Source organism: Sphingobacterium sp. UBA7625 (assembly GCF_002484085.1).
Lineage (GTDB): Bacteria > Bacteroidota > Bacteroidia > Sphingobacteriales > Sphingobacteriaceae > Sphingobacterium > Sphingobacterium athyrii.
The window spans coordinates 1-57,671 of the sequence record NZ_DLJD01000023.1 but is presented as its reverse complement, the minus strand read 5'-3'; the positions used below and the strand labels follow the sequence as shown (position 1 = coordinate 57,671).

Genomic DNA, 57,671 nt, shown 5'->3' with positions numbered 1-57,671 from the left:
TTCCATAACAGCGATACCATCCGTTATTTAGCCAACCAGTCTGGATGTTGAACCAATTTTGGATTCAAATTCAGCTCCCGTTGCGGTGTTGGAAAATGAAGATGTCGCGCTGCAGCATTTGTTTTTCCTGCCGTTTTTAGTTTTGTGATGTAATAGTTTGCTCCACGACGTACCAAGTCAAACCAACGTTGGTACTCATAGACCAATTCCTTGCGTCGTTCCTCAAATACCAGTTCCCGAAAGCTATCTTTGCTTTCCGTATCAGACAGCTTTTCAACGCCAGCGCGTATACGGACGGCATTGATCGCATCACGCGCTTCCTGCGTTGGCCCATTTAACTCATTTTCCGCTTCTGCCAAAATAAGCAGGACCTCAGCATATCGTATGATGGGGGTATTCTTTGAAGACTGTGCCTGGTTGCCGACTACGGTCTGGTCATAATACTTATTGAATTGTGGCTTGGTTAGCGCATAATATTTTCCATCTGTGGGTGATATCATGCCAGTTGTAAATGTTACGGAAAGACGTTTATCAGTCAGCGCAAAGCTCTTGTACAGGCCACCTTCAGCATGTAGGGCATCGGCGTAATCCCCATTGATACCGGGTATATCTGCCGGAGCGGAACGACTGGCCAATGAGTTCCCTTGGTAGCCACTATTTCCTTTAAACTGCGCTGAAAAAATATGTTCAATACCATTTTTTTTATCGATATCGAAGACATCTGAAAAATCCGGAAAAAGTGCATATCCCTCTTTGTCAACCACATCCTTGGCTAACAATTTGGCATTAGTCCAATCCAATCGGGTCAGGTATACCTTGGCCAGGAGGCTTTTAGCCGCACCGGATGTAGCACGACCTTTGTCCGCATCGCCATAATTCTTATAATTCGGGAGACTGGAGGCAGCTTTTAGATCGTTTATAATCTGTGCATAGACTTCGTCTTCTGAAGCTTTTGCCACGTATAATTCTTGTGCTGATAAGCCTTCTGTGGGACGTATGACAAGCGGAACAGGGCCAAACCAGCGCACCAGATTGAAGTAATGTAATGCACGCAAAAATTTAGCTTCGTTGACCAGGCGTTGTTGTACCGTGGCATCGATCTGATTTTGGTTCATCGCTTCGATATTAACGATATTTAGATTTGACGCGTTAATGGCATCATAACTTTGTTTCCAGAGTTGTTCCATCCGATCGTTTGAGGCGTCGTGGGTTAAATTACTGATGGCGCGCACATGGGCATTTCGCGCCCGGGGTCCTGCTTCATAGTCATCTGTTGCCATCTCCACGCCGATCTGGAATAAGCTGTTGTACAACGATTGCCCCGTCTCATACAGTTTTCGATAAGTACCCGTTACTGCGGCCACTGCTTGTCCTTGATTCAGGTAAAACTGTTCGGAAACCAATGCACTTTCGGGCTTCTCGGTCAATTTTGAACAGGAGATTCCTGTTAACAAAACGAACAATAAAGGAATAGAATAATATAATTTTTTCATTGGGATCTGTAAAAATTAGAAGGTTAAGGATATACCAACAGAAACAGACTTAGCAGCTGGATAAATTCCAGCATCCGTACCAATCTGTACGTTGCTACCTGAGGTTACTTCAGGGTCAAATCCCCTGTAGCTAGTCCATGTCAATAGATTTTGTGCAGCCAGGTATAGATTCAAATTCGTAATATGTGCATTTTTCAACCATTCTTTCGGAAAGCTGTAGCCAAATTGCAGCGACTTCAGCCGCGCAAATGCTCCGCTTTCAACAAATTGATTCGAGAATACCGGAGCAGGGTCAAGTTTGGCTCGCGGATATAGCCGGCTTGGATTGTCTTTTGTCCAACGGTTTAGCGCATCAATCGATGCGTTCTGTTGACCGGTAAACATCTCGAGGTTTTGGCGGTTGATATTCAGCAGGTCGTTGCCAACTGTTCCCTGAATCAGGAAAGATAGGTCAAATCCTTTGTAGGAAAGCGTATTACTGATACCAAATATAAAATCAGGCTGCGCGTTGCCGATGATGGTCCGGTCGTTGGCAGTGGTAAACTGGCCATCGCCATTGATATCCTTATACAGGCGATCGCCGGCTTTAGGATTTGCATTCCCGGTCAACGCCCCCTTACCATTCTCTTCACCCGATTGTAGAATACCATCGATAACAGTCCCATAAAAAGTACCCAAAGGTTCTCCAACTTTAATGATATAGTTTCCAGCAACATAAGATGTGGCGCCTTCACCGATAGTTAACACCTTATTTCGGTTAAATGAGACATTTAAATCTGTATTCCAACTGAGGTTTCCCTGTAGATTTTTTGATTTCAGACCGAACTCTAAACCTTTATTTGAAACAGAACCGAAGTTTTGTAGTGAAGTGGCATAACCTGAGGTCCAGGGAATCTCCACATTCAATAAGAGGTCTTTTGTCTTTTTATAATAATAGTCAACAGTAAACTGCAATCGATTTCTCAAAAGTGAAAGGTCAAAACCGGCATCATATTGAAAGGTAGTCTCCCAACCCAGGTTCTTATTCGGCACCCGTTGTGACGCAAATCCTGTGATCACGTTATTTCCAAAGAGGTAATTTAAACTATACAAGGTGGAAAGTGATTGATATTGTCCTATCTCCTGATTTCCGGTTGTGCCGAAGCTAGTGCGTATTTTAAAATCATCAATACCGGGGAAAACCTGTTTAAAAAAGGGCTCGTTTATTATACGCCATGAGAACGCCAATGAGGGGAAATTTCCCCATTTATTGTCAGCGCCAAATCTGGAGCTGCCGTCACGACGTACACTCGCCGAAACATAATATTTATTTGCATAATTATAGTTGACACGCGCCAAATAGGAATGCAACACCCAATTATAGGTATCCGAGGTTGGTCTTGTGAGGATAGAGCCACTCTGCAGGTTATTGAAAAGCAAATCGTCTGTGACAAAATTCTGTGCACCGGCGCTGAACACTTCATTTTTATTTTCCTGCTGTGTAAAACCCAGCAACGCATTGAAATTATGTTGCCCGATAACTCCGGTATAAGTTAAGGTATTCTCATTCAGCCAAGAAGTGCCATTTAAATTTCCCAAACTTGCCTCCCCATTTGATCCCACACCTTCATAGATATAGGACGGAAGATAGAATTTGTCATTGCGGTTATTAAGATCAACCCCAAGAAGCACTTTCGCCTGTAGTCCTTTCAGAATACGGTACTGTGCAAAGGAAGTACCTAAGACACGTAAACCATTTGATGTGTTTGTGGTTTCTTTCAATGTCGCAATAGGATTAGCAAAGATGTTCTCAAAGGGATTGCGTAGGGTGTAATCGCCGTTGGGCTCGTATATTGTAGCCGTAGGCGGCATAATCAGCAGTGCATTTACGATACCTGATGGAGCGATTTGGGCATTTGTCTTATTAATGGATAAATTGGCTCCTACCTGCAAACGATCGAAGGGATTTGCATTGATGTTCGAACGGAATCCCAAACGTCTGAAATCTGTATTTATAATGACGCCTTCCTGATCGAAGTAATTTGCCCCCAGAAAATACTGCACTTTCTCAGCTCCTCCAGACAATGACAATTGATGGTTTTGTATTTTCCCGGTCCGAAAGGCCTCCTTTTGCCAATTTGTTCCTTCCCCTAATTGATCCAGCTCTGTCTGTTTCCGATATTGATTTTGACCCAAACTAGGGTTGGCATCATACAATGCCTCGTTTCGAAGAACGGCAAAATCATGGGCATTTAAGACGTCAATTTTCTTGAGCACACTTTGCGCACCGATACTACCATCATAGTTCAACTGTACATGTCCGGCTTTTCCTTTTTTGGTGGTCACCAAAATGACGCCGTTTGCCCCACGTGAACCATATATTGCTGTCGCTGCAGCGTCTTTTAATACTTCAATACTTTCAATATCCGCAGGATTAATACTGGCCAGGGGATTCACGGGGGTTCCGCTCCCAACACCCGTGCTTTCCGTCTGATTATAGACAGGAAAGCCATCGATGACATATAGCGGTTCATTTCCGCCCTGAACGGATGCACCGCCACGTATACGGATACTCACGCCGCCTCCGGGCTGTCCCGAAGTTTGCGTAACCTGAACACCAGAAATCCCGCCTTTCAGGGTCTGATCGAGAGAAGACACAGGTTGCTTGAGCAGATTTTCCGGCAAGGATGCCACCGCTCCTGTCAAATCACGGCGTTTTTGGGTTCCGTAACCCACGACCACGACCTCCTCCAGATCCTCCGATGAAGGAGAAAGCTCAATAACGGCTGGTGAGGTATTTACGATGATCTTTTTCTTCTGATAACCAACAAAGGTTAAGATAAGCGAAAAAGGTAGTTTCTGCCCTGTGACAAATTGGAATTTACCATTGCGGTCTGTTTTTACACTATGTGTCACAGCTTCCAATTGTATGGTCACTCCTTCAATGGGCTCTTTGGTTGTCGCATCTATTACCGTTCCTATTAGGGACGCGTTGATGATCGGTTGAGGCTGCTGTGCTTGTACCGACGCAAAAGTATACAGCAAAAGCACAGCTAAAATAGCATACGAGAGTACGCTGAAATTTTTCATTGTCAGTTCTATTTAATGTGAATACGAAAACAAGTGCCAACGCCATTGGTACTTTTGTTTTTTAAAACTCGGATTACTTGTTTAATGAAGCATAAACAAGAAAAAAGAAAGTGCTCAACGGCACATTCGCATTCGACAAATAAAAAGGAAGGAATTAGAAATCGGGCTAGTTTCCCAGTTGCTTACAGAAGCGGTTAGATAGTCGTTGTTCATACTTGTTCAAAATTTGTAGTCTAGATTTTATGTTCGTTGCCAACGCCAATTGTTAACGACAGTACAAATATAAAAATAGTTTTCAAAAAGACNNGTCTTTTTGAAAACTATTTTTACAAGTTGAATCCATCTAATCGAATAGTTGTATGGAAAAAAAATGAGCCCGATGTTAAATCGGGCTCATTACTACAGATACGTTAATCCGTTTATTTTTGCGGGGACATATACCATTCGGAATTCCCTATTTTTCGCCGTTCTATTCTCCGCTTTCTTTGGCGGCAAGATATCTTTCTGCTTCAAGCGCTGCCATACAACCAGTACCGGCCGCAGTAATTGCCTGACGGAATATATTGTCCTGTACATCTCCACAGGCAAATACTCCTGGTATATTCGTTGCGGTACTATCTGGCTTAGTAATCAGATATCCTGTTTCGTCCATATCCAATACTCCTGTAAATAATTCCGTATTGGGTTTATGACCGATTGCCACGAAGAAGCCTGTTACGTCCAGATCTTTTTCAGACTGGTCTTTGTTGTTGATGACTCGGATTCCAGTCACTACCTGACCGTCACCTAAAACTTCTTTTGCTTCGGAGTTATAATGCACTTCGATATTTGGCGTGTTCATTACACGGTGTACCATCGCTTTGGAAGCTCTGAATTCATCACGACGCACCAACATATGTACTTTCGAACATAATTTTGCGAGATAAGTTGCCTCTTCTGCAGCAGTGTCGCCGGCACCTACAATCGCAACTTCCTGATTTTTAAAGAAGAAACCATCACACACAGCACACGCTGATACGCCAAAACCGTTATATTTTTGTTCGGATTCCAAGCCCAGCCACTTCGCCGTTGCTCCTGTGGCAATGATCACCGTGTCTGCTGTAACTTGTACTGTTCCGTCTATTTCTACACGATGTACATCACCTGTAAAGTCTACTTTTGTCACATAACCAAAGCGCACGGAAGTTCCGAAGCGTTCAGCTTGCTCCCGTAAATCTTCCATCATAACTGGACCGGTAATCCCTTTTGGGTATCCCGGAAAATTGTCCACTTCTGTTGTTTGTGTCAACTGCCCCCCCGGTACAATACCTGTATAAACTACCGGCTTCATATCCGCACGAGCTGCATAAATTGCTGCAGTATATCCCGCTGGACCTGAACCAATAATCAAACATTGTACATGCTCCACTTCTTGTTTGAATTCCATAATCCTTTTTCTAAGCTATTAATAAAGTTATTTTTTAAATTTATCTTGCAATCCTTTCAGCATGTCCAGCGAGATACTTTGGGGTGCCTCTTCTTTTTGCTGATTGAACTCCTTTTTAGCAGTTTTTTTATCCTCTACCGAATGGGTAGGTGCCGCTTTCGCTTTTTGCTCACTTTTTTCTTTCTTATATCTTATCCAGATATTTTCCAGTACTTTTTTGGTATATAAAGGAAAATCACCATTCTGCATCCAGGCATAATAACTAGGTTCCTGCTCAAATACTTCTACAATGGCCTTACCTTTGTGTTTACCAAAATTAATGGTTTCCAATCCGTCTTCGTTATATACAATCCGTCCGGCAAAATCCACGGGTTTACTTAAGTTTGTAAACTCATGTAATGCAGCCACATCATTGACGACGGGATATGAAACCACGCCATGACGGTCCTCGAATGCGGCGCCCTCATATTTAGTCAATTGCGCTTTCAACACTTCATAGGTAGCGCGCACATCTGCTTCGGCGGTATGCGCATTTTCAAGGTTCTCATCGCAATAGAACCTATAGGCTGCCTTTAATGTACGTTGTTCCATTTGATGGAAGATGTTCTGTACATCAACAAAGGCACGCCCCTCCAAAGAAAAATCTACGCCTGCACGTAAAAACTCTTCCATGAGCATGGGCACGTCAAACTTATTTGAATTATATCCTGCCAAGTCCGACTCACCAATAAAAGCGGCCAATTCTACTGCAATTGCTTTAAATGTTGGCGCATCTTTAATATCTTCGTCACGAATGCCATGGAAAAACGTTGATTCCGCAGGAATCGGTCTTTCTGGATTAATTTTCTTCGTATATACTGTTTCTTCACCACTGGGCATCACTTTCAAAAATGATACTTCTACAATTCGATCGGTCGCAACATTAACTCCTGTCGTCTCCAAATCGAAAAATACCAATGGTCTTTTTAATTTTAATTCCATGCTGGATCGTATGCTTTTTTTAACAAAAACCAAAAATACAAAGTTGGATTTGATTTTTGTAGTCTGTGAAATTTAATTTACAACCGCTTGATGAATCGGTTCGAATTGGTTGAATTTACCCACCACAACCTTTACCATTTGCTCAAAATCAAGGTATTTATCAGCAATATCACGAACTTTTTCGGGCGTCATATTTTTAACTTGCTCCATGTAATAAGAATAATACGTTAGGCTCATGTCGTTCAACAAAACACTCTTGAATTTATCAGCATGAGAAAATATACTCTCCAATGATCCCAATAGAGATCCTTCCATATACGTTTTCACCAAATCAACTTCCTCTTCCGAAGCCAGTGTGGTCTTCAGCAGATTGATCTCCTTCTCTATCTCGACTAAAGTTGCATTGGTTACATCTACACCAACTTCTGTAGCAATGGTTAAGAAACCCGTATGTTTTAACGTGGCCACAGCCGATCCGATACTATAGGTATACCCTTTTTCCTCGCGGATATTGCGCATCAACCTTGAACCAAAAAAACCGCCTAACAGTGTATTAACAAACTGTAGTGCCGGGTAATCCGGATGCGTTCTCGAAATTGTCTGACTTCCCAAACGAATAGCCGATTGTAGCGCATTTTCTTTTTCTTCGTAAGCTAAACCTCTTGACTCCTGAATCAATATGGGACTCGCAGCAAGAACTGCTGCCTCAGGTCCTTGCCACTCAAAGCCAAAGATCTGTTCCAGCTCGTTGATGAGGTCATTAGAAACATTGCCTGAAACAATCAAGGTACAATTATTAGGTACGATTTCTTTGCGATACAGTGCCGTCAATTGCTCACGGTTAATGGCGTCATAATCGTCAAGTTTTGGTGTACGTCCATAACGATTATTTTCACCGAAGATCAGGTTGTAGAACTTGCGTCGCGCCAGGTAGTCATTTTTTTGAATAGATACCTGAAACTTTTGCTTATTATTACGAAGGTAAGTATCGAGCTCCTCCTGCGGAATCGATGCTTCCGTTAAAATATCTTTTACTAAGGGTAACAACACTTTGCTATGTCGATTCAATGTATACAACGACAAAGACGTCACGTCGAAAGAATATTCGGGAACAAGAAATGCACCATAAAAATCGACCTTGTCAGCAATCTCCGCACTTGACATCGTCGTTGTCCCCTCTTTGAGCAATGCACATAATGCACTATTTAGTAGCGGATTTTCATTTTGTTCATCTAGATACTTATTCTCAAAAATCCATTCAATACGGACAAGTTCTTGTTCGGGTGAATGAAACACATATACAGGTAAGCCGTTTGCAAACTGTTTTTTGACTGGTTGCTTCAAGCTTATATGAGCGATTTCGCGGAATTTGGGCGCTTTTGTTCTATCCAACATGACGTATCTCCTCCTCTTGTGCTTTATACATTAATATTGATGCGTTTTCAGGGTTAAAAATAGCTCTTGCTTGCTGTTGCACTTCCTCAGCCGTTACAGCCAGATATTTTGATACTTCTGTATTGATACCGTTGGCGTCACCAAGCAATTCATGGAACGCCAAATTCATTGCCTTATCCAAGATGGACAGCTCAGCAAACACATTTGTCGACTCGATTTTATTTTTTACTTTTTCCAGTTCTGCCTTAGATACCAATTCTTTTTTCAATAAATCGAGCTCTCCCCATACGGCACGTTCCGCTTCTTCCAGTGTTATTCCTTCGGATGGTTTACCTTCGATCACAAACAAGTTATTGTCAATACTACCCATTACGTAGGCATTTAATTCGCTAAAAACCTGCTCCCCTTTCACCAGTCTGCGATACAGTCTCGATGAAGAGCCTCTGGACAGGATATCCGAAAGTAAATCCATGGCAAAATAGCCTTCTTCCAGTCGTGCTGGACCATGAAAAGCCATATAGAGCGCATCTAAAGGTACCGGAGCAAAAGCGGTCTCCCTTCTTAATTCCTGTTGTACAGGCTCCTGTGGCAACTGGCGGTGATATTTTTGACCGGGTTCGATATCGGCAAACCATTTTTCAACCAAAGATTTTACTTCTTCATAATAAACATCTCCCGAAATCACCATAATCGCACTCTGCGGATTATAGTGTAGTTTGAAGAAGGCCTTGACATCCGCCATGGTTGCATCTTCGATATGTTTTAGTTCTTTCCCAATGGTAGCCCAACGATACGGGTGCACCTTATAAGCCAGAGGGCGCAGCTTGAGCCAGGCATCACCATAAGGCTGATTGAGATAGCGTTGTTTAAATTCTTCGCTTACCACATTTCGCTGCACTTCAAGACTCTGTGGTGAGAATGCCAGACTTAACATACGATCGGATTCTAACCACAGTGCAGTCTCCAGGTTGGAAGAAGGCAACGTAATATAGTAATTGGTGATATCATTGCTGGTGAAGGCATTATTCTCTCCGCCGACTTTCTGCAGTTCGGTATCAAAATTAGGGATATTGACGCTACCACCAAACATAAGATGCTCAAACAAATGGGCAAAACCCGTCTGCTCCGGAGACTCATCGCGTGCGCCTACATCGTATAATATGTTCACACAGGCCATTGCCGTGTTATGATCTTCGTGTATCAATACACGAAGTCCGTTTTCTAATGTAAATTTTTGGTATGAAACCATGTAGTTTTTTTTCGATTTTATGAAATCCAGTTAATACCTTTTCGCAGTAAGGACAAGGTCTTGGCTTCTTCGGAGCCTTCTTCAGGTTGATGGTCATATACCCAATTGGCCTGGGATGGTAGACTCATCAATATGGACTCTATGCGACCATTTGTCTCAAGTCCAAATTTAGTACCGGAATCCCAGACTAAATTAAACTCAACGTAACGCCCGCGGCGGATCAATTGCCAATTTTTTTGTGCCTCATCGTACGCCCTATTTCTGTTTCTATCGACCAATGTGGTATAAGTAGGTGCAAAACTACGCCCTAAATCACAGGAAAATGCAAAAATATCCGCCATGGACATTCCTGTTTTCGCCGTATTTAACTTATCGTAGAATACCCCGCCTATTCCACGGGTTTCTTGTCGGTGGCGAATGAAGAAATACTCGTCGGCCCATTTTTTAAATTCATCGTAAAAAGTCGGATTATGTTTATCACAGACCGTTTTTAATTGCTGATGAAAAAACTGGGCGTCCGCTTCATTCACATAGTGTGGCGTCAGGTCAATCCCCCCGCCAAACCAGCGCATCTCCTCATTCAATTCAAAATACCGGATATTCATATGAATAATCGGTACCCAAGGATTATTGGGGTGAATAACAATGGAAACTCCGGTGGCAAAGAAATCATCTTCGTCTACGCCAAAAGCCTTCTTTATGCTCTCAGGTAGTTTCCCGTGCACAGCAGAAAAGTTGACTCCACCTTTTTCCAGGATATTTCCGTTCTGAATAATCCGCGTACGGCCGCCGCCCCCGCCTTCTCTTTCCCATAGTTCTTCCTCAAATCGGGCCGAACCATCCAAACGCTCCAGCGCCTGGCATATTTCATCTTGAATTTCTTTATAAGCTAAAGCAATTGCTTCTTTTGTTATCATTTACTTTATCGCTACGTTTAAGTTAATTTTTCACTCAAAGCTTGAATAATTTTGGATGCGGGTTGATGTGCGTATAAAATCTGATATACGGCATCACAAATAGGTAACTCGACAGCATACTTCTCTGCATATTCCTGAATGCAGGCCGAAGCATAATAACCTTCAGCCACCATATTCATTTCGAGTTGGGCAGATTGCACACTATATCCTTTGCCGATCATATTCCCAAATGTTCTGTTGCGGCTGAACTGTGAATATGCTGTGACCAACAAGTCGCCTAAGTAAGCAGAGGTATTGACATCCCGGGACGTGTCCCCATCTACTTTAGCGACAAACCGGCGCATCTCCCGAATGGCATTGGAAACCAGTACCGCCTGAAAGTTATCGCCATAGCCCAAGCCATGACATATACCGCCTGCAAGGGCATAAATATTCTTTAATACGGCCCCAAACTCTATTCCTATAATATCTTCCGAAAGGATCGTTTTTATAACCCGAGAAGATAAAAGCGAAGCAACCAAGGCAGCATTATCGAGATTTTTGCAGCCAAATGTCAGGTAAGACAGCTTACCCAGCGCCACTTCTTCGGCATGACAAGGACCACCTACCACACAGATCTGCCTTATATCGATGTCATAGCGCTGTTCCAAAAACTCACCGATGATCAAGTTATCCTTAGGAATAATCCCCTTGATGGCTGATACTACTATTTTATCTTTGAAATCTTCCTTGGTGATACCACTCAATGCATCTTTTAAATAGGCAGCCGGCGTATTTAAAATAACAATATCTGAATTGGCAACTACATTTTTTGCATTGGTATCAATGCTGGTAATACTCAAATCGACAGCAACGCCACTCAAATAGGTTGGGTTGTGTTTAAACTTTTGAATATATTCTGCATCTTCCTCTTTTCTAATCCACCAAAAAATATGTTTGTCTTGGTCATTTTCGCATAGCATCTTGATCATCGCCGTCGCCCAGCTCCCGCTACCTATTATACCAATCTTTTTCCCCTGCATGTTTTTAATTTGTTTTCGAAAGCAAATATACTTATTTACTGCTTAGATATGCGATTACATCGGGAGATATGATACTTTAGTTACTTTTAGAAGGGAGAAAATTTTGCCAAAAACCTTTCTCAATGCCTACAAAATGGGCACCGCCCTCCTGTTTAATAGGATAAATATGAATAAAGTCATGTTGAGCAGGGGCCCCTTTTCCCGTCACAAGATCAAATTCATGCCGATGAAAGGGACAGATTACTTTGCCCCGCTCACACCAGCCGTTTTTTAAGGGAGCTCCCGCATGCGGACATTTTCTGGAAAATGCATGCAATTGCTCTTCAAACCAAGTCAGGCAAATGGTTTTTCCGCCAAACTTATGTTCGGTTATCCCCTTATCCTTTAAAAATTGGGCCTCATCAATTTTGTACCACTGAAGCATACCACAAGATAGTTAAAAATTACAGTGAATTTTCTATCTTTGTGCAATTTCAAAAATTTGCACTATATATGGCTTTACAATGCGGTATCGTAGGTTTACCAAACGTTGGTAAATCAACATTATTTAACTGTCTGTCGAATGCGAAAGCACAGGCAGCAAACTTTCCATTTTGTACAATTGAACCAAATGTTGGGGTAATTACCGTACCGGATGCCCGTCTAAATAAATTAGCTGAGTTAGTCAATCCACAACGTATCGTTCCCAATACCATTGAAATCGTCGATATCGCGGGATTGGTGAAGGGAGCGTCAAAAGGAGAAGGATTAGGGAACCAGTTCTTAGGAAATATTCGTACCACAAATGCGATCATTCACGTTTTGAGATGTTTTGATGATGGAAATGTCATTCATGTGGATGGTTCTGTAGATCCGATCAGAGATAAAGAAATCATCGATACAGAATTGCAGCTAAAGGATTTGGATACCGTGGTAAAACGTATCCAAAAAGTAGAGAAAATGGCAAAAACTGGCGGTGATAAAGATGCAAAAAAGACTTTTGATATACTTTCCGTTGTCAAAGAACATTTGGAATCAGGTAAATCAGCACGTACAGCTCCGATTGAAGCCGAAGATTTTGAATTTATTCAAGACTTGGCTTTATTAACAGCGAAACCTGTACTGTATGTATGTAATGTCGACGAAGGATCTGTCAATACAGGTAATACTTATGTGGAGCGTGTAAAAGAAGCGGTCAAAGATGAGAAAGCCGAAGTCTTGATCATATCCGCTCAAATTGAATCTGAAATTGCGCAATTAGAGAGCTATGAAGAACGCAAGATGTTTTTGGATGATCTTGGTTTGGAAGAATCCGGTGTTCACAAATTGATTAGAGCGGCCTATTCACTATTGAATTTAGCTACCTACTTTACTGCTGGTGTTCAGGAAGTACGCGCTTGGACGATTGAAAACGGTTTTACTGCCCCTCAGGCAGCAGGTGTTATTCACACGGACTTTGAGAAAGGATTTATTCGCGCTGAGGTGATCAAATACGACGACTTTGTTACTTTAGGTTCAGAAAGTGCTGTAAAAGAGGCTGGGAAATTAGCCGTAGAGGGAAAAACTTATATCGTGCAAGATGGAGACATTATGCACTTCCGTTTTAACGTATAAAACTAGCTGATTAATTCATCAGGCTGGAAAAACCGGAGTCCGAAATTACCTTTTCGAACTCCGGTTTTTTCTTTCATATCCGACATTCCTGCTATCGTTCAGCTGTAACAAAAGTGAATCCATGTGTCTTGCAACTTCACGAATCCTTGTTCAGCTTTTTTTAACGAAAAACACGCCATCCATTGCTATTTAACAAAATAACGATGTTCGATTACTTCCACCTTTTTAACATCCTTATCTTCCAGCATTTTTTTTACGTCACAATGCCCCGTCACGCCACGATAAATTAGTGTCCCGCCAAGTGTCAAACCCGAAATCCCCGTCAGTGGTGATTTAAAAAGCTTTTTAACTCCCAACCCTAAAATAAAGCCACCGGCAATTACAGATAATACACGTTCGGAAGCTCCAATATTCTCTTCAATACAGTCATCCTTTATCTTAGCTTTAATCTTGTCAAATGCAAATGTCAATAGGTTACTCATAATTATCTATATTTAAGTATTGTTTCTTAATGTAAACAAATGATGCCCCAAAAAAGTTTACATATAGAATAATAGTTTTTTATGTGATTTCTCCGATCACATCGCTTATATTCGTATTTATCAAATTCAATGTCCATGCAAGTCAAAAAATATTCCGGTGAATTAGTACCTTTTAACGGTGAGGCCTTAAAGCACTCTCTTTCCCGTTCGGGAGCAAATATGGAGCAGGTAAACCAAGTATACACTCGTGTTATCAGTGAAATATATGATGGTATTTCCACGAGGGAGTTGTATCAACTGGCCTTCGATACGCTAAAAACAGTTCGTAGCTCATTTGCTGCACGCTACAGCCTAAAGAAGGCACTACGCGATCTGGGACCAGAGGGTTTTTATTTTGAAAAATATATTGCACATCTGCTGCGCTCCATCGGTTACGAAAGCACCACCGGACAAACGGTACAGGGGCATGCCGTTTCCCACGAGTTGGATGTCGTCGCGTATAAGGATGGTAAATTAATGACAGCAGAATGTAAATTTAGAAATGATATTGATGCTAAGATTTCCGTCACCACAGCCATGTATTACCTGTCAAGATTTAAAGATATCAGCGGGATTGATTACGAGTTTTTCGGTAAAAAATTGCAATTTCAGGAAGGCTGGTTGATTACAAACGCCTATTTTACAACAGATTCCATTGATTTTGCAGAGTATTATGGCATCAATCTGCTATCCTGGGATTATCCAAAAGAAAATAGCATCAAAAGAAGAGTCGACAAGGCGGTCTTTTACCCTATCACCTGTTTGACGACGCTTTCGGACCTGGAGGAACAGCAGCTATTAAAAAATCAGGTGATCCTCGTAAAAGATATTGTAAGCAGTCCTGAAAAACTTGATTTTCTAGGACTCAACAAAGACAGAAAAGAAAAAGTTCTTAAAGAAGCCCGTGAATTATTAGACTATAAGGTAGAAGAAGAATATTAATAGCATCAAGCTGAAAAGTAATAAGCCATACATTTCGCTAGGTATGGCTTATTTTTTCTTTAAAATGATATTATTGCGTTAGCGCAACCGGATAATAAATCTTTCCATAGCGGGAAAACTCACTTAGATCTGTTTTTTCCCAGAAAATACCATAAATGGCAGCACCAGAGCCGGACATGGAGGCATATATCGCCCCTTTCTGATACAATGCTTCTTTGATCTCTTTCAATAAAGGATGGTTATCAAAAATATCATCTTCAAAATCATTTCGAATCAGGAACTTCCACTCCTGAATGGGTAAACGGATCGCTTCCTCCAGGTTGACATCCGAAGCCTTTGGCTTCACACCCTTGTACGCCTCAGCAGTTGAGATATGAATATCAGGCATAATAACGGCGATATAGTATTCACTTAGGTCAAGCGATACCGTCTTAAAATCTGTCCCGATTCCAGTCGCAAATACAGGCGTATTTCCAATAAAGAATGGGCAATCCGCGCCTAATTGTGCTGCATATTCTTTTAATTGTAGGTCTGTTAAGTTTAATTTAAACAATTCATTAAGCCCTTTCAAGACAAAAGATGCATCTGCAGATCCTCCTCCAAGCCCAGCTCCGATCGGAATCTGTTTGATTAAATCAATCGTGACGGAAGGAATATCAAATTCTTTTTTTAACAGCGCATGAGCCCGTAAGCAGAGATTGTCGGCTTGATCTCCGGGGATACGTTCCCCCTGAACTGTCAATGTCGATTGTTCCTTATCTGTCTCCAACAGCTCTATAATGTCATAGAGCGGTAGCGGATAGAATACACTATTCAATTCATGGTAACCGTCTGTCCGCTTGGCAATCACTTGCAGTCCAATATTTATTTTAGCATTTGCGAAGAGTATCATGTGATATCGTCTAAATCAACAGTTATATTCTGTATTAATAGCTCACTAGTGAACAGATTGTATCACTAAAGCGAGATAACCGGCCTTTTGCTTTGAGAAAGTCCAATGAGATAATGAAGCTATAGGCAGCGATCACTCCGCCCAATTTTTCAATAAGCTTACTAGCCGCCACAACAGTTCCTCCTGTTGCCAAAAGATCATCATGGATCAAAATACGACTCCCCCGCTCAAAGGCATCCTCATGAATCTCAATGGTTGCCTGACCATATTCCAGTGCATAAGATTCAGAAATCGTTTTAAAGGGTAATTTGCCTTGTTTACGGATCGGAATAAAAGGTAAGCCCAATCGGTTGGCCAGTAAAAATCCAAAAAGAAATCCGCGGCTTTCAATACCCGCAATGGCATCAATTTCTATTCCTTGAAGTTGGTCAATAATCGCGTCGATCATTTCATTGCATAGCGCAGCATCTTTCAACAAGGGGGTAATATCTTTAAATACAATACCCGGTTTAGGAAAATCCACTATATCCCGGATTTCCAATTTCAATTTATCTTGAATCATTCTCAAATATTAAATACGGCGCGATTTTAGCAATAGCAAGATCTGAAAGCGTACCTATCTTGGTAAGATCCTCTATATTAGTGTAATTACCATGTTGATCACGGTAATTGACTATTAATTTCGCATCCTTCGGGCTAAGATACGGATGTTTGCCCAATGAATTCGCATCAATCTGGTTAATATTGATTTTTTTGATTCCTTCTAAATTAGACACCATAACGTTATCCTTAATCAGGTCATATGTTTCGGAAGTGACACCATACACTTCTTTCAATTGCTCTATACGACAAAAACCTCCAAGTACTTCCTTATATTTTAATATACGCTTAGAAAGGATAGCCCCGATCCCCTTCAAACTCATCAATGCATTTGTATCACAGGTATTGATATCTATTTGTTCAGCTTTATTGGTTTCAAATTTATCATACAATAAGGTCGTTTTATCTGTTCCATTTTCTGTTACGGCTTCCTTTTTTATACGAATATATGGTTCAAGTTTGCTATACAGTTGTTCATTGATCGAGTACATCTTTTTGACATCGCTTTTCTCTTTAAAACGACCGCCTTTTCTTTCGTAATTCTTGATCACTGCAATTTGCTTGGCAGACAGTCCGAGTTTCTGCCAATCATCCGGAGGTAAATTATTGGGGTCAAAATAGAATAGCTTCGTACTCCTTTCTTTACTTTCGGCACCCGGTTCTACTACAGCTACTTTCTTTTCCAAATCAACATCGGCACCAGAATATTTCTTATTTTGATAATCAACAAGACCGGTTGAGTCATGAAAGGACTGTTCAAAAACCCGCACCTGATGTGCTATTGGATCCTTTTTATCATTCCGACGAACCAAAGAATACACAATACTAAACAAAATGATTAACACCAATACAACAAAAAAACCATTTTGCTCTGTTTTATTAAATCTCAAATAAGTCCATAGCCTTTTCATAAGCCGTTAATGGTTTGGTTTTATAAATTTAATAAATTAGAAGGAAAATAAAAAGGGAGATGTTTAAAAAACACCTCCCTTTGTTAAATATTAATACCGTTATAATTTTATAGTGCCGATTTATCTACTTTTTCCACTTTACTTCCATCTTTTAAAGTTTTGGAAATAGCGTCAAATGGCCGAGAAACAACCTGATCTCCCTTTTTCAGCCCCGTAAGGATAATAATGTTCTTATCATCTTGGATCCCCGTTTTAACTGGCACTTGTTTGACAGCTTCACCGTTTAAGATAAATACATATTCTTGTATTTTCTTATTTGTATTGGTCGAATCTTTATCATCGGATCTTACAGTAACAGACTGTATGGGCACGACCAAACCTTTCGCATGTTTTGTGAAAATCTGTACAGTAGCAGATAATCCCGGCTTGAAAGGAGAAGCTACGTTCTCTTTAACCAAATCTTGATAAGATTCTGCGCTAATGCGAACCTTTACGTTAAAATTTGTGACTTGATCTGTAGAAGATGTTGCTGCAGTTGTCGTTGCTATATTTTTTGATGAACTTGCGATTTCCGTAACAATACCTTTGAACTTTCTATCTTGAAAAGCATCCACTTCGATTTCGGCTTGATTTCCCACTCTCACGTTATTGATATCGTTCTCGTTGACATCCACATTTACCTCCATCGAAGACATATTGGCGATACGCATAATTTCAGTACCTGCCATCTGCGCCGTTCCAACGACACGTTCACCTTGCTCTATGGACAATAAAGAAATAATACCATCCGTTGGCGCATAAATCGTTGTTCGGTTGAGGTTGTCCTGCGCTTCCTTGACAGAGGCTTGAGATTGATCGATACCATATCTGGTCGATCGGACAGTCTCCCTTTGTGCCTGGATAGCTGCAAGAGTCGAAAAGTATTCCGAAGAACTCTTATCCATTTCAGCTGCTGAAATAACTCTTTTTTCAAAAAGTTCCTGGTTTCTCTTGTACGTTGCCGCTACATTTTTGAAATTTTCCTCCTGTTGTTTGAGTTGTTGTTGTGCCGCAGCCAGATTCGCACGCTGCGAATTCATTGCTGCTACAGAGCGATCGTATCCAGATTGCAAGATATCCGGTTTGATCCGACAGAGTACCTGTCCTTTTTTTACAAAGTCACCTTCTTTGATATTCAGTTCTACAACCTCACCCGAAACCTCAGAACTCAGCTTAACTTCTATTTCAGGTTGTATTTTCCCGCTGGCAGATACCAATTCATCCACATCCATATCATTTACCACATCTACAGCGACTTTGGTTATATCCCCTTTTCCAAACCAGCCGGCCTTAAAGCCGACAAAAACAAAAATTGCCAGAAGCGCTACTACTATTAATAGAATCTTTACTACACTACGTTTTTTCTTTGCCATTGCCTTTGTTAATCAAATAGGTTAATTGTTGTCGAATTGAATTGGATTTCCTAAGTAATAATCAATAATCTTAGATCTGAATATTACGTTATATTTTGCCTGAATTAAGTCAAATTCAGCTTTGTTACGTTCAGTCTGCGCGGTAAACAGTTCCAATGAATTTGCCATACCAATATCGTATCGTTCTTTAGTTGCTTTGTAAGCTGTTTCGGCGCTTTCGAATGCAGCCGTTGCCGAAGTGTATTTTTGCTTGGCAGCATTGACGTCCAATACTGCTTGGTTAACAGCTTTATTTAAATTATTTTTTGCCAATTGCTCTGCTGCTTCAGCCTGTTTTAAGCCAATCTTAGCTTTTGCAACATTGACCTTATTCTGGTTTTTGGAAAAAATTGGAACAGTAAGTGATAAACCGGTAAAAAATGATTTGTTTTCCGATATTTGTGTGCTAAAAGGTACACGGTATCTCGTTTTGATATCTAATGGATCTGTTTGCCTAGTTGTTGCCGAAGAATAATTTGTACCATAGCTCACACTCAAATTGAGTGCTGGATAATACCCCCCTTTGGCGATATCAATTTGTTTTAATGCTGCATCCTTATCCAAAGCAGATTTATGGATATCTGGTTGTCGCGTTAATGCTTTTTGATATACATCCATGGCATTTTTATCTTCTGCATTCACTAAGACAGCTTCTAAACTTGGACGTTCGAGAGAAATAACAGTTTCAGAAGGCATTTCCATCAATTGTTTCAAAGTTAACAGTGACATTTCATATGAATTCTTTAAATTGACTTTATTCAATTCGTTTGAAGCAACCTGATTCTTTGACTTTGCGAGATCAGCGATAGTCTTATTTCCAACAGAAAATTGAATAGAATCTAACAAAAATTGTTGTTTCGATAAGGCAATCTGATCCTCACTAGCCACCATCAACTCATGGTTTGTAATGGCTTCCAAATAATTCACTAAGACATTTAAAACAAGGTCATTTTTAATCTTATCCACCTGTGTAGCAGCAGACTCCAACTGCAATTTATTAACCTTTATTTGATTGACCTGTTGAAAACCTTGAAATATGTTCACTTGGGATCCTATGGACCCATTGGTTGTTCTGGTCCAAGCATTGTTGACAATTTGCGCCGAAGTCAAATCGAAGGCAAAGCCGTAACGGAAATTTTGATCAACAGAAGCACCTAAGTCTGGTAATAAATTACTTTTGGCTTGAAACAAGTCCTGCGCAGCGAGATCTTTGCTCAACTCGGCTTGCTTTATTTGGACATTACGTTCCAATGTCATGCGTATGGCCTCGGCTACCCCAACGACCTGCTGGGCTTGGATCAGGTTGTTCGTTCCCAGAAAAAAACCAGTAAAAATTACTGCAGAATAATAAAATCTTTTCATGTTCATATGTAGAACCATACAATTTTTATAGATTTGAACTTCATTTATCGGTTATGTATTTTGTCAAATCCCCTTTTTTCCTGCGTTGGCTTTATCCCAGATCGATCTGGCATATGCCGAGGTCGGAAAAAAAAGTCTATCTCACGTTTGATGATGGTCCAATTCCTGAAATTACACCTTTTATACTCGATATCCTAAAAAAATATCAGGTCAAGGCAACATTTTTTTGTGTTGGTGAAAATATTAAAAAAAATCCACATTTGTTCCAAAGAATTTTACAAGAAGGACATCAAGTTGGCAACCATACCTACAATCATCTCAAAGGCTGGGATATAGATGATGATTCCTATATTAATAATGTAGCTCAATGTCAGGAACTAACACAAACGGACCTCTTTCGGCCTCCTTATGCCAAAGCAAAAAAATCACAGCTCAAAAAGTTATACAACAATTATCGCGTGGTGATGTGGGATGTCATGTCCGGAGATTTTGATCAAAGTTTAAGTCCCGAAAAATGCCTTCAGAACGTCATTCCCAATATACAGAATGGCTCTGTTATTATCTTTCATGACAATATCAAAGCCATTCCCCGTGTTGAATATGCGCTACCTAAAACGATCGAATTTCTCCTGGCAAATCAATACCAAATAGAAAGATTCGAATGAAGATTATGGTCTGGTTCTTGACAACACCACTTCAGATTCATAATATTTTCCGACACTGACGCTGAAGTATCCCAAGACGTTATTAGACAGATTTGAAATTGGATTCGAAGGTGAGGCCGCTCCGGGATTGATCATCTGAAAGCTATTCCAATAATTGTATGCACCGACATCAATGCATTGACGCAAAATACGGACGCGATCTCCGAGTTTAAGATCTCTATCCCGATCAATAATATCGTGCTGTACTTGCAGTCCATTATTATACTTATCATCAAATACATCAATAAAACGTAATTCTCCTCCGTTTACGGACATCTTGTACTTGTAGTAGTTTCCCTTCTCCGGCGGATCATTAAAGACTAAAGTTGGATAATAAATGGTATCTGTAAATATGATGCGCTCCGATAGGCCGATCGAATCAACATCAACATAGCTCGGCACTGTCGAAGTTCCTTCAATTTCTTTTCCATCGGCAGTCTTTACATACAGTTGATAGCTGGCCTTTTCCTGTAATCGCAATGTCTTATTGGTATACACGCCATTTGCACTGGGCGAAAAGGTATAAATCCGATTATTTTGCAGGCTTCTTACGAAGACTTCCGCGTCTGTTATGGGGGCCAACATAGATTCCTTTAGACCGACTACTTTTTGTATGCTGATCTCATGTTGTTGGTCTGACACCATCAGGTCTGCCGTAATTACAATCTGCCCCGTATTTTCGGGCAGGTTAAGGTCAATTTTATCTTCACAACTGACCAAGGTTATCCAGGTTAAGGCTATTAATGCCAATATCTTTCTCATGTTGTGCTAAAATTTAAAGTTCCAGGTGACTGAAGGTATTGTGCCAAATAATGCAATCCTATAAATTTCGGTTATATTGGATTGTCCTTCTTTCTCCCTAAAGTCAATCAAATAAGCATTTTTGCGATTATAGGCATTATAAATCCCGAAAGATAAACTGGAATACGTATTTTTTGTACGTTTGATATCATAGGTCGCAGCAAGGTCTAAACGATGATATGCAGGCATACGTTGGCCATTTCGCTTATCATAGTAGAAGATCGTCCTATCATCAACAAAATATTTTCCGGCAGGCATTGTTACGGCATCACCGGTATAATAGACAAAGTTTGCACTTAGATTCCATTTGGGATTCAATTGATACTGTGCCACGACAGCGATGTTATGGGTTTTATCCTGACGCGCGTTAAACCATTGCCCATCATTGATCTGTTCAAACTGTCTTTCACTTTTGGATAGCGTATAGCTGATCCAGCCATTCAACCGCCCCAGTCGTTTCTTTATAAACCACTCGACACCATACGCCCTGCCTTTTCCAAATAAGAGCTCCCCATCCAAAAGTTCATTGGCCTGGAGATCGGCCCCATTCCTATAGTCGATCTGATTTTTAAGGTCTCTGTAATAACCCTCTACAGAAAATTCATATCGATTGGACACGAAATTCCTGAAATAGCCCAGCGAATACTGGTTAGACAACTGCGGTTTGATGGTATTATTGCTCAATACATATTGATCTGTCGGGAGACTACTTGTTGTATTGCTCAACTGATGCAAATACTGAACATTCGTATTATACGAAGCTTTGAATGTTGTCGATTCATTCAAGGCGTAGTTAAGGGAAATACGGGGTTCTAGATAGATATATTTTTTTCCCATCTCCCCACGGCCAACATAAGTGGAATCGACCGCTTCTCCGGCATTGTCAAATGTATAGAAGGTGCCGGGTCCTAAAGTTGCGTAGGCTGTTGCTCTAACACCGTAATTCAATTTAAGCTTATCATTTATCGACCAGTCATCAGAGATATAAGCAGCAATGTCCAGCCCCTTGCGATGCTGAATACGCAATGAATTTACCTTAGAATCTTCACCGGCTTCAATACTTGCCGGACGGATTTCCTGTAACGCTGCCTGCAGACCAAACTTTAAATTGTGACGGTCCGAAAGACTGTACTGAAAATCCTGTTTAAAATTATAGTTGAATATATCGGAACGAATCTTAAAATTATTGTCGTCTTCAATCTTCACTTGATAATTAAATTTACTGAATATCAATGTAGTATTACTAAATAGGCGATTGCTCCAGACGTGATTCCAACGCATGGTTCCCGTCGCATTTCCCCAATTGAAATCAAATAAATCATGATAGGCCATTGCATCTTTACCAAAATATCCCGATAAGTAAAGGGTATTTTTATCGTCGACCCGATAATTTAGCTTGGCATTGAGATCATAGAAAAATAAAGCACTCTTTTTAATATTTTCATCGCTTGAAAGTTTCAGGAATAAATCAGCGTAGGTGCGTCTGCCAGAGATCATAAAAGAGCTTTTTCCTTTCTGTATAGGCCCCTCGACCTTAAGTCGCGACGCGATCAGCCCTAATCCTCCTTCCACATTAAAATGCTGATTATTCCCATCCAGTGTTGTTATTTCCATGACTGAGGAGATTTTGCCGCCATACTGCGCCGGCACACCGCCCTTATAAAAATTGACATCTTTGATGGCATCCGAATTAAATGTCGAAAAGAAACCAAAAAGGTGCGAACTGTTGTAAACCGGAGCCTCATCCAACAAGATCAGATTTTGGTCTCCCCCCCCGCCACGAACATAAAAGTTACTACTTCCTTCTCCGCCGCTTGTCACCCCCGGAAACAATTGAATCGTCTTTAAAATATCCTTTTCGCCAAATAATACAGGTACTTTTTCAATCTCCTTGGGGCTAAACTGTGTCAGACCCGGCGTAAGGTCTTTGATTGATTTTCTCCGATTTCCGGTGACAACAACCTCAGCCAATTGGCTTTCTTCCGGCACCAGTTGCACAATATAAGTGGAGTCCTTTCCCACCTGAACGGGCAAAACTTTTGTTCGGTATCCCATGGAAGAAACTTCCAGAAAAGTATCCTGTCCACGTAAGGATAAACTAAAGAATCCATATTTATTGGAAGCCGTAGATCTTTTTTCGGCTTCATTACGGACCAAAGCACCGATGATATTTTCACCACTGATACTATCTCTGATAAATCCTGATATAGATTTAGATTGTTGACCATAGGATTGCTGTGCGCAAAACAAAATAGAAGAAAAATAAAAAACAACCTTTATAGGTTTAAGCATAGCAGACTGAATTCAAAAATTTGTTGAAAATAATAAAAAAGCCTTACAATTTGTAAGGCTTAATAATAAGTTTATAATTTGTTAGTCAAGATCTTCTAGAAACAAAAATAGTATTTTATTCATTTAAGCCAAATATTTATCTATTTTTCTTTTTATTTTTTTTCTGGCTGACTGAAAAAATCATTAAAAAAGGCCATTTGATAGATAATGGAGCGTGACCAATACGTCCAGTTATGCCCCCCCTCACTTGTAACAAAGGTATGATTAATGTTGTGGTACATGAGTTTATCGTGAAGTGCAACATTGACAGGATAGAAAAAATCTTCCTTTCCACAATCAATAATCAGACGAAGTTGATTGTTCACTAATTTGGGAATCATATTGATCACCACGCGATCATCCCAGGCCTGGGTCGAATCGGCGTAATTCCCGATACGGTCCTTAATTTCCCAGTTTAGGGGAAAGGGTCTGAAATCCACTCCGCCGGCGGTACTGCCTGCAGCACCATAAAGCTCCTGATGCTTAATTGCAAGTGACAAGGCTCCATGTCCCCCCATGCTAAGTCCTGTAATCGCCCTTCCTCTTCGGTCTTGAACTGTGGCGTAATGTCCATCTATATAATCAATCAGTTCTTTGGAAACAAATGTCTCGTATTGATAATTTCGATCATTTGTGATATCCCAATACCAACTTCCAAATCCCCCATCCGGACAAACAACCATATATCCATATTGGTCAGCCAGAGCAGCGACATTGGAGTTCTTCACCCAATTGCTATAATTGCCCGAATATCCATGAAGTAAATAGAGCACCGGATATTTGGTACGTTCCGAATATCCCTTGGGAAGAATAACGACAGTTTTAATAACTTTGTCCATGCGCTGACTTCGGATCGCTAAAGTATCGACTTTTGCAGCTTTACTGGCTATACAAAAACAACATAAGGCAATTGATAAAACTAATAATTGTTTTAAATTCATGAAATAATGAACTGGGCTGTTCTTTCTATTCCATTTATTCCGTGCTGTAGCACCCATCTGTTTCACTAAAAAAAGTTTGTTATTTATCATTTGATTTAGGATTTTTTCCGAAATAATAAAGATAGGATTTTAAACCGAATGGACGCTCACTGATGGTATAAAAACCCGTCCCATCCTTATCGAATGCGATGGCCTCCCCCTGAGGTTCTACCGAATAAGGCACTTCAATCGGTTTCGATTGAAGCGTTTCGCCCCATGATTCACCCGGCTTCCTTTTCCAATAAAAAATAGTTGTAATGTTCTTGATAAGCAGCTCTTTTCCTGTAGGGTCTATCGCCGCAGCTGTAGCGAAAGTAAAGGGGAGTTCAGCCACTTTACTTAACGTGAAATACTGTTGTTTTCTATTTCGGAAAACTGGCGCGCTATATACAGTCGATTGAAATTCGCGCTTCGAAACCACATACAAGGTATTATCTGTTGGATCAACCATGATAGATTCCGCATCCAACCGTTTCTGCCCCGGAAATTTAACAAATATGGTTTTGATATTTTTCTTTGATATCAGTGACGAATCGCTAACTGAAGGTTCAGGAAACACATAAAGGCACGCCCAAGTCCGCTTCCCGAGATTATTTCCAATATCTGCTAAAACGAGGTAATTTTTATCTGCAATTTTAACACGGTCAATATCTTCACAATCAATTACATCTATTCCTTCCAGTGAAAAGCTTTTGATCAACTTTGCTTGACGATCGATCAAATAGATGTTTGAACCATCGCCACTATCGTTATGAACCCAAAAGGTTCCTTCCTCATGGGCGGCTACAATACCCGACACTTCTTTTAGCCCCGGATCCGTCAATTCACCTAGCGGGACTTGTGTTTTAAAATAATCCTTGTTATTTTGGGCATATATCCGCAAGCCGGACAGAAAAAGTACGATGACTAACAGTACTTTTGTTCGTGCAATATTCATGTTTAAAGATACGTTTTTATTGATATTTAATGCCCATTATGAAGAAATCCCTGAAATCCAGCTTATTTTTTATGCTCTTATTTCTATTCCCGTACGGTTTATATGCACAAATCAGCACGTTTCGGATAAAAGTTAAATCTGGGCTAGAAAGTACACCACCCTATCTCGTAAAGTATTACAATAGCAAAGACTGGGAAAAATTCTATGCAGAAATACAACAGTTTAACTACAATGCCAACTTTGAATACACGATTCGGGTAAAAAAAACGCAGACCGCGCACAAATCAATCTATTCACTGGCGAAAATCATCAGCAAATCCAAAACCAAAAACGCGGAAATTGCCATTTGGGATGTTGCCGAGAATTATGTAAATAATCCAACTTCGGGAAAATTAAACTGCCTCCAGGTGAAATCCATAAAGAAAAATAAATGGGAATATATTTCTAATCCGATCCTCGGTTTTGATTACCAGGAGCAATATCGTTACCGTATCAAAGTAAAGCAAACGAAAGCAAGAGACACCGACAGTATGCAATATGAATTACTTGATATTATTTCCAAAGAAAAGGTCACCGGGCTACCCAGTGTGGCTTCATTTCTCGCCAGATTCCGGTGGAATTTACTGCAATTAAATGGCAAAGATGTTTCAAACAACAAAGCCAACATTGGTTTCGATGCAAAAAATGGCACCATCGCCGGATCGACCGGATGTAATAATTTTTGGGGTAATTTTAGTATTAAAGGCAATTTGATCAGCTTCCCGCATCTCGCCAGTACGATGAAATCCTGCAACGGAGCCAATATTGAAAATGATTTCTTTGCAGTGGTGGAGCAAAAGCAGCTTCAATTTGACATCGCCGAGCAGACATTAAACTTTTATATTGATGGAAAATTAGTTATGATCTTCGGGTTGGAGCGTGAATAAGAAAATACCCGAAGCCTGGGGGACTTCGGGTATTTTAGCCATATTATTAACCTATTTTATGAAAAGTATTTATGCCATTTGGAAATGACATAAACAAATATGTGAAATAAAGCGGAAAGATTCGAAAGCTCAGCCTTATTTTAACATAATTTTAACATTTTAAAAATATTGAGAAAAATCAGCATAAAAATGATATTTTATCAGCCATATGCTCCTATAGAATGTATTATCTTAAGCTTTTAAACCATAACGATGATCAAGACATTTTTTACGACAACATCTTTGTTTCTGGCGACGACACTTATTGCGCAAAAGAATCCAGTTTTAAATGGTAATTATGCCGATCCTGAGGGAATTATTTATGATGACAAATATTGGATTTTCCCGACCTATTCAGCCCCCTATGAAGAACAGCTATTTTTTGATGCATTTTCTTCTTCGGATTTAGCACATTGGGAAAAACATCCGCGGGTACTCCAAAATACACAAGTAAAATGGGCCGAGAAAGCGATGTGGGCGCCCGCCGTACTTGAAAATAACGGTAAATATTATTTGTTCTTTAGTGCTAACGACGTACATGAAGGGGAAATCGGCGGAATTGGCGTGGCTGTAGCGGACAAACCTGAAGGCCCTTATACAGATCTCCTAGGAAAACCATTGATAAATGATATTATCAACGGCGCGCAACCCATAGATCAATTTGTTTTTAAAGATAAAGACGGTACGTTCTATATGTATTATGGTGGCTGGAAACATTGCAATATGGTCAAACTCAAACCGGATTTTACGGGCTTGCTCCCTTTTGATGACGGAACTTATTACAAGGAAATTACACCAAAGGACTATGTCGAGGGCCCTTTTATGTTTATCAAAGATGGCAAATACTATTTTATGTGGTCAGAGGGCGGCTGGACTGGTCCCGACTATAAAGTCGCTTATGCGATTGCCGACTCTCCGTTTGGGCCATTTGAGCGTATTGGAACTATCCTCGAACGTGATCCAGAAGTTGCCGTCGGCGCTGGGCACCATTCAGTCATTAAAGTTCCTAATAAAGATAAATACTTCATCGTTTATCATCGCAGACCATTGGGCAAGGAAGGTGCGAATGAACGTGTCACTTGCATCGACGAAATGAAATTTGACAAAAAGGGGCATATTCAACCTGTCAAGATGACTTTTAAAGGTGTAAAATATCCCCTAAAATAGATTATTCCTTTCGATAAAGTAAGAGCATACAACGACTAGACCCAAAAATTAGAGCCCCGATCATTGACCGGGGCTCTTCTTATTTTATTGCAACATCAGGTAATAATTAAATACGCGCTATGGCATTGTTTAATGTCACAGAAGGACGCATTGCTTTTGTCGCTAATTCGTCATTCGGGAAGTAATAACCACCGATGTTCTGTGCCTGACCTTGTGCGCCGATCAATTCATCATTAATCTTCGCCTCATTATCTGTCAATTCTTTTGCTACTGCGGCAAAACGGTTCGCCAGTTCAGCATCTTTCGTTTGAGCAGCCAAGGCCTGAGCCCAGTACAATGCCAAATAAAAATGAGACCCGCGGTTATCAATCTGACCTACCCGACGTGCCGGAGATTTGTCATTTGCAAGGAATTTCTCTGTTGCTTCATCCAACGTTTCAGCCAAAACCAATGCTTTGGGATTATTCTGTGTCTGCGACAAATGTTCCAATGACGCTCCTAAAGCCAAAAATTCACCCAATGAATCCCAACGCAAGTAACCTTCTTGCAGGAATTGCTCCACGTGTTTCGGAGCAGAACCACCAGCACCAGTTTCGAACAAACCACCACCGTTCATCAATGGCACAATAGACAACATCTTGGCCGAGGTTCCAACTTCTAAGATAGGGAACAAATCTGTCAGATAATCACGTAGTACGTTACCTGTTACAGAAATAGTATCTTCCCCTTTACGGATACGTTCCAAAGAGAACTTAGTTGCTTCAATCGGAGATAGAATTCGAATATCTAAACCTGTCGTATCAAAATCAGGCAAATATTTCTCTACCTTCTTAATGATCTCTCTGTCGTGCGCACGGTCTTTGTCTAACCAGAATATTGCCGGAGTATCTGACAAACGCGCACGATTTACAGCTAATTTCACCCAGTCTTGAATCGGTGCGTCTTTTGTTTGACACATACGGAAAATGTCCCCTTCTTCAACGCTCTGTTCCATGTACACATGACCATCGGCGTCCACCACACGGATAACACCGTTACCTGCAGCTTGGAAAGTTTTATCGTGAGAACCATACTCTTCCGCTTTTTGAGCCATCAAACCAACGTTTGGAACAGAACCCATTGTTTTGGGATCCAAAGCGCCATTCGCTTTACAGTCTTCTATTGTTGCTTCATAAACACCTGCGTATGAACGATCAGGAACCATGGCGATCGTATCTTCTTCTTGACCATCTTTATTCCACATTTTACCGCCAATACGGATCATCGCCGGCATAGATGCGTCAATAATAACGTCGGAAGGAACGTGGAAGTTTGTAATACCTTTATCTGAGTTGACCATCGCCAAAGCAGGACCTTGCGCGATAGCAGCATCGATGGCAGCTTTCACTTCCGCCTCTTTTGCATGACCTGCAATTTTAGCGTAAACTTCTCCTAAACCGTTATTTTTGTTGATACCCAATTCTTTGAATAACTCACCATAGGTAGCAAATAGGTCTGCGAAATAAGTTTCAACAACAGCACCAAAGATAATAGGGTCAGAAACTTTCATCATCGTTGCTTTCAAATGCGCAGACAATAACACGCCAGCCGCTTTCGCCTCAGCGATAGCGTCAGCCACAAAACCTTTTAATGCATTTAAGCTTAATGTCGATGAGTCAATTACTTCGCCCGCTTTTAATGGCGAAAGCCCTTTTAATTCAGTAACGCCCCCTTGTGCATCTACAAATTCAATTTTGAACTGCCCCGCATTTTCCACTGTTACAGATTGTTCTGAACCATAGAAATCACCGGATGTCATCGATGCAACTTTTGTTTTAGAATCTTTTGCCCAAGCCCCCATTTTATGTGGATTTGCTTTCGCGTAATTCTTGACCGCTTTCGGTGCACGACGATCCGAGTTACCTTCGCGCAATACAGGGTTTACAGCAGAGCCCAGTACTTTTGCATATTTAGCTTTGATTGTTTTTTCTTCCTCCGTGGTTGCTTCATCCGGATAGTTAGGGATAGCGTAACCCGCTTTTTGCAACTCAGCAATAGCGCCTTTTAATTGTGGAATAGATGCTGAAATATTCGGTAACTTAATGATGTTCGCTTCTGGAGTTGTAGCCATTTGCCCCAACTCTGCCAAAGCATCGGCAATTTTCTGATCTTCTTTTAAAAATTCGGGAAAGCTTGCAAGAACACGACCTGCTAAAGAGATATCTCTCAATTCAACATCGATACCAGCTGTAGCTGTAATCGCTTGTACAATAGGCAAAAACGAGTAAGTCGCCAACAAAGGTGCTTCATCTGTTTTTGTCCAAACAATTTTTGATTTGTTTGACATAGTAATCTATTAGAAATATGTTTAATTTTTAATGCTATGTGAAATCAATGAAAAATCTAAATTTTTCAAAATTTCGCCTAAAGATAAGAATTAATGCCATAAACCATGCGTTAATCCGACCTTTTTGACAATAAAATTGTGAAAATAAATATATTTTGGCAATCCAGAATAAGTTTGGGTTCCGCCCTCGAAAAGACAGCCCTCTTTACATTTCAGTGACGGGATAATACAATCGAAACCCTAATTTAGTCAAACAAAAAATACGATTAAGCATGAAATCATTCAAATTGAACAATGGAATTGATATTCCAGCAATTGGATTTGGAACTTGGCAAATTCCGGAAGGTGAAGAGGCATACCAGGCCGTTACGGAAGCATTGAAAGTCGGGTATACACATATTGACACCGCAGCCATATATGGTAACGAAAAAAGTGTAGGCCGAGCTATCAAAGACAGCGGAATAGCGCGTGATACATTATTTATAACGACCAAGCTCTGGAATACCGAACGTGGCTATGATAAAACAATTGCTGCATTCGAAAAATCCCTGGCAGACTTGGGTTTGGCCTATATTGATCTTTATTTGATTCACTGGCCGGCCAATGAATCACAATTCGAAAACTGGGCAACTATCAACGCTGAAACATGGAAAGCGCTTGAATATTTATATCAACAAGGAAAGGTGAAGGCAATCGGAGTCAGCAATTTTCCAAAAGATTACCTCGCCAAATTATTGGAGACCGTAACAATCGTCCCGGCCGTCAACCAAATTGAATTTCATCCGGGTTACCTCCAACAAGAGACCGTTGACCTTTGCAAATCCAATGGCATTTTAGTCCAGGCCTGGTCGCCCCTAGGTTCGGGGAGAATCCTACAAGACGAGACTCTAATTGCTCTAGCGGAACAAAAAGACACCAGCGTCGGACAGATTTGTATTAAATTTGCTTTATCTCAAGGCATACTACCGCTACCAAAGTCCACCAATCCATTAAATATCAAGCGAAATTTAACGGTTGACAACTTCGATCTCACGGAAGAAGATATACAGACAATTCGCGAATTGCCGACGATGGGTTTCTCTGGTTCTGATCCTAAAAAAGTTGCATTTTAAATCACAAAGACCGTATCCTCCAGTGCTTATATGCTGGAGGATGGTTTTTTAGCATAATACCGGTGATGAACAAAATACAGCTTATAGATCAATCGGAGCTCCTCCAAAAAGTAGGTGAATATATTTACCACCCGCTTAACACGACCTGTATCCTCGTACATACAGGGACGGTTGCCATTGATTGCAACGGCAGCCCGGTCCAATTGCAGGCAGGCAGTATTTTCTTTATCGGTTATAATAAGTACTATTGCTTTTCGGAGATCAGCCCAGATGCGCAATTCAAAGTATTGAATTACGACAGAAATTTCTCCAACCGAATCCGGTTCTCCATTAGTAAATATGATGCTTACCGTCTTATCCATGCAAATAGTTCCGTGCCATTCAGCCCTACGGCTACTGACTTTGAAACGATTTGGACATTAATTTCAACATTACATCAAAATAGAAAAAAAGCGCAAAATCAAGGGATGGATTTTCTCCAAAAAGCAAATGTTAATATTTTTATGGCAATCATTTATCTACTGGCCGCTGTGATTTATGATGCCGGAGAGCGTCATTTAACAATCCGTAATCAGCGAAAAGAAGAGATTACCGTTCAATTTTTACAACTTGTTGCTGACAATTATAAACAGCATCGGGATTTGGCGTTCTATGCGGAATTACTCCATATTTCTATCAAATACCTTTCTATATGTGTCAGGGAAATCACCAAAGACTCTCCCTCCGCGATCCTGAGCAATTGGTTACTGAGCGAAGCTCGGGCACAATTGATTGTCTCCAATAAAACAATCAATCAGTTATCTCAGGAATTTCACTTTTCTGATCAGTACGCTTTCAGCAAGTTTTTTAAAAAACACGTCGGTATTACCCCCAATATATTCCGGGAGCGACAAGCCACAACTGTTACCAATTGAACATCACAAAGCATTAAATAGACATTTCTTGGCATCATACCAGTATGTAACTTTGTATTACATATATAGCACTAAGAAATATACCATGAATATTAAATCAAGCGCACTAAAAACAGGTTTGTACTTGGTCGTTTGTTTCTTTACAATTTTTAGCAATCTAACATACGGTCAGGATAGCATTTCGACCAAAAAGATCAATATTGAAACATTATTTGCGCTCGCCATACGCAATCACCCCAACCTTGCTGTTTCAAAGACAGCAGTTGATATTGCCAAGCAGAAAACTGCAGTCGCAAAATTGAAAACATTACCGGAGATCAGTGCATCAGCTTCAGCGTTTTACCTTGGTGATGCGGCGCTGATCGAGAAGAACCTATCGGGCTCTGAGAAGGTTCCTCTGCCCCATTTCGGAAACAACTATTCCTTGGAGGCCAAGGAACTTATCTGGAAAGGCGGAGTAATCAAGAATTCAATTAAAGCATCTTCTTTGGGAGAAGAGCTAGCGGAACTGGACCACCTAAATGAAGAGCAAAACATCAAAATTTTGGTATTGGGATACTATCTGGACCTCTTTAAACTCGGCAATCAAGAGCAGGTTTATCATCAGAATATCGAATTGGCCCAAAGGCGGCTGGAACTTACAGAAAAATTATACAAGCAAGGGATGATTACCAAAAATGATGTCATAAGAAATCAACTGCAGATCTCCGAATTACAACTCGCAAAAGAAGTCGTCCAAAATAATATGCGTATTCTGAATGATGAACTTGTCGTTGCACTGGGACTGCCGGAAAACACTCGCATCACACCCGACGACGGTATTCTAAAGGCCCACTTTCAACCACGGGATCTAACAACATTAAAACAAGAGGCTTACATATCAAATCCAAATATCCAGCTCGCCGCAAAAGAAACAGAGCTTCTTTACACCGAAAAAGATATTACCAAATCCGAGAAATCTCCCGCACTCAGCCTTTTCGCTGGAAATAATCTTGTCAAACCGATCACCAGTGTCATGCCTGTCATTGATAAATATATGAATACCTGGAATGTGGGCGTCTCATTGAGTTACAACATTTCTTCTTTATATACAACGGACAAAAAACTAAAACTAAACGATTTACAAATTGAAAAAAACAAGAAATACGAACAAGCACTGAAACAAAAGACCAGTGTGGCTGTTAATACCGCATACATTAAATACAATGAGGCCTACTCACAACGCAATGCGCTCGAGTACAACAAAGCACTTGCAGACGAGAACTATCGTATAATTGAAAAAAAGTATTTGAACCAACTGGCACTTATAGTCGATATCATGGATGCTTCCAATTCAAAACTTGAAGCGGAACTGAAGTATACAAATGCTGAAATCAATATTGTGTATGCATATTACAAACTTTTGAAAGAAACAGGAAAGATTTAATATTTTTCGTCTGCCAAATTTAATCAGTTTTATATATGTCAGGTCCCATTAAGTAATTAATGGGGCTTTTTGTGTCCTTTCTCGCATTGACCGTTTTATTTTCCCGGTCATTTATTGCGATAAAAACGGTCATAGCTAAGAATTGAATACATCGATTGAAAAATTAAAGAATAAAACCATCTTTCAAGATGGTTTTATTCTTTAATCTCCACAATACTAAAGGGTACCTTTGTCAAAGGAAAATCTTGTTTATCCGTTTTCACCCGACTTATCTTCATGATGACATCTAGCCCTTGATATATCTCACCAAAGACTGTAAAATCCCGATCAAGTCTGGGCTGTCCACCATGAGCGAGGTATTCATCCCGCTGTTCTTTGCTATATTTAATCCCTTTTTTTATTTCCAAGCTATCGAGATCTGCCGCAGTGATCTTTTTTCCAACTACAAAGTAGATCTGATCAAGGAAGGAGGCTTTCTCCCGATTGCCGTCACGTCCCGCTCCTAATGCCCCCATTTTGTGAAAAGCACGTTCGTCGAATTCCGCCGCCAGTCTAGGTTTTCGGTGTAAAGGATCTGCTGCCTCCTTCTTTTCGATATCTATATCGTGCTCACCTCCTTGTACAACAAAATTTTCAATAATGCGATTGAACAGGGCACCCTGATAAACACTATCTTTAATCGACCTTAACATCAAATCACGATGCTGTGGTGTAAAATCATAAAGTGCGACCTTAAACTCCCCAAATGCCGTTTTAAATAATAGGTGTTTCGATTGTGCATGGGCACCGCCGGCCCAGAACAAAAACACCGCTAAGATCCATGTGATTTTCTTCATGTTTTTTTACAGCTTCAGTTATTCAAAATTTGATATAAAAATACATTAAATTTCAATTCGGAGAAATTTGTTTATTACCTATATTTGGAATAAAACAATTCAATTCTATGCAATACACTCCCCATCCCGATCGCTACCAACAGATGATATATAACCGCTGTGGTAAATCCGGCCTTCAGTTACCTGCTATTTCCTTAGGTTTATGGCACAATTTTGGGAATGACACGGCACATCAAACCAAAGTTGACATCTGCACAACGGCTTTTGATCTCGGAATCACGCATTTCGATCTAGCCAATAACTATGGACCGCCCCCGGGTAGCGCGGAAATTGCATTCGGACAAATTCTTAAGCAACAGTTTGCGGGATATCGCGATGAGCTGATCATTTCATCAAAAGCAGGTTATCACATGTGGGATGGCCCTTATGGCGAATGGGGTAGCCGGAAGTATATTATTTCCAGTTGTGATCAGTCCTTAAAACGCTTAGGAACAGATTATGTTGACATTTTCTATTCACATCGCTTCGATCCAAACACGCCTTTGGAGGAAACTATGATGGCCCTGGATCAGCTCGTGCGAAGCGGAAAAGCTCTTTATGTCGGCATTTCGTCCTACAATTCGCAACGTACCAAGGAAGCCTATGCAATACTGAAATCCTTGGGAACACCCTTTGTTATCCATCAACCGAGTTATTCCATGCTGAATCGATGGGTTGAGTCGGATGGTCTATTAGACACTCTGGGCGAGATTGGTATTGGCTCAATTGTTTTCTCTCCACTTGCCCAGGGCATGTTAACCGATAAATATTTACATGATATTCCTGAAAATAGCAGGGCTTCACAATCAAAATCCTTGCAGACCAAGTTTCTCAGTGAAGAAAACCGAAAAAATATTCAGGCGCTACATGCCATTGCACAACGTAGAGGACAGACCTTAGCGCAAATGGCCATTGCATGGGTTTTTCGAAAACAACAGGTGACTTCTGCACTTATTGGGGCGTCGAGACCACAACAGGTCATTGATTGTGTCGGATCACTCAAAAAGCTATCATTTACGGCAGAAGAAATCCATGAGATTGATCTCTATGCAAAAGATGGACATATTAATATATGGGCTCAATCCGCAGAGATTGAGAGAAGCTAGATCAATCTGTAAATTATTTTAATATCAAAGGCGTACTGGCTATCATTCGATAATCATTACGCCTTTTTTGATGTTAGCATGCAATAACAATAATAGCCTACTGCATGATCTTCAGAATTTTTTCAAATGTGTTCACATTGCGGCTGGTGAACTTATCCTTCAGACTTTTCTTACCCAATATTTTTCCGAATGTTGAATCCAGTGTATTTCCTTTGGGCACCTGCCAATAAAATACCCCATTAATCACTTTGGCTTTTTCATCAGCTGCTTTCGCACTGTTATTGAATTCTTGCATGAGCAGTTCTTCTACGCCTGGCAAACCTACAAAAGCATAAATATGAAAATCGGGACGAATGTCAAAAGGAATATTACGCCTGAATAGCGTAATTTCTTCCTCCGATTTAATGAACAAAAAAGCTTCGTAGGAAAAAGACTTGGACATAGCAGCTTCCAAAACGATTTTAAGTTCGTCCACAGGGCTATCCGATGAAAAAACTATATTTCCGGAAGCCAGCACCGAACTAACATGATCCATGCCCGTATCTTTAAATACCCGGCATACATCGGCCATCTTCATATTGGTTCCCCTCACATTTACTCCCCGTAGAAATGCACAATATTTTATCATTTATCCATTTTTTAAAGTTCATTTATCGGGTTCCAGAATAAATTCTTAAAATCCCTGACCCTAAGATTATTTATCACAATACCTTCGCCCTCCAGTTTAATCTGAAATTCCGGAACGGACAGTACGCCACCACTGGAAATCACCCGATGAGCAGGTACATCTCCGGGACAACCGCCCATTGCTTTTCCAACATGACGAGCGTGATTTGGATATCCCAAAGCTTTAGCAATAGCACCATAAGTTGAAACACGCCCCTTTGGGATTAGTCTCGTTAATTCGTATACCTGTTTTTTAAATATTTCATCCATATAGATGTTATTACACCATTTAACTCTATCTAGCTAACCACAAAGTATTACCAATTCTTTTGTCTATAAGCTAAATAAACTACAATTCAACGTTTTCTAAAGGTACAAAAATCATGTATAATAGACTATTACCAATGAATCAAAATTCACACACACTAGTTAAATAAACGATCAAGTTGTAAGAAAATACAAACGATACAATATCAAAATGATGACGATAAAACAACTTATAACAGGTTATAGCCTATATGTAAAAATAAGCTTGAACTATTAAGTGTATTATCCTTATTTTTAATTCAACATATTATTTTAAGCAATGAATAGGCAGACAATTTTTAGTATATGGGGTTTAATTTCTGTAACATTACTTCTTACATTTGCTTCGTGTACTAGCTCCAATGAGGACAGAGCAGATCGCCTCAATAACGATGGGAAAACGGAAGAGGCAATTAAACATTATCAACTCGCCATCGAAGAGGGCAGTATAGAAGCAATCAATAAGCTCGCATTATTATATAGCAATATCCACCAGCCCGAAAAAGCCAAGCAATACTATATAATGGCATTGAATAAAGGGGATAAAAAAGCTGCAGAAACTCTTGCAAACCTCAGTTTAAGAGATGGAGCCTATAATGATGTAATCACCTATTTGAAGCCTATGGTGGACGCTGGAGATACCACGCAGGTTTATACACTAGGAAATGCCCTTGTCAAATTGCAACGGTATGATGAAGCAGTCCAGATTTTGCTAAAAAATAAGGACAATGTATATGTCAAAGCCATATTGGGTGAAGCTTATTATGGGCTTGGCGACCTAAAAAACGCCGAGAAATACTGGAAATCGGCGGTATATGATCATAAATCAGGAGGTATTAACTCTTACAACAAACTCTTGGAGTTATACCTCCAACAAGGTAGGGAAAAAGATTACAAAGAGCTTGAAGGGACTTACTGATCAAAACACCATCGCCTTCCCTTATCTGGCGACTTAAAAATAGTAATCCAATTTTCTTTACCGCTAACCAAACGACATAGAAAAGCGCTTTGAATATTTTAGCAAAAGTGCTTTTTTATCTCCAAATTTTTGTGTAAAGCAGTTAGATAACAGATTGGAAAAATTGAGTACAGTATAAAAAAAGCCCCTCTGTGTTAAACAAAGGGGCTTTTTGTACGCCAATCAGGATTCGAACCTGAGACCGTCGGTTTAGAAAACCGATGCTCTATCCAGCTGAGCTATTGGCGCGTCGCTTTCGGTAATGCAAAAGTAGACATTTGTTCAACAATTCCAAAATATCACTTGCTTTTTTTTATGGTTTTTCAATAACTGATTGCTTTTCAACAAGATTATTTTATTGATCTAGGTCAAACAAAAAGACAAATAACGCTGTTACCTTTGTGTTATTAAACAAATAAGAAAAAACACAAAATTATGGCACAAGGAAAATGGGAATTGGACGCTGCACATAGCGAAATAGAATTCAAAGTAAAACACATGATGATCACAAATGTTAAAGGAAACTTTAACAGTTTTAAAATAGATCTTGATGCAGAAGATGATACTTTTGAGAATGCACTTGCAAAAGTATCTATTGATACTGCTTCTATCAACACCAGAAATGAGCAACGTGATGGACATTTAAAAAGCGCTGACTTTTTTGATGTAGAAAAATATCCTGCAATAACATTTGAAGCAACGAGCTTAGAAAATGATCAAATTAAAGGAAATCTGACCATCCGTGATGTGACCAAGGCTGTAGTTTTTGATCTGGAATTTGCGGGTATTCAAAAAGATCCTTGGGGAAATACTAAAGCTGGGTTTATCGTCGAAGGAAAGATCAAACGCTCAGATTTTGGACTTAACTGGAATGCAGCTTTGGAAACAGGTGGCGTGATGGTAAGTGACGATGTAAAATTTAGCGCTGATATACAGTTTATAAAAGCTAAATAGGAACTATTTCTAAAATAAAATTTGGCAGGAGAGCAAAAATTCGTACTTTTGTCGCGGAGAGTTGGCAGAGTGGTCGAATGCGGCGGTCTTGAAAACCGTTAACTGTCACAGGTTCGGGGGTTCGAATCCCTCACTCTCCGCATAAGAAGCCTTTCAGAAATGAAAGGTTTTTTTATTCGATATGGATTCGAACCAGAAGGGCTGGCCGGAGTTCGAACACGATCCTCGTTCAATCAATTATTAGATATACTTATTAACAATATCATCCAGATCATCCAGATCAAAGGGCTTGGATAAGAAATCATCTGCACCGGCGCTTACAGCCAACGATTCGATGTCATTATTGGCAGATACATAAATAACCGGAATATGTTTAAACCTATCATCGGCTTTTAAGAGACGGGTAGCCTCTACCCCGCCAATATTTGGAATCCAGTTATCCATTAAAATAAGGTCCGGTTCCGTAGACTCAACTTTTTGAATGATATCATGTGATGTTTCGGAGACTTCAACATGAAAACCCAAATCTGTCAGCACCACTGTTATGACCTCCAATATAATGGTATCGTCTTCAAAAATCAGTACAGTTTTTCTTTTGCTCATATCGCTTAGTTTATCTCCCATACATGGCTTTATTAAGGCTTGAATATCGTGCCAAATAAAACCATCTTATTGTGGGTAGAGTTTTTTCCAAATTTTTTGATCACCCACTGCGGTGAAGTTCTGTTGAATACTTGAGAAACGGATGGTTTCCTTACTACCTAGACCCAAAAAACCTAGATTTTCCAGGCTTGCGTCAAATAATCTAAATACACGGTCCTGCAGATCTTTATTGAAATAAATCAATACATTGCGACACAAAATCAGCTGAAAACTATTAAAAGAAGTATCTGAAACCAAATTATGGGTTGATAGGATCATTTTTTGTTTTAATTCCGGATCAAATTTAGCCCAGTCGTAATTTGCTGTATAATAGCTCGAAAAATCCTGCTTTCCTCCAGATTCGATGTAGTTTTCCGAAAAAGATTTGATCTGACTCAGTGGATAGACACCATTGCGTGCTATTTCCAGCACACGTGGATTGATATCCGTTGCATAAATTAACGATTTATGATGGAGATTGGCTTCCTTAAGCAAAATAGCCAAAGAATAAGCTTCCTCACCACTGGCGCAGCCTGCCACCCAGATCCGGATCAATGGATAGGTACCCAGTTGCGGCAAGATCTCCTCGCGCAGCTGTCGGAAAAATAAAGGATCCCTAAACATTTCCGTCAAATTCACCGTAATTTCCTCCACAAAATGCTGCAGAAACTCCGGGTCGTCTTTCAACGCGAATCGGAGCTCCGCAAAACTCGCAAATCGGTCATTCGTCATGATCCGGTTGATCCTTCTCTTAATCGATGCCCGGCTATACTGTATAAAATCGTAGCCATAGCGCTGATAGATATCTTCCAATAAAATATCGATCTCCTCGTCCTTAATTATATTATGGCCCAACATCACGATATCAATCGTTCTATTTCGGTCAACAGCAAATCAACATCAATCGGCTTTGAAATATAAGCCTTCGCCCCCGATGCCAGACATTTCTCCCGGTCCCCGGGCATTGCCTGGGCAGTTACAGCTATGATGGGAATATCGTTGATAAGCGTGGAAGCCCGGATCAAACGAATCGCTTCATAACCGTCAATCTCAGGCATCATCATATCCATTAGCACCAATGAAATACCATTTCCCTCTTCCAAAAGTTGAATTGCATCCTTTGCTAAAGTACAACTGACAACTTGGTATCCTCTCGCTCTCAAGGTCAAACCGAGTGCAAAAATATTCCGGTTGTCATCGTCAACAATTAATATCACTTTATTTTGATTCATTAACCGCCTTAATTAATTTTCATATAACCATACGCGCAACAACGACAGCAGCTGGTCTATATCCACAGGTTTAGAGATATAGTCCGAAGCACCAGCCCGTATACATTTTTCACGATCACCAATCATTGATTTGGCAGTGACCGCAATAATGGGCAATGTCGCAAACTGAGGTGTTTGCCTGATATTCTTGATTGTTTCATACCCATCCATTTCGGGCATCATCATATCCATCAGCACGATATCAATCGACTCTCCCGAACGCAGTACGTCCAGTGCTTCCTTACCATCCATTGCCGGAATAACCTCTACCTGAAATTTCTCCAATGCTTTCGTCATTGAGAATATATTGCGCACATCGTCATCAGCCACCAGCACTTTTTTTCCTTTCAGCACATCCGCTAATGCGCCAAGCCCGTTGTTTTTACGTCGCACATCATCCGAACTGTTTATCTCGATCAGATGTAGAAATAAACCCACCTCATCCAAAATCCGTTGATAAGAATGTGCAGTCTTAACAACCACAGAATCTGCATATTTTTTAATCTTCAGCTCTTCTGACTTTGACAGATTTTTACCCGTAAATATGATAATCGGTAAATTTTCAAGTCCCTCATGCTGTTTGATGGCCTCCAGGGTATTATAGCCCATTTCATCGGGAACACCCATATCCAAGATCACGCAGTCCACCTCAGCGGTCCCCAATGCTGTGATGCTATCTTCAACATTATCTTTTACTTCAAGTGAGATATTGAAACTGCTTAAAAAATAAGCCAATGCGCTAGCATGTTTAGGATTCTCTTCAACAATGAGCACCTTTTTTGGAGACCTGCTCAAAGCAGATTCTATCTTTTGAAAAACCGATGTCATCTGTTCCAAAGCGACAGGTTTATTGATAAAATCAATTGCACCTTTTAACAGACTTTGCTTCTTCACTTCAAGTGAAGACATGATATGTACCGGAATATGCCTTGTGCTCTTATCCCCCTTTAACTCATCCATCACAGCCCATCCATCCTTGACCGGCAATTGAATATCCAATAAAACCGCCTGTGGATGATATTTCTTGGCCGCCGGCAATGCATGATCCCCACGTACAACAACAACACCCTTATAGTGCTGGCTATGCGTGTATTTCAATAATGCTTTCGCAAAATTGATATCATCTTCGACAATCAAAATAACCTTATCCCCCGCAACAATGCTATCCCGATCATCAGGTAACTCCTCCGGAATACGTATTGTGGCTGGATTATAGACGTCATCCGCCACAAGCTCGCGCACCTCCTCTATTTCAGAATGGATCTCTTCTACAAGCAACTCTTCTTTCGTACGCAGTTCCCCGGGATCTACCGGATGATTCGGAATAATAAATAAGAACGTGCTTCCCTTTCCTTCCTCACTCTCCAGTCTGATTTCACCGCCTAGCAAGCGTGCAATCTCTCTGCTGATAGACAAACCCAGTCCTGTCCCTCCGAATTTTCGTCTTGTCGAACCATCCGCCTGCTGGAAAGCCTCGAAAATTATCTTCTGTTTTTCCAGCGGAATCCCTATACCCGAATCAATCACGGCAAAAACAAGCTTATCCTTATCGGAACTGTCTTCGTAAATATCCAGTCTCACCTCACCGGCTGCTGTAAATTTAACCGCATTTGAAATCAGATTCCGCAGCACCTGATCAATTCTAAGCCTGTCGCCCTGAAAATTTTTATTGACCCCGGGATCAATATTGATTGTGAAAGCCAGGCCTTTCTCATTGACAATCGGAAGAAATAAATTATTCAGATCCGCCGAGATATCATTTAAATTCAGTATCGCATACTCCAATGTCATTTTACCCGACTCAATCTTTGAAAGATCCAATATCTCGTCAATCAAGGTTAACAGGCTCGTTCCCGAACTTTGGATCACTTTAGCCGATTCGATCTGGTCAGCGCTAAGATTGTGTTCATTATTCTCAGATAGCAAACGCGAAAGTAGCAGGATGGAATTTAACGGTGTACGCAGCTCATGGGACATATTGGCCAAAAACTCAGACTTATATTTGGTACTTAAAGCGAGTTCCTCCGCTTTCTGCTGAATTTCCAGGTTACGTTCGGCAATCAATAGGTTTTTGTCTTCCAACAGTTTTGAACGTTCTTCCAGTTCTTGGTTTGATTGCATCAATTCCTCGTGCTGCACCTTCAGTTCCTCCTCGGACGACTGCAGACGGAAGGTCTGCGCTTCCAATTCCGTATTCAGATTCTCCAGCTCCGCATGCTGCGTCAACAATTCTTCAGACTGTACTTGAGTTTCCTCCAAAAGTGACTGAATTTTAGCACGGCCCCTCGCCGAAGCGATAGCGATACCAAGTTGTCTGGCACATTCCGTCAGAAATGTTGATTCAATTTCCGCAAACGGCTGACGGTGCCCGATCTCCAGCACACCCAACACTTGATCAGCCCATACAATAGGTACAAAAATAAGGTGCTGTACATTGACCTTTCCACTGGCAAAACTCACGATATAGTCTTCCGTGTTTATATTATTTATGATTTTCGTTTCCCGATCAACAAAGACCTGTCCGACATAACCTTCATTTGGGAGAAAATATTGCTGTGCCTTTGGGTCCAATCCGTAAGCACCAGATAGTTCAAGTTTTTCCTCATTAAAAACATAGATCGCTCCGGTAATAGCGCCTATATAATTGACTAATCCCTTTACTGAATCTGTGGTAAGTACCCGTTCGGTTTTGTTACCGACCAATCCGGTATAAAGATCGGCATATCCCATGTGCAGCCAGTCGTTATCTTTAAGCTGATCAAATGATTTCTTTAAGGCTTTTGACATCCGGTTAACGGATTTGGCAATCGCACCAAGGTCGTCTTCCTCAATGTCCTCGGCTTTTACATCATAATCCCCTAGCGCAATACGATTAGTGATCTTCTGAACCATATTTAACCTGCGGGCAATCCCTTCATCCTTCTCACGGAGTGACTTTTCCAGCGCTAGGCGTCTAAGAAAGTCTGCTCTTAGCCGAAAATAAAAGTATGTCGTAATCACCAATGATAGCAATGCACTGATCACGACAAATAAGGTCGTTATAAACGAAGAATTATCTAAATTGCTGGATTTTTGATCGATACCATCATCTTCGTAATGAATAATTTCTTTAATGATGCTACGGCATTTGTCCATTGCGGATTTGCTCTCGTCCAGCTGCGTCAGACTAACAGTCCCGCCATTCCTTTTGACATTCACCGACTCCTTTAATACAGCTAACCTTTGCTGGGCCGCTGTAAATAAGCTGTCTACCCGAACATTTTGCTCAGGATCGGCTTTCGTAAGCTCCTTTATTTCATTCAGCTCAACCGGCAGGCTCGCTAAAGCCTGGTTGAATGGTTCCAGGTAATTCTCCTTCCCCGTGAGCAGATACCCCCTGTTTCCCGTTTCTGCCCCTTGCAGAGAGTTAAGGATAACATTTGATAAACTGATTATTTTTCGGGTAGCGGCCAGCTCCTGACGGTGCTTATTCTGTTCTTTAATCCCCAGATAAGATGCCGTGGAACTCACCAGCAGCGCCAGTAGTGAAAAACCAATTCCTATAGATAAGTTATTAAGTGTTTTATTCGGCATCTGTAGGCAGATTTAATGGTAATGTAAAATAAAATGTGGACCCCTTACCGGCTGAACTTTCAACGGCAATGGTACCTTGATGGCTACGGATAATTTCCGAACAAATATAGAGGCCTATTCCCAGCCCCTGGAAATCAAAGGAAGTTTCCTCTACACGGTAAAACTTGTCAAAAACCTCCGACAGTTTGTTTTCAGGTATACCGATTCCAAAATCTATCACGCTGACTTTTACGACATCTGTCATTACGCTGCAATCGACGATCACCTTCTCTGTTCCGGCGGCATACTTATAAGCATTTGTTAAAAAATTAACAAGAACCTGCTCCAGGCGTATCTCATCACCGTAGACCATGAGTCCCGAGATATCTCCCTGTCTATATAATTCCATATTGCTCTGATCATGGGTCTGCACAATGGAATCAATGGCATTTTGTACCATACGTTCAAGCGAGAATACCTTTTTATTGATCCGCAGTTTACCATTGTCGATTTTTGATAGATCAAGCAAATCCGTGATCAAACTGTTGAGCTTTCCAACCTGATCCTGAACCCGGCCAACATACTTGGCCTCCGGGCAGTTTTTGTCAAGACTCAACTTACGGTCAAGTAGCTGCATATAAGCTTTGATGCTTGTCAGCGGTGTCTTCAGTTCATGGCTCGCAATACTCAAAAACTCATCCTTTTCCTGCTCTGCTTTCTTTTGCGCATCAATGTCGGTAAATGTCCCCACCCAATTATTTTCGCCATTTTCCAAAATTGGCCAGACCCTTAATAATTGATACGAATACCCCGATTCATCCCGCTTTTTAACCCGCACCTCCATTTCCAAAGGTTTACCGGACTCAAGACTTTCCTGCAATTCAGCCATGATCGACCGGTCATCAGGATGCGTCTGCGGGAATGTGTTCTCACTGTCCGAAAACTGGAACCAACGGCCATTGACAAAGCCAATATTACCAAGATGGTCACAGGTAAAAGCAATTTGTGGCAATGATTCCAATAAGGTATGTAAGTAGTCTACTTTCGAACGAAGTTCCAATTGCGCCTGTTTCCTTCTCTCCACTTCCATTTCCAAAGCCTGCTGGATATCCTTGAGGGCCTGGGTCTGCTCATACAGTCGATAGAATGTTTTGACTTTAAGCATCAGAATATCCGGATCGACGGGTTTGGTGACGTAATCCAGTCCTCCTGAATCATAACCTTTCGTAATAAAACGTTTATCGGTATTGACAGCAGATAAAAATATAATCGGCGTCTCCTTAGTCTTACTGAATCCAGCAATGTTCTCAGCAACTTCAAAACCGTCCATATCGGGCATCTGCACATCCAATATGATTAAAGCATAATTATATTTTAAAATTTTCTTTAAAGCCTCTTCACCGGAATGGGCAGTATCGACTTTAAAATTTTTGGATTCCAATAACTTTTGTAATGAATAAATATTATCTGGGTTGTCATCGACTATTAATATCATAGAGCGCTTAAACTAAGAATCAAAGTAAACAAATGTAAAAAAATTAACCGGATCCATTCTTCAGGCAAAAAATTTCCTTACCCCCGCAATTTAATCACTAGGATCGACTTTCACTAAAAAATAAACAAAACTTTAACTTATCCCTGCCTGTTTGAATACATAACATGCTCCATACGGAAGTCATGTTTTCAAAAACAAGGATTCGATATGATTCAATTCACATCAAAAGGCATTTATTGTATTCCCGGCAAATTTTACCTGGATCCATGGCAACCCGTTGATCTTGCCATCATTACACATGGACATGCAGACCACGCGCGCCCGGGCATGAAAAAGTATCTTTGTCACCACTTTACCGTTGGTATATTGAAAAGTCGTATTGGGCCCGATATCCGGGTTGAAGGCTTAGCTTACAACCAGACGATCCAGATCAACGGTGTAAAAATTTCTTTACATCCTGCAGGGCATATCATTGGCTCAGCGCAAATACGCTTGGAATACAAAGGTAAAGTCACCGTTTTTACGGGAGATTACAAAATCCAGGATGATGGCCTCTCCACCCCTTTTGAACCTGTAAAATGTCATGAATTAATTACCGAAAGTACTTTTGGTCTGCCGATCTATCGCTGGGAGAGTATTGAAATCCAAAATCAACGACTGAAAGCATGGATCACACACAATCAGGGATACAAAAAGACATCCGTATTTATTGGTTATTCATTGGGCAAGTCCCAAAGGATATTAAATGCGGTAAAGGATATGGGCGAAATATATGTGCATTACAGCATCGCCAAATTAAATATGGCCTACAGTGATGCAGGTTTAAAATTACCATCCTACCAGATTATCGACCCGATGAAGGACATGAAACAGCTCGACGGCAAGATCGTATTGCTACCACCGGCATTACTTGATACGCAACTGCTCCAAAAGATACCACATGTTGCCTATGCGATCTGCTCCGGCTGGATGCAAATCCGTGGTGCACGAAGATGGCGCAGTGCAGATGCAGGTTTCGCCATCAGCGATCATGCGGACTGGAATGGATTGCTGCAGGCAGTGAAGGAAAGTGGCGCCGAAAAAGTGTATGTCACGCATGGACAAACAGCCACATTCAGTAAATATCTGAATGAAATAGGTATTGAAGCCGAAGAGGTAAATACAAATTACGGAGAAGAATTAAGCGTATGATAGAATTCGCAACATTGATCAATGCGCTGGATAGCTCCAATAAAGCCAGCTTAAAAAAAGAAGCGATCATCCGCTTTCTAAGCGTTGCGCCTGAGAAAGATAAACGCTGGTTTCTCGCTTTAATGACCGGCAAAAGGCCAAGGCGTGCGATTTCGACCAAAGAACTTAAAACTTGGGTAATGGAAATTACCAATATCCCGGAATGGTTGTTTGTCGAATGTTATGCCGCTGTCGGTGATCTCTCCGAAACCTTAGCTTTATTATTGCCTCCCGCATCCGAAAAAATAGACAAAAGTCTCAGTGAATGGATGGAAGACATCCTGCTGTTGGCAAATGCTTCAATGGAAGAAAAAAAAGCTTTTGTACTCGCTTCCTGGAACAGGCTCAATACCGTTGAACGCTTTATTTTCAACAAATTGCTGGGGGGCAGCTTTCGCTTAGGAATATCCTCCAAAGGGCTGATAAATACCATTGCGGCACATTTTCAGATCGAACCAAGTATTGTCACCCACAGTATTATGGGCGAGTGGAATCCCCATGACTACGCATTTGACAAACTCGTTCGCGGCGAATATAGCGACACCAACCTCTCAAAACCATATCCCTTTTGTCTGGCCTACCCTGTTGAAAAAGAAGTGGAAGAACTTGGGCCGATTGCGGAATGGCAATGCGAATACAAATGGGACGGTATACGCGGACAGCTGATCAAAAGAGGCGACGAAATCTATATCTGGTCAAGAGGCGAGGAACTTGTCACCGTACAGTTTCCTGAGATAACCGATGCGCTCAGGCAATGGCAAGGGAGCTTTGTCTTGGATGGTGAAATTCTGGCCGCGAAAGATGGTCAGATATTGAATTTTAATGAACTACAAAAAAGGATCAATCGCAAGGTAATTTCCAAGACCTTACGTGAAGAAGTCCCTATTGTTGTATACCTTTATGATTTATTGGAGCTGGATGGTAAAGACCTCCGATCTGAGCCGCTGCAAGAAAGGCGTAAATTATTGGAACAGTTGTGCCAAGGTCAGGTTGATCCCACAATCCAATTGTCTCCACTTATTCATGGTGAAAATTGGTCCGACCTACAGAAATTACAAGCAGCCTCGCGTGCGTTGAACAGTGAAGGCATTATGCTTAAAAAGAAAGACTCAATCTATTATGTTGGCCGAAAAAAAGGTGGCTGGTGGAAATGGAAAGTCAATCCCATGACCATCGATGCCGTGTTGATATACGCACAAAAAGGCAGCGGGCGCAGAAGTGCACATTATACAGACTATACCTTTGCGGTTAAAGATGGTGATCACTTAGTAAGCATTGCAAAAGCATATTCAGGACTTACAGATAAAGAGATACTAGAGGTCAGTCGCTATATTCGGCAGAATGCCGTGGAGAAATTCGGACCCGTAAGAACTGTTAAACCCGAACTTGTATTTGAAATTGCCTTCGAAGGAATAGGCTACAGCAAACGCCACAAATCGGGGGTAGCACTGCGCTTCCCTCGTATTTTACGTTGGCGCAGGGACAAAAAAGCAACCGATATAGACACATTGGAAAATATTAAAAAACTAATACCATAAGTTGAGTCATAAGATAATACACAGTGAAGGATTCAAGGTCGTCAATCGTTATTTTGAATCCTTGGGCAATACCCCTTTTGGCTTTCAGGTTAAAACCTGGGATCGGTACATGCTGGGATACAGTGGAATGGTCATTGCCCCGACAGGATTTGGCAAGACATTTTCGGTGTTTATGGCGGTCTTGATCGATTACATGAATCATCCCGAACGCTACCAAAAAGGACTAAAATTACTATGGATCACGCCTTTGCGCTCCCTGGCAAAGGATTTAGCTAGAGCAATGCAGGCCGCTATAGACGATATCGGATTGGATTGGATCGTACAGGTACGGAATGGGGACACTGATCCAAAGATCAGAGCGCAACAAACCAAAGCAATGCCCGATATTCTTTTGGTGACTCCAGAAAGCCTTCATCTCCTGCTCGCTCAAAAACAACGTGACAAATATTTCAAAAATATCCGCTGTATTACTGTAGATGAATGGCACGAACTTATTGGAAATAAACGTGGTGTCATGATAGAACTGGCATTATCATACTTAAAATATAAATATAAGGATCTCCAGATCTGGGGTATCACCGCCACCATAGGCAATCTGGATCAAGCAATGGATGTACTGTTGCCGGCAGCAAAAAAGAGCGTGCAGATTATCGCAAAGGAGAAAAAGAAAATTGCGATCAGATCCATCTATCCCGACAAAGTGGAGCTCCTTCCCTGGGCCGGGCATCTTGGAGGCAATCTCGTAAATCAGGTTGTCCCCATTATACTGGAAAGTAAGAGTACGATCCTTTTCACCAATACCCGTAGCCAGAGTGAACTATGGTATCAGCTATTACTACAAGCGCATCCCGATTTTGCGGGACAGATTGCGCTACATCACAGTTCAGTAGATGCTCACATACGCGAATGGATCGAAGAAAATCTGAGCAGTGGAAAGCTAAAAGCAGTGGTATCTACTTCATCCCTAGATTTGGGTGTGGATTTTAAGCCCGTGGACACCGTGATTCAAATCGGATCAAGCAAAGGTGTCGCCAGATTTATGCAACGTGCCGGAAGAAGTGGCCACAGCCCTTTTGAAACATCCATTATCTACTTCGTTCCGACACATTCCCTGGAGCTCATCGAAGTCGCCGCTCTAAAGGAAGCTGTCAAAACCCGGACCATAGAAAACCGCGACCCCATGGTCCAGAGTTTCGATGTGTTAGTACAATTTATGGTCACGATCGCACTCGGAGGCGGCTTCCAATCAACAGAACTCCATCAGATCGTTGCCCGGACCCATGCGTTCCATTATATGGAAGATGAGGAATGGCAATGGTGTATGTATTTTATAACCGCAGGTGGCAAAATCGGCAAACGCTATGAGGAATTTCACAAAGTAGTACAGGACAATGATGGCAACTGGATAATAAAAAATAGACGCATCGCCCTGCTCCATCGGCTGAATATCGGTGCTATTGTTGGTGATGCAATGATGCGCGTAAAATTCCTTTCGGGCGGATATATTGGTATGATTGAGGAATATTTTATCAGTAAATTGAAGAAAGGCGAACGATTTAACCTTGCTGGCCGGATTCTCGAACTTGTTATGGTCAAGGATATGACTGTATTTGTCAAAAATTCATCTGGTAAGGCCATCACACCGAGTTGGCTGGGAGGCAGATTACCACTTTCTTCCAACCTGAGCCATTTTCTACGTAAAAAACTTGCAGAAGCAATAAGTCCCGACAACACCGAAAAAGAACTGCGCTTCCTGGCGCCGTTGATCCAAAAGCAGCAAAGCCTTTCGGCCGTGCCCAATGAATCACAATTTCTTGTCGAACACATCAAGACCAGAGAAGGGCACCATCTGTTTTTCTATCCACTGGAAGGGCGATTGATCCACGAAGTCATGGCTGCCCTCGTCGCTTACCGCATCAGCAAACGCTATCCCATTAGTTTTTCCATGGCCATGAATGACTATGGCTTCGAACTTTATTCCGACAAAGAAATTCAATTGGATCACGCACAATTAACCGAGGTACTGAGCCGGGAGAATCTTATGCAGGACGTGATCAGTAGCATCAATTCCGCTGAAATGGCGAGCCGCAAATTCCGCGATATTGCTGTAATTTCCGGATTGGTGATACAAAACTATCCCGGAACCCAACAAAACAACAAATCCTTGCAAGCTTCCTCGGGTATTATATTTCGTGTTTTAATGGATCATGATCCGGACAATCTATTGTTAAAGCAGGCTTTCACCGAAGTGTTCAACCAACAACTCGAGGAATACCGTCTGATAAAAGCATTTGAAAGAATAAACAATAGCCAAATCATCTATACCTTTGCAGAGGAATATACACCGCTGAGTTTCCCGATCAAAGTGGACAGTTTACGTCAGTCCCTTTCTAGTGAAGCATTGATCGAACGGATTCAACGCATGGAGCATGCAAATAAATCAAAACGTGGACGAAGAAAATGAATATACAGGAACAGCACATTACATTCAATAAACAAACACTCATCCTTAACAATCAACGTACGATCTTTTGGCCGAAGCAGAATACCCTCATTCTATCCGACCTTCATCTTGGTAAAGCCGCACATTTCCGTAAACATGGAATTCCTATCCCTTCTGATACATCTAGCCGGGATCTCGACAGACTAGCTGCGCTAATTGATCACTACCGGGCAGAGAACATTTTGGTCGTCGGCGACCTGATTCATGCAGGAATCAATCAGGAAGTCCTCTTACTGGCAGCGTTTAAACAAAGATATGCTGATCTCAATTTTCATCTCGTCCTGGGTAACCATGATAGAAAGGTGGAGAAATTAGCCGAGCAGGTTGATTTGATCTATCACCACGACAAATTCGAGCTGGAGCAGATCTCCTTTGTACATGAACCGATCATAGATCCGTTGGCTTTCACCATCAGTGGACATATTCACCCGGGCATCCGTATCAAGCTTCCGCCCAATAAACATCTCCGTCTGCCCTGCTTCTGGGTCTCCACACAGCAGATTATTCTACCGGCATTTAGCAAGTTTACGGGACTTGATAGCCGAAGAATGCCGCAGGAGTACAATTGCTATGCTTTACACGATGAAATAATCCTGCCGCTAAAGAACAGCTAATTACATTTTAAGTTCACCCGGTGAGATTCCATAGTATTTTTTAAACGCACTGCTAAAGTTATTCTGATGACCATATCCGGTCAGCAAAGCCACTTCATAAACGGTCATCTTATCATCCAATAGATAACTTTTGGCCTTTTCCATGCGGATTCGGGTGAGATAATCGTGGATTGTCACTGAAAAATATTCTTTAAAATCCTTTCGCAGCTTGCTTTCACTTGTCAGCACCTCTGCCGCCAGTTCTTTTTGTGTCGGCGGATTGGCAATACGCTGTTCGAGAATCTGCCGGGCCAGCTCCAGTCGCTGCACGTCTTCGTCATGAAATAATGAAACGGCCTGATCATTTTTCTCGTTATACTGCTCAAATTGGTACATCAGCAATTCAACAATACGAGACTCGGTATGCAGCCGACGTATCTCACCTTTTTTCTTCGATTCGATGAGTTCGGCTATGGTATGCTGCATCTCATAAGTTGCCATCAGATCTTCTTCTGAAAACGATGTATACTCCCCTTTTTCGATTTCATGCACAAACTGCTGGTGCAACAACGAATCCCGCTTAATAAGGTTCAGGTAATATTCCTTGGATATCACAGCAATAAAATACGTATACTCAATACCCGGCTCCACTTGATGAACCGATTTAACCGAAGGTATATACCGGATATTGTGCCTGCTCATACCGTAGGGCAATTTACTGTCCACCGGTTTAAAGAATATAAATTGACTGGTAATGGTCTCCCCTTCGATCTCGGTCAATATCTGAACAGGCCGGTCAAATTGCATTTTCGAATGCAGTATGAACAAGCCCGAGGTTGAGAGCTGAAAATTTTCCATGTGAACAGGCTCCGTATGGATTGTGATTTTATTTTCTACCAAAGGTTTGTCAGGCACATAGCCGTCTGGAATTTCTTCTTCAAAAAGCCAATCAGCCAACTCAACTATTTTACTTTTCACCAACATGATTTCAATCCAAATAAGCCCGAAGCAGTTAAAATTAACAAATTAGGATGGTAATTAAAAATTATTTATAATCTATCTAAATAATTCCAGATCAATCTCCATCTCCTCCAATTGTACATACGGTTTTAATGTGCGGGGGTTCATGATCACATTTGATTCCACCGAAAAAATGGTGTAGATTTCTTTCTGGGCCAGCACCTCCACAGGTGTACCGTGAAAAAGCTTACGTCCATGTTTGAGCATCAAAATCCGATCGGCATACATTGCGGCAAAATTGACGTCGTGCACAATCAAAATAACCATAAATCCTTTTCGGGCCAATGCGCGAGCAATCGCCAGCACCTTTTGCTGATAATGCAGATCTAAGGCTGAAATAGGTTCGTCGAGTAACAGGAGCGCATCTGGACTATCCCAGATCTGTGCCAAAACACGCGCGAGATGAACACGTTGTTGCTCCCCACCCGAAAGGCTCAAAAAATCCCGGTCAGCGAATGCCGTGACACCACAGAGCTCCATCGTTTCGGCCACCACCTGATAATCACGTACTGTGGGCGTATTTTTATAATGCGGATACCTCCCCATCAATACGATCTCTTCCACCTTAAAACTCAATGTCATCTGTTGCTGCTGGCTCAGAAGCGCCCTGCATTTGGACAATGTCGCTGCGTCATACGCAGACAACAGTTTACCATTGAAATGAATCTGCCCGGAATCAGGCTTCTTTTCGCCGCAAAGGAGTCCCATCAAGGTAGACTTTCCTGCGCCATTGGCTCCAAGCACAGCTAAAATCTCCCCTTTACGAACCTGAAAGGTAATGTCTTTCAGTAGTTTTCGGCCTTTCACCTCATAGTTGATTTTCTCTACACGCAACATAAAAAATAGTATTTAAACATCCGAACGAAAGCTATTTATCCTTGATTAAAATATACAAAAATACAGGCGTCCCCAACAGGGCCGTAATCACACCGATAGGCAATTCGATCGGTGCTATCAATACCCTGGCGATAACATCTGCCAGCGTCAGCACCAAAGCACCTAAGAGCAGCGAGCCCGGAAGTACAAAACGATGATCTGGCCCTCCCATCAGACGTACCGTATGGGGGACAATAAGTCCTACAAAACCAATAATCCCCGAGACAGCTACCGAGGCACCGACAGCCAGAGTCGATAAGATGACCACCCATCTTTTTACACGATCAGTGCGCATCCCCAATAAATCAGCCTGAAGTTCGCCCAGGGCAAATGCATTCAAAGACTTTCCAAAAAACGGAAGAATAAGCAGGGAGATACATATAAAAGGACCTATGGCCAATAAATTGTCCCAGGTTGCACCGCCCAAACTGCCCAGCATCCAAAACGTAATGGTGCGGAGCTGCTGCTCTGTAGACATGTAAGTCATCAAACCTGTAAGCGCGCCCGCAAATGCATTGATGGCGATACCCGCCAACAGCATCGTCGTCACATTGGGGCGTCCATTTTTACTGGCAATACGATACACCAAAAATGCGGTCAGCCCGGCGCCGACAAAAGCACCAAAAGCCAAAATATAATAACCCAGCCACGCTGAAAGCGAAGTCAGCAGAAACGTTTCAAATGCGATAATCAGTACGGCGAACAAGGAGGCGCCAGAAGAAATACCGATTAACCCGGGCTCTGCAAGCGGATTTCGAAAAATTCCCTGAATGGCAGCGCCCGAGATACCCAGGGCGGCTCCGACCAAAAGCCCCAGTAATAAACGTGGCATGCGGATCTCAAATAAAACGTCGGCATGCATGCTGTCCTGATCAGAAACTGTCGACAAATGCAGCTTCTGCATGAGCATGGATAAAATATCCCCCGGAGGTATATGATAAGCTCCCAGGCCTAATGCAACAATACACGTAATAAACAATATCAGGCTCAAAGCCAGCAATATTAACTTTTGTTTCTTCTGCACCTGACCTATTTTGAATCCATTACTTTTCCAAATCCACGGTGCAGCTCCAAGATCGCATCAGGTAACCTGTTACTAAAGTTGACCAGTAAAGAGGCATTCATCACCAGTATACGCTTATTTTTGCCAGCATTCGTGATACGCATCCCCGGCAATTTAAGAATAGCTTCTTCTCCACCCAGGCTACTCGCACCAAAATCAAACAGTAATATAATATCCGGATTGGCTTGCACCAATGCCTCTGTCGTATAGGGCTTAAAATCCGAAAATTCCTGTATAGCGTTCTTTCCACCAGCTAAATTGATCATCGCATCCAGGCTGCTACCCTTTCCTGCCACACTCATTGTCCCTGTTCCGCGCGCATACAAAAACAATACTTTCGGAACTGCTTTACCCTTATTTTCTTTTTTCACCAATGCTAGCGTATGATCCAGACTTAGTTTTGTACGTGATGCCAAAGATTTCCCTAAGGATGGCTCTCCGACCGCATCCGCCACATCCTGTATATAGCGTAAAGCACCAGCAGCAGAATAATTCGGCTTTACCGCAATAAACTTTACACCGGCACCACGGATCTGCTGAATGACCGCATTGGCCACATCCCCCTCATTTGCCAGAACAAGCGTAGGTTTAAAAGACAATAATCCCTCGGCAGAGACAGAACGGTTTTTGCTCACCCGTGGCAATGCCGCTGCAGCTTTTGGGGAGATGCTGGTCACATCTGTTGCGATCATGCGATCACCTAAACCAAGCCCATAAATCGTTTCCGTCAGCGAACTGTTCAATGTAATAATCCGTTGCTGCGCGTTTGCCCATCCGACAGTATGCAGCAAACAACATAGCATAAATAAGTAAATTCTACGCATCTCTTTCTTTAACTTCTTTAAAACTGCACAGGATTTTGATTCCAATTTCCGGCACAGCAACTGTTAGTTGACTACAAAACAAATCAATAATCAGTCTAAATACAAATTATTTTCAATCCCTATAAATAAACACAAACAGCAAGAAAAATAAGATATACAACTGTAAAACAGGCAAATAAAACACAATACCGCCCCCTTTATGGATAATAAAAATCGAATTAAATAGAATTTATGACAATTTGCATATAGAAAAATCCAATAGTATTGCCTTTTTTTGTAACATTATTTAGAATGATTAAAAATAAAAATAGTGTTTAAAAGCCGCTCTTCTATTCGAACAAGCACCCTGATAGCCCTATGCGCCTGCCAGATCTACACTGTGCAAGCACAAGAAAAATGGAAAATCTCGGGTGTATTAAAGAACGAATCCAATAAAGGCGTCGCCAATGCGACCGTCTATCTTTATCCAGATAAATATGCTTTTAAAACAGATACTGCGGGGAGATTTCAATTTAACAAACTCTATGCGGGCCGTTATGAACTTGTCGCACAAGCATTAGGCTATAAGGAACTGCGTCAATTTGTAGACTTGACGGATAAAAACCAGCAACTCACCATCACTTTACAAACCGATAACCGCCAGATTGACGAGGTCGAGGTCAACCGCAAATTGGAAGCCGTTGATAACTTGATCAAAGCTGAAAACGCAGCTATGCCGGTCAAGGTCATTACCAAGAGGGAGATTGAACTGATGGGGAGCCGGAGGTTAGACGAAGTGCTGAAAGAGCAGACCGGTATTGCCATTGTAAACGATATTGCAGGAGGCTCTAGAGCTGTAGGTGTGCAAATTCAGGGGTTTAGCAGCAACTATGTCATGGTCTTGGTCGACGGGCAGCCTATGCTTGGCCGTAATAGCGGTAATTTTGACCTTTCACGTATTTCAGTGACCAATATCGAACGCATTGAGATCATTAAGGGAGCATCGTCCTGTTTATACGGCAGCGATGCACTTGGCGGTGCCATCAATATCATTACACGTCATGGCGCCATTACCCCACAAGCACATGCATCCCTACTCTATGGCACATTAAATACGGTCGATGCAACAATAGAGGGCGAAACACCATTTTCCAATCAGCGCGGCAGCGCTGTTGTCTCCGGAAACTATTACCGCACGGATGGGTTCAATACAGACAAGCAGTATCTGGATTCAAAGAGTACAACCTTCCCCCCCTATACCAACTATAGCTTTCAGGGACGGGTACGCTACCGCTCCAGTAAACATGGGACGTTGGGCATCACGGGCCGATTTGCGGCGCGTGAATCCGAAATGATCAATGCCTGGTCGGAGGATAGAACGCTACAGGATAAACAAAAAGATCAGGACATTAATCTATCGGCCAGCTACGACCACAATTTTGATTCGGGCCTGCGTAGCATGACACGATATTACTTTTCCAGATTCCATTCGCAGATTGCGGCACAGTGGCTGCAACAAGGGGTTTTGGCCAGCGCTGAGGAGTTTGGCCAAAATGTACACCGCATCGAACAGCAGTTTGCCTACAGCCCGGTGCAACAACTTAAGTTCACCGGTGGAATAGGCGGCAGTGTGGAGCAAATGGACAATCAGGACCTGGATGCCAAACGCTCATTGAATAGTGCATTTGCCTACCTCCAAACCGAGTGGAAACCCTTTGATCGTCTTCTTACGACACTAGGCCTACGTTATGACCACACCAATGTGTACAATGGGCATTTGAGTCCAAGTTTAGGTTTACAATACCATATCAGCCCAACCCTATTGATTAAAGGCGGTGTTGGTGCAGGATTCAAAGCGCCAGACTACAAGATGCGCTATCAGGTCTTCTTCAACCCAGCGGCCAACTATCTTGTGGTGGGAAGCGAACGGGTAGCCGACGTTATTGCCGCCATGGACCAAGCGGGTGAATTGAGCTATAAAAATAGTTATATGCTGAATTTAGTTGCAGGAAACCTCAAGGCCGAAACTAGCCTTTCCAACAATATTGGGCTGACCTGGAATCCTTCCGGCAAATTTCAGGCAGATCTCTCCCTATTCTATCATCGGATCAACAATCAGATCAATACCGTCAGTGTAGGTAATGGTACCAGTATCGCCCAGATCTACAGCTACCGAAACCTGCCGAAGGCGATGAACAAAGGTTTTGAAGTCTCGATGAGTTATCAGGCAACCAGGGATCTGCAATTATCCATGGGTTATCAATACCTGATCGCAAAGGATCTCAGTGTATTGGATAGCATCACAGCGGGCAACTACCCCTATAATCAGATCAATGATGCAGCCACTGATCTTTATCGGCAAAGCAAAAAATCAGATTATTGGGGTATTGAAGATCGCTCGCGCCATATGGTCAATTTCAAAGCACAGTACGAATACAAGCCCTGGGGAGTCAACGTCAATGCCCGTATTAATTTTCGCGGAAAGACCCCCTTTCAGGAATATAACGGGAATCAATTTATTGACAAGTACGACATCTTTATCCCCCACCATACACTCCTGAATATGACGATCGAAAAAAGTCTGATGAACCGGAGATTAACCCTCCGTCTGATCGGCGATAACCTATTCAATTTCACCAGCCGTTATCTCTTAGGACAGCCCGGACGGGTCATTATGGGCGGAGTGAGTTACCGATGGATGAAGGACTAGCGATTGGAGATTGGAGATTGGAG

General features: G+C 41.4%; 48 protein-coding genes and 2 tRNA genes. 17 read left to right on the top strand and 33 right to left on the bottom strand.

What is annotated here, in order from left to right; all coding sequences use genetic code 11:
* Window positions 1–23 precede the first annotated feature (23 nt).
* The 9 genes from B4G94_RS08580 to B4G94_RS08540 all read right to left on the bottom strand — a co-directional run bounded on the left by B4G94_RS08580 (window position 24) and on the right by B4G94_RS08540 (window position 11,976).
* Entirely contained in the window at window positions 24–1,493 is a 1,470-nt protein-coding gene (locus B4G94_RS08580) for a RagB/SusD family nutrient uptake outer membrane protein (protein WP_286858281.1), read from the bottom strand.
* A 15-nt stretch (window positions 1,494–1,508) separates the two neighbouring features.
* Entirely contained in the window at window positions 1,509–4,562 is a 3,054-nt protein-coding gene (locus B4G94_RS08575; RefSeq protein ID WP_286858279.1) for a SusC/RagA family TonB-linked outer membrane protein, read from the bottom strand.
* A 469-nt stretch (window positions 4,563–5,031) separates the two neighbouring features.
* A complete protein-coding gene (gene trxB, locus B4G94_RS08570) occupies window positions 5,032–5,988 on the bottom strand; it encodes a thioredoxin-disulfide reductase (RefSeq protein ID WP_108633813.1) in 957 nt (318 codons plus the stop codon).
* Window positions 5,989–6,015: 27 nt separating this feature from the next.
* The gene (locus tag B4G94_RS08565; RefSeq protein ID WP_165307188.1) at window positions 6,016–6,969 is read right to left on the bottom strand and encodes a 3'-5' exonuclease; all 954 of its coding nucleotides are present in this window, start codon (window positions 6,967–6,969) and stop codon (window positions 6,016–6,018) included.
* A gap of 72 nt (window positions 6,970–7,041) precedes the next feature.
* Window positions 7,042–8,364 carry a M16 family metallopeptidase gene (locus B4G94_RS08560; RefSeq protein ID WP_286858276.1) on the bottom strand — a complete coding sequence of 441 codons (1,323 nt, stop codon included), beginning with the start codon at window positions 8,362–8,364 and terminating at the stop codon, window positions 7,042–7,044.
* Window positions 8,354–9,613, bottom strand: a complete 1,260-nt coding sequence (locus tag B4G94_RS08555; protein ID WP_108633810.1) for a M16 family metallopeptidase — start codon at window positions 9,611–9,613, stop codon at window positions 8,354–8,356. Before B4G94_RS08555 ends, B4G94_RS08560 begins: the two co-directional genes overlap by 11 nt.
* Before the next feature lie 17 nt (window positions 9,614–9,630).
* Window positions 9,631–10,530 carry an oxygen-dependent coproporphyrinogen oxidase gene (gene hemF / locus B4G94_RS08550; RefSeq protein WP_286858274.1) on the bottom strand — a complete coding sequence of 300 codons (900 nt, stop codon included), beginning with the start codon at window positions 10,528–10,530 and terminating at the stop codon, window positions 9,631–9,633.
* Window positions 10,531–10,547: 17 nt separating this feature from the next.
* Complete coding sequence (locus tag B4G94_RS08545; protein ID WP_108633808.1) at window positions 10,548–11,552, bottom strand: NAD(P)H-dependent glycerol-3-phosphate dehydrogenase; 1,005 nt, start codon at window positions 11,550–11,552, stop codon at window positions 10,548–10,550.
* A 76-nt stretch (window positions 11,553–11,628) separates the two neighbouring features.
* A complete protein-coding gene (locus B4G94_RS08540) occupies window positions 11,629–11,976 on the bottom strand; it encodes a Rieske (2Fe-2S) protein (RefSeq protein WP_108633807.1) in 348 nt (115 codons plus the stop codon).
* A 68-nt stretch (window positions 11,977–12,044) separates the two neighbouring features.
* Here B4G94_RS08540 and ychF point away from each other — a divergent pair, with 68 nt between their 5' ends.
* Window positions 12,045–13,145 (top strand): redox-regulated ATPase YchF, encoded by a 1,101-nt coding sequence (gene ychF, locus B4G94_RS08535; protein WP_286858272.1) that lies wholly within the window; start codon window positions 12,045–12,047, stop codon window positions 13,143–13,145.
* A gap of 185 nt (window positions 13,146–13,330) precedes the next feature.
* Here the strand turns inward: ychF and B4G94_RS08530 are convergent, their stop codons facing one another.
* Complete coding sequence (locus B4G94_RS08530) at window positions 13,331–13,627, bottom strand: YgaP family membrane protein (protein WP_108633805.1); 297 nt, start codon at window positions 13,625–13,627, stop codon at window positions 13,331–13,333.
* A gap of 135 nt (window positions 13,628–13,762) precedes the next feature.
* Here B4G94_RS08530 and B4G94_RS08525 point away from each other — a divergent pair, with 135 nt between their 5' ends.
* The gene (locus tag B4G94_RS08525) at window positions 13,763–14,608 is read left to right on the top strand and encodes an ATP cone domain-containing protein (protein ID WP_286858271.1); all 846 of its coding nucleotides are present in this window, start codon (window positions 13,763–13,765) and stop codon (window positions 14,606–14,608) included.
* A gap of 70 nt (window positions 14,609–14,678) precedes the next feature.
* Here B4G94_RS08525 and ispE read toward each other — a convergent pair whose 3' ends face one another.
* The 5 genes from ispE to B4G94_RS08500 form a co-directional block, all read right to left on the bottom strand.
* Entirely contained in the window at window positions 14,679–15,500 is an 822-nt protein-coding gene (gene ispE / locus B4G94_RS08520; RefSeq protein WP_286858270.1) for a 4-(cytidine 5'-diphospho)-2-C-methyl-D-erythritol kinase, read from the bottom strand.
* A 34-nt stretch (window positions 15,501–15,534) separates the two neighbouring features.
* Complete coding sequence (locus B4G94_RS08515) at window positions 15,535–16,062, bottom strand: adenine phosphoribosyltransferase (protein WP_108633802.1); 528 nt, start codon at window positions 16,060–16,062, stop codon at window positions 15,535–15,537.
* Window positions 16,049–17,011 (bottom strand): helix-hairpin-helix domain-containing protein, encoded by a 963-nt coding sequence (locus tag B4G94_RS08510; protein WP_286858268.1) that lies wholly within the window; start codon window positions 17,009–17,011, stop codon window positions 16,049–16,051. Before B4G94_RS08510 ends, B4G94_RS08515 begins: the two co-directional genes overlap by 14 nt.
* Window positions 17,012–17,118: 107 nt before the next feature.
* On the bottom strand, window positions 17,119–18,423 hold the full coding sequence (locus B4G94_RS08505; protein WP_286858266.1) for an efflux RND transporter periplasmic adaptor subunit: 1,305 nt from the start codon (window positions 18,421–18,423) through the stop codon (window positions 17,119–17,121).
* Window positions 18,424–18,444: 21 nt separating this feature from the next.
* On the bottom strand, window positions 18,445–19,824 hold the full coding sequence (locus B4G94_RS08500; RefSeq protein ID WP_286858265.1) for a TolC family protein: 1,380 nt from the start codon (window positions 19,822–19,824) through the stop codon (window positions 18,445–18,447).
* A 53-nt stretch (window positions 19,825–19,877) separates the two neighbouring features.
* On the opposite strand from B4G94_RS08500, the gene B4G94_RS08495 reads away from it, so the two are divergent.
* Complete coding sequence (locus tag B4G94_RS08495; protein WP_286858264.1) at window positions 19,878–20,489, top strand: polysaccharide deacetylase family protein; 612 nt, start codon at window positions 19,878–19,880, stop codon at window positions 20,487–20,489.
* A gap of 3 nt (window positions 20,490–20,492) precedes the next feature.
* Here B4G94_RS08495 and B4G94_RS08490 read toward each other — a convergent pair whose 3' ends face one another.
* From B4G94_RS08490 to B4G94_RS08475, 4 genes are all read right to left on the bottom strand, one after another.
* Complete coding sequence (locus B4G94_RS08490; protein WP_286858263.1) at window positions 20,493–21,290, bottom strand: DUF4249 domain-containing protein; 798 nt, start codon at window positions 21,288–21,290, stop codon at window positions 20,493–20,495.
* A 6-nt stretch (window positions 21,291–21,296) separates the two neighbouring features.
* Window positions 21,297–23,621: a TonB-dependent receptor gene (locus B4G94_RS08485; RefSeq protein ID WP_165307202.1), complete on the bottom strand. Its 2,325-nt coding sequence runs from the start codon at window positions 23,619–23,621 to the stop codon at window positions 21,297–21,299.
* A gap of 152 nt (window positions 23,622–23,773) precedes the next feature.
* Entirely contained in the window at window positions 23,774–24,691 is a 918-nt protein-coding gene (locus tag B4G94_RS08480; protein WP_286858261.1) for an alpha/beta hydrolase, read from the bottom strand.
* The gene (locus tag B4G94_RS08475) at window positions 24,681–25,577 is read right to left on the bottom strand and encodes a hypothetical protein (RefSeq protein ID WP_286858260.1); all 897 of its coding nucleotides are present in this window, start codon (window positions 25,575–25,577) and stop codon (window positions 24,681–24,683) included. Before B4G94_RS08475 ends, B4G94_RS08480 begins: the two co-directional genes overlap by 11 nt.
* 38 nt (window positions 25,578–25,615) lie before the next feature.
* On the opposite strand from B4G94_RS08475, the gene B4G94_RS08470 reads away from it, so the two are divergent.
* The gene (locus B4G94_RS08470; RefSeq protein WP_286858259.1) at window positions 25,616–26,503 is read left to right on the top strand and encodes a DUF4377 domain-containing protein; all 888 of its coding nucleotides are present in this window, start codon (window positions 25,616–25,618) and stop codon (window positions 26,501–26,503) included.
* A 252-nt stretch (window positions 26,504–26,755) separates the two neighbouring features.
* On the top strand, window positions 26,756–27,709 hold the full coding sequence (locus B4G94_RS08465; protein ID WP_286858257.1) for a glycoside hydrolase family 43 protein: 954 nt from the start codon (window positions 26,756–26,758) through the stop codon (window positions 27,707–27,709).
* A gap of 106 nt (window positions 27,710–27,815) precedes the next feature.
* Here the strand turns inward: B4G94_RS08465 and B4G94_RS08460 are convergent, their stop codons facing one another.
* A complete protein-coding gene (locus tag B4G94_RS08460) occupies window positions 27,816–30,035 on the bottom strand; it encodes an NADP-dependent isocitrate dehydrogenase (protein WP_165307211.1) in 2,220 nt (739 codons plus the stop codon).
* A gap of 272 nt (window positions 30,036–30,307) precedes the next feature.
* On the opposite strand from B4G94_RS08460, the gene B4G94_RS08455 reads away from it, so the two are divergent.
* The 3 genes from B4G94_RS08455 to B4G94_RS08445 all read left to right on the top strand — a co-directional run bounded on the left by B4G94_RS08455 (window position 30,308) and on the right by B4G94_RS08445 (window position 33,487).
* The gene (locus tag B4G94_RS08455) at window positions 30,308–31,147 is read left to right on the top strand and encodes an aldo/keto reductase (RefSeq protein WP_286858254.1); all 840 of its coding nucleotides are present in this window, start codon (window positions 30,308–30,310) and stop codon (window positions 31,145–31,147) included.
* 65 nt (window positions 31,148–31,212) lie between these two features.
* Complete coding sequence (locus B4G94_RS08450; RefSeq protein ID WP_286858253.1) at window positions 31,213–32,061, top strand: helix-turn-helix domain-containing protein; 849 nt, start codon at window positions 31,213–31,215, stop codon at window positions 32,059–32,061.
* A gap of 85 nt (window positions 32,062–32,146) precedes the next feature.
* Window positions 32,147–33,487, top strand: coding sequence for a TolC family protein (locus tag B4G94_RS08445; RefSeq protein WP_286858251.1), 1,341 nt, complete (start codon window positions 32,147–32,149; stop codon window positions 33,485–33,487).
* Between the two features lie 194 nt (window positions 33,488–33,681).
* Here B4G94_RS08445 and B4G94_RS08440 read toward each other — a convergent pair whose 3' ends face one another.
* Window positions 33,682–34,323 carry a peptidylprolyl isomerase gene (locus tag B4G94_RS08440; RefSeq protein WP_286858250.1) on the bottom strand — a complete coding sequence of 214 codons (642 nt, stop codon included), beginning with the start codon at window positions 34,321–34,323 and terminating at the stop codon, window positions 33,682–33,684.
* Between the two features lie 107 nt (window positions 34,324–34,430).
* Here B4G94_RS08440 and mgrA point away from each other — a divergent pair, with 107 nt between their 5' ends.
* Complete coding sequence (mgrA, locus tag B4G94_RS08435) at window positions 34,431–35,468, top strand: L-glyceraldehyde 3-phosphate reductase (RefSeq protein ID WP_286858249.1); 1,038 nt, start codon at window positions 34,431–34,433, stop codon at window positions 35,466–35,468.
* 97 nt (window positions 35,469–35,565) lie between these two features.
* Here the strand turns inward: mgrA and B4G94_RS08430 are convergent, their stop codons facing one another.
* Together B4G94_RS08430 and B4G94_RS08425 are read right to left on the bottom strand one after the other, a co-directional pair.
* Window positions 35,566–36,096 (bottom strand): DUF1697 domain-containing protein, encoded by a 531-nt coding sequence (locus B4G94_RS08430; RefSeq protein ID WP_165307220.1) that lies wholly within the window; start codon window positions 36,094–36,096, stop codon window positions 35,566–35,568.
* Between the two features lie 11 nt (window positions 36,097–36,107).
* Window positions 36,108–36,404 (bottom strand): MGMT family protein, encoded by a 297-nt coding sequence (locus B4G94_RS08425; protein WP_165307222.1) that lies wholly within the window; start codon window positions 36,402–36,404, stop codon window positions 36,108–36,110.
* A gap of 316 nt (window positions 36,405–36,720) precedes the next feature.
* Between B4G94_RS08425 and B4G94_RS08420 the strand changes: the two genes are divergently transcribed.
* Complete coding sequence (locus tag B4G94_RS08420) at window positions 36,721–37,359, top strand: tetratricopeptide repeat protein (RefSeq protein WP_286858247.1); 639 nt, start codon at window positions 36,721–36,723, stop codon at window positions 37,357–37,359.
* A gap of 214 nt (window positions 37,360–37,573) precedes the next feature.
* On the opposite strand, the gene B4G94_RS08415 is transcribed toward B4G94_RS08420, so the two are convergent.
* Window positions 37,574–37,647 (bottom strand) — tRNA-Arg (locus B4G94_RS08415).
* 186 nt (window positions 37,648–37,833) lie between these two features.
* On the opposite strand from B4G94_RS08415, the gene B4G94_RS08410 reads away from it, so the two are divergent.
* On the top strand, window positions 37,834–38,352 hold the full coding sequence (locus tag B4G94_RS08410) for a YceI family protein (RefSeq protein ID WP_108633784.1): 519 nt from the start codon (window positions 37,834–37,836) through the stop codon (window positions 38,350–38,352).
* A 55-nt stretch (window positions 38,353–38,407) separates the two neighbouring features.
* A tRNA-Ser gene (locus tag B4G94_RS08405) sits at window positions 38,408–38,492 on the top strand.
* 100 nt (window positions 38,493–38,592) lie between these two features.
* On the opposite strand, the gene B4G94_RS08400 is transcribed toward B4G94_RS08405, so the two are convergent.
* The 5 genes from B4G94_RS08400 to B4G94_RS08380 form a co-directional block, all read right to left on the bottom strand.
* Window positions 38,593–38,955 carry a response regulator gene (locus B4G94_RS08400; RefSeq protein ID WP_108634516.1) on the bottom strand — a complete coding sequence of 121 codons (363 nt, stop codon included), beginning with the start codon at window positions 38,953–38,955 and terminating at the stop codon, window positions 38,593–38,595.
* Window positions 38,956–39,021: 66 nt separating this feature from the next.
* Window positions 39,022–39,852: a CheR family methyltransferase gene (locus B4G94_RS08395; RefSeq protein WP_108633780.1), complete on the bottom strand. Its 831-nt coding sequence runs from the start codon at window positions 39,850–39,852 to the stop codon at window positions 39,022–39,024.
* A complete protein-coding gene (locus B4G94_RS08390) occupies window positions 39,852–40,226 on the bottom strand; it encodes a response regulator (protein ID WP_286858244.1) in 375 nt (124 codons plus the stop codon). Before B4G94_RS08390 ends, B4G94_RS08395 begins: the two co-directional genes overlap by 1 nt.
* Before the next feature lie 12 nt (window positions 40,227–40,238).
* Window positions 40,239–43,838 carry a response regulator gene (locus B4G94_RS08385; RefSeq protein ID WP_286858242.1) on the bottom strand — a complete coding sequence of 1,200 codons (3,600 nt, stop codon included), beginning with the start codon at window positions 43,836–43,838 and terminating at the stop codon, window positions 40,239–40,241.
* Window positions 43,828–45,312 (bottom strand): hybrid sensor histidine kinase/response regulator, encoded by a 1,485-nt coding sequence (locus tag B4G94_RS08380; RefSeq protein WP_286858241.1) that lies wholly within the window; start codon window positions 45,310–45,312, stop codon window positions 43,828–43,830. Before B4G94_RS08380 ends, B4G94_RS08385 begins: the two co-directional genes overlap by 11 nt.
* Before the next feature lie 207 nt (window positions 45,313–45,519).
* Here B4G94_RS08380 and B4G94_RS08375 point away from each other — a divergent pair, with 207 nt between their 5' ends.
* From B4G94_RS08375 to pdeM, 4 genes are read left to right on the top strand one after another with little or no spacing between them, the layout of a single operon-like run.
* Complete coding sequence (locus tag B4G94_RS08375; RefSeq protein WP_286858239.1) at window positions 45,520–46,503, top strand: ligase-associated DNA damage response exonuclease; 984 nt, start codon at window positions 45,520–45,522, stop codon at window positions 46,501–46,503.
* The gene (locus B4G94_RS08370) at window positions 46,500–48,080 is read left to right on the top strand and encodes an ATP-dependent DNA ligase (protein ID WP_286858237.1); all 1,581 of its coding nucleotides are present in this window, start codon (window positions 46,500–46,502) and stop codon (window positions 48,078–48,080) included. Before B4G94_RS08375 ends, B4G94_RS08370 begins: the two co-directional genes overlap by 4 nt.
* A 1-nt stretch (window position 48,081) precedes the next feature.
* Window positions 48,082–50,544 (top strand): ligase-associated DNA damage response DEXH box helicase, encoded by a 2,463-nt coding sequence (locus B4G94_RS08365; RefSeq protein WP_286858236.1) that lies wholly within the window; start codon window positions 48,082–48,084, stop codon window positions 50,542–50,544.
* Window positions 50,541–51,197 carry a ligase-associated DNA damage response endonuclease PdeM gene (pdeM, locus tag B4G94_RS08360; RefSeq protein ID WP_286858234.1) on the top strand — a complete coding sequence of 219 codons (657 nt, stop codon included), beginning with the start codon at window positions 50,541–50,543 and terminating at the stop codon, window positions 51,195–51,197. Before B4G94_RS08365 ends, pdeM begins: the two co-directional genes overlap by 4 nt.
* Here the strand turns inward: pdeM and B4G94_RS08355 are convergent, their stop codons facing one another.
* The 4 genes from B4G94_RS08355 to B4G94_RS08340 all read right to left on the bottom strand — a co-directional run bounded on the left by B4G94_RS08355 (window position 51,198) and on the right by B4G94_RS08340 (window position 54,959).
* Complete coding sequence (locus tag B4G94_RS08355; protein WP_108633772.1) at window positions 51,198–52,160, bottom strand: helix-turn-helix transcriptional regulator; 963 nt, start codon at window positions 52,158–52,160, stop codon at window positions 51,198–51,200.
* A gap of 72 nt (window positions 52,161–52,232) precedes the next feature.
* Complete coding sequence (locus B4G94_RS08350) at window positions 52,233–53,033, bottom strand: heme ABC transporter ATP-binding protein (protein ID WP_108633771.1); 801 nt, start codon at window positions 53,031–53,033, stop codon at window positions 52,233–52,235.
* Between the two features lie 31 nt (window positions 53,034–53,064).
* The gene (locus B4G94_RS08345) at window positions 53,065–54,096 is read right to left on the bottom strand and encodes a FecCD family ABC transporter permease (protein WP_286858232.1); all 1,032 of its coding nucleotides are present in this window, start codon (window positions 54,094–54,096) and stop codon (window positions 53,065–53,067) included.
* A gap of 5 nt (window positions 54,097–54,101) precedes the next feature.
* Entirely contained in the window at window positions 54,102–54,959 is an 858-nt protein-coding gene (locus B4G94_RS08340; RefSeq protein ID WP_286858230.1) for a heme/hemin ABC transporter substrate-binding protein, read from the bottom strand.
* A 379-nt stretch (window positions 54,960–55,338) separates the two neighbouring features.
* Here B4G94_RS08340 and B4G94_RS08335 point away from each other — a divergent pair, with 379 nt between their 5' ends.
* A complete protein-coding gene (locus B4G94_RS08335) occupies window positions 55,339–57,648 on the top strand; it encodes a TonB-dependent receptor (protein ID WP_286858229.1) in 2,310 nt (769 codons plus the stop codon).
* Window positions 57,649–57,671: the final 23 nt, after the last annotated feature.

What these genes read in the sequence shown, in the direction of transcription:
- B4G94_RS08580 (WP_286858281.1), bottom strand. Translation starts at nt 1,493, where the DNA reads ATGAAAAAATTATATTATTCTATTCCTTTATTGTTCGTTTTGTTAACA.
- B4G94_RS08575 (WP_286858279.1), bottom strand. Translation starts at nt 4,562, where the DNA reads ATGAAAAATTTCAGCGTACTCTCGTATGCTATTTTAGCTGTGCTTTTG.
- trxB (WP_108633813.1), bottom strand. Translation starts at nt 5,988, where the DNA reads ATGGAATTCAAACAAGAAGTGGAGCATGTACAATGTTTGATTATTGGT.
- B4G94_RS08565 (WP_165307188.1), bottom strand. Translation starts at nt 6,969, where the DNA reads ATGGAATTAAAATTAAAAAGACCATTGGTATTTTTCGATTTGGAGACG.
- B4G94_RS08560 (WP_286858276.1), bottom strand. Translation starts at nt 8,364, where the DNA reads ATGTTGGATAGAACAAAAGCGCCCAAATTCCGCGAAATCGCTCATATA.
- B4G94_RS08555 (WP_108633810.1), bottom strand. Translation starts at nt 9,613, where the DNA reads ATGGTTTCATACCAAAAATTTACATTAGAAAACGGACTTCGTGTATTG.
- hemF (WP_286858274.1), bottom strand. Translation starts at nt 10,530, where the DNA reads ATGATAACAAAAGAAGCAATTGCTTTAGCTTATAAAGAAATTCAAGAT.
- B4G94_RS08545 (WP_108633808.1), bottom strand. Translation starts at nt 11,552, where the DNA reads ATGCAGGGGAAAAAGATTGGTATAATAGGTAGCGGGAGCTGGGCGACG.
- B4G94_RS08540 (WP_108633807.1), bottom strand. Translation starts at nt 11,976, where the DNA reads ATGCTTCAGTGGTACAAAATTGATGAGGCCCAATTTTTAAAGGATAAG.
- ychF (WP_286858272.1), top strand. Translation starts at nt 12,045, where the DNA reads ATGGCTTTACAATGCGGTATCGTAGGTTTACCAAACGTTGGTAAATCA.
- B4G94_RS08530 (WP_108633805.1), bottom strand. Translation starts at nt 13,627, where the DNA reads ATGAGTAACCTATTGACATTTGCATTTGACAAGATTAAAGCTAAGATA.
- B4G94_RS08525 (WP_286858271.1), top strand. Translation starts at nt 13,763, where the DNA reads ATGCAAGTCAAAAAATATTCCGGTGAATTAGTACCTTTTAACGGTGAG.
- ispE (WP_286858270.1), bottom strand. Translation starts at nt 15,500, where the DNA reads ATGATACTCTTCGCAAATGCTAAAATAAATATTGGACTGCAAGTGATT.
- B4G94_RS08515 (WP_108633802.1), bottom strand. Translation starts at nt 16,062, where the DNA reads ATGATTCAAGATAAATTGAAATTGGAAATCCGGGATATAGTGGATTTT.
- B4G94_RS08510 (WP_286858268.1), bottom strand. Translation starts at nt 17,011, where the DNA reads ATGAAAAGGCTATGGACTTATTTGAGATTTAATAAAACAGAGCAAAAT.
- B4G94_RS08505 (WP_286858266.1), bottom strand. Translation starts at nt 18,423, where the DNA reads ATGGCAAAGAAAAAACGTAGTGTAGTAAAGATTCTATTAATAGTAGTA.
- B4G94_RS08500 (WP_286858265.1), bottom strand. Translation starts at nt 19,824, where the DNA reads ATGAAAAGATTTTATTATTCTGCAGTAATTTTTACTGGTTTTTTTCTG.
- B4G94_RS08495 (WP_286858264.1), top strand. Translation starts at nt 19,878, where the DNA reads ATGTATTTTGTCAAATCCCCTTTTTTCCTGCGTTGGCTTTATCCCAGA.
- B4G94_RS08490 (WP_286858263.1), bottom strand. Translation starts at nt 21,290, where the DNA reads ATGAGAAAGATATTGGCATTAATAGCCTTAACCTGGATAACCTTGGTC.
- B4G94_RS08485 (WP_165307202.1), bottom strand. Translation starts at nt 23,621, where the DNA reads ATGCTTAAACCTATAAAGGTTGTTTTTTATTTTTCTTCTATTTTGTTT.
- B4G94_RS08480 (WP_286858261.1), bottom strand. Translation starts at nt 24,691, where the DNA reads ATGATAAATAACAAACTTTTTTTAGTGAAACAGATGGGTGCTACAGCA.
- B4G94_RS08475 (WP_286858260.1), bottom strand. Translation starts at nt 25,577, where the DNA reads ATGAATATTGCACGAACAAAAGTACTGTTAGTCATCGTACTTTTTCTG.
- B4G94_RS08470 (WP_286858259.1), top strand. Translation starts at nt 25,616, where the DNA reads ATGAAGAAATCCCTGAAATCCAGCTTATTTTTTATGCTCTTATTTCTA.
- B4G94_RS08465 (WP_286858257.1), top strand. Translation starts at nt 26,756, where the DNA reads ATGATCAAGACATTTTTTACGACAACATCTTTGTTTCTGGCGACGACA.
- B4G94_RS08460 (WP_165307211.1), bottom strand. Translation starts at nt 30,035, where the DNA reads ATGTCAAACAAATCAAAAATTGTTTGGACAAAAACAGATGAAGCACCT.
- B4G94_RS08455 (WP_286858254.1), top strand. Translation starts at nt 30,308, where the DNA reads ATGAAATCATTCAAATTGAACAATGGAATTGATATTCCAGCAATTGGA.
- B4G94_RS08450 (WP_286858253.1), top strand. Translation starts at nt 31,213, where the DNA reads ATGAACAAAATACAGCTTATAGATCAATCGGAGCTCCTCCAAAAAGTA.
- B4G94_RS08445 (WP_286858251.1), top strand. Translation starts at nt 32,147, where the DNA reads ATGAATATTAAATCAAGCGCACTAAAAACAGGTTTGTACTTGGTCGTT.
- B4G94_RS08440 (WP_286858250.1), bottom strand. Translation starts at nt 34,323, where the DNA reads ATGAAGAAAATCACATGGATCTTAGCGGTGTTTTTGTTCTGGGCCGGC.
- mgrA (WP_286858249.1), top strand. Translation starts at nt 34,431, where the DNA reads ATGCAATACACTCCCCATCCCGATCGCTACCAACAGATGATATATAAC.
- B4G94_RS08430 (WP_165307220.1), bottom strand. Translation starts at nt 36,096, where the DNA reads ATGATAAAATATTGTGCATTTCTACGGGGAGTAAATGTGAGGGGAACC.
- B4G94_RS08425 (WP_165307222.1), bottom strand. Translation starts at nt 36,404, where the DNA reads ATGGATGAAATATTTAAAAAACAGGTATACGAATTAACGAGACTAATC.
- B4G94_RS08420 (WP_286858247.1), top strand. Translation starts at nt 36,721, where the DNA reads ATGAATAGGCAGACAATTTTTAGTATATGGGGTTTAATTTCTGTAACA.
- B4G94_RS08410 (WP_108633784.1), top strand. Translation starts at nt 37,834, where the DNA reads ATGGCACAAGGAAAATGGGAATTGGACGCTGCACATAGCGAAATAGAA.
- B4G94_RS08400 (WP_108634516.1), bottom strand. Translation starts at nt 38,955, where the DNA reads ATGAGCAAAAGAAAAACTGTACTGATTTTTGAAGACGATACCATTATA.
- B4G94_RS08395 (WP_108633780.1), bottom strand. Translation starts at nt 39,852, where the DNA reads ATGTTGGGCCATAATATAATTAAGGACGAGGAGATCGATATTTTATTG.
- B4G94_RS08390 (WP_286858244.1), bottom strand. Translation starts at nt 40,226, where the DNA reads ATGAATCAAAATAAAGTGATATTAATTGTTGACGATGACAACCGGAAT.
- B4G94_RS08385 (WP_286858242.1), bottom strand. Translation starts at nt 43,838, where the DNA reads ATGCCGAATAAAACACTTAATAACTTATCTATAGGAATTGGTTTTTCA.
- B4G94_RS08380 (WP_286858241.1), bottom strand. Translation starts at nt 45,312, where the DNA reads ATGATATTAATAGTCGATGACAACCCAGATAATATTTATTCATTACAA.
- B4G94_RS08375 (WP_286858239.1), top strand. Translation starts at nt 45,520, where the DNA reads ATGATTCAATTCACATCAAAAGGCATTTATTGTATTCCCGGCAAATTT.
- B4G94_RS08370 (WP_286858237.1), top strand. Translation starts at nt 46,500, where the DNA reads ATGATAGAATTCGCAACATTGATCAATGCGCTGGATAGCTCCAATAAA.
- pdeM (WP_286858234.1), top strand. Translation starts at nt 50,541, where the DNA reads ATGAATATACAGGAACAGCACATTACATTCAATAAACAAACACTCATC.
- B4G94_RS08355 (WP_108633772.1), bottom strand. Translation starts at nt 52,160, where the DNA reads ATGTTGGTGAAAAGTAAAATAGTTGAGTTGGCTGATTGGCTTTTTGAA.
- B4G94_RS08350 (WP_108633771.1), bottom strand. Translation starts at nt 53,033, where the DNA reads ATGTTGCGTGTAGAGAAAATCAACTATGAGGTGAAAGGCCGAAAACTA.
- B4G94_RS08340 (WP_286858230.1), bottom strand. Translation starts at nt 54,959, where the DNA reads ATGCGTAGAATTTACTTATTTATGCTATGTTGTTTGCTGCATACTGTC.